General features: G+C 70.4%; 48 protein-coding genes and 1 tRNA gene (2 of these 49 running past the window's edge). 32 read left to right on the top strand and 17 right to left on the bottom strand.

From position 1 onward, the window contains the following. From ACFZDJ_RS01470 to ACFZDJ_RS01445, 6 genes are all read left to right on the top strand, one after another. On the top strand, nt 1-278 hold the final stretch of the coding sequence (locus ACFZDJ_RS01470; protein WP_390928233.1) for a helix-turn-helix domain-containing protein. 607 nt of this gene lie to the left of the window's left edge; 278 of the gene's 885 nt are visible here — the last part of the coding sequence; its start codon lies beyond the left edge, outside the window; its stop codon occupies nt 276-278. 11 nt (nt 279-289) lie between these two features. Beyond that, nucleotides 290-658 carry a chorismate mutase gene (locus tag ACFZDJ_RS01465; protein WP_391055307.1) on the top strand — a complete coding sequence of 123 codons (369 nt, stop codon included), beginning with the start codon at nt 290-292 and terminating at the stop codon, nt 656-658. A 158-nt stretch (nt 659-816) separates the two neighbouring features. After that, a complete protein-coding gene (locus tag ACFZDJ_RS01460; protein ID WP_391055304.1) occupies nt 817-1,407 on the top strand; it encodes a response regulator in 591 nt (196 codons plus the stop codon). Between the two features lie 90 nt (nt 1,408-1,497). Beyond that, complete coding sequence (gene pepN, locus ACFZDJ_RS01455) at nt 1,498-3,987, top strand: aminopeptidase N (protein WP_390928238.1); 2,490 nt, start codon at nt 1,498-1,500, stop codon at nt 3,985-3,987. A gap of 538 nt (nt 3,988-4,525) precedes the next feature. After that, nucleotides 4,526-5,890 carry an aminotransferase class I/II-fold pyridoxal phosphate-dependent enzyme gene (locus ACFZDJ_RS01450; RefSeq protein WP_391055301.1) on the top strand — a complete coding sequence of 455 codons (1,365 nt, stop codon included), beginning with the start codon at nt 4,526-4,528 and terminating at the stop codon, nt 5,888-5,890. Then, entirely contained in the window at nt 5,887-7,308 is a 1,422-nt protein-coding gene (locus ACFZDJ_RS01445; protein ID WP_391055298.1) for a SidA/IucD/PvdA family monooxygenase, read from the top strand. Before ACFZDJ_RS01450 ends, ACFZDJ_RS01445 begins: the two co-directional genes overlap by 4 nt. Nucleotides 7,309-7,401: 93 nt before the next feature. Here the strand turns inward: ACFZDJ_RS01445 and ACFZDJ_RS01440 are convergent, their stop codons facing one another. Next, nucleotides 7,402-9,216, bottom strand: a complete 1,815-nt coding sequence (locus tag ACFZDJ_RS01440; protein WP_391055295.1) for a 5'-nucleotidase C-terminal domain-containing protein — start codon at nt 9,214-9,216, stop codon at nt 7,402-7,404. Between the two features lie 138 nt (nt 9,217-9,354). Here ACFZDJ_RS01440 and ACFZDJ_RS01435 point away from each other — a divergent pair, with 138 nt between their 5' ends. Together ACFZDJ_RS01435 and pyk are read left to right on the top strand one after the other, a co-directional pair. Then, nucleotides 9,355-10,068, top strand: a complete 714-nt coding sequence (locus ACFZDJ_RS01435) for an SIMPL domain-containing protein (RefSeq protein WP_391055292.1) — start codon at nt 9,355-9,357, stop codon at nt 10,066-10,068. Nucleotides 10,069-10,218: 150 nt separating this feature from the next. After that, nucleotides 10,219-11,655, top strand: coding sequence for a pyruvate kinase (pyk, locus tag ACFZDJ_RS01430; protein WP_385387222.1), 1,437 nt, complete (start codon nt 10,219-10,221; stop codon nt 11,653-11,655). Between the two features lie 9 nt (nt 11,656-11,664). Here the strand turns inward: pyk and ACFZDJ_RS01425 are convergent, their stop codons facing one another. Both ACFZDJ_RS01425 and ACFZDJ_RS01420 read right to left on the bottom strand, forming a co-directional pair. Then, nucleotides 11,665-12,441 carry a transcriptional regulator gene (locus ACFZDJ_RS01425; RefSeq protein WP_391055290.1) on the bottom strand — a complete coding sequence of 259 codons (777 nt, stop codon included), beginning with the start codon at nt 12,439-12,441 and terminating at the stop codon, nt 11,665-11,667. Nucleotides 12,442-12,547: 106 nt separating this feature from the next. Beyond that, nucleotides 12,548-12,622 (bottom strand) — tRNA-Leu (locus ACFZDJ_RS01420). Between the two features lie 99 nt (nt 12,623-12,721). Between ACFZDJ_RS01420 and ACFZDJ_RS01415 the strand changes: the two genes are divergently transcribed. Further along, nucleotides 12,722-13,372 carry an ANTAR domain-containing response regulator gene (locus ACFZDJ_RS01415; RefSeq protein ID WP_168508121.1) on the top strand — a complete coding sequence of 217 codons (651 nt, stop codon included), beginning with the start codon at nt 12,722-12,724 and terminating at the stop codon, nt 13,370-13,372. A gap of 122 nt (nt 13,373-13,494) precedes the next feature. After that, nucleotides 13,495-13,878 carry a DUF2267 domain-containing protein gene (locus ACFZDJ_RS01410; RefSeq protein ID WP_067363970.1) on the top strand — a complete coding sequence of 128 codons (384 nt, stop codon included), beginning with the start codon at nt 13,495-13,497 and terminating at the stop codon, nt 13,876-13,878. A 116-nt stretch (nt 13,879-13,994) separates the two neighbouring features. On the opposite strand, the gene ACFZDJ_RS01405 is transcribed toward ACFZDJ_RS01410, so the two are convergent. From ACFZDJ_RS01405 to ACFZDJ_RS01375, 7 genes are all read right to left on the bottom strand, one after another. Continuing rightward, nucleotides 13,995-14,711 carry an ABC transporter ATP-binding protein gene (locus ACFZDJ_RS01405; RefSeq protein WP_101405726.1) on the bottom strand — a complete coding sequence of 239 codons (717 nt, stop codon included), beginning with the start codon at nt 14,709-14,711 and terminating at the stop codon, nt 13,995-13,997. Next, nucleotides 14,708-15,691 (bottom strand): ATP-binding cassette domain-containing protein, encoded by a 984-nt coding sequence (locus tag ACFZDJ_RS01400; protein ID WP_391055287.1) that lies wholly within the window; start codon nt 15,689-15,691, stop codon nt 14,708-14,710. Before ACFZDJ_RS01400 ends, ACFZDJ_RS01405 begins: the two co-directional genes overlap by 4 nt. Before the next feature lie 5 nt (nt 15,692-15,696). Further along, a complete protein-coding gene (locus tag ACFZDJ_RS01395) occupies nt 15,697-17,481 on the bottom strand; it encodes a branched-chain amino acid ABC transporter permease (RefSeq protein WP_390928253.1) in 1,785 nt (594 codons plus the stop codon). A gap of 5 nt (nt 17,482-17,486) precedes the next feature. After that, nucleotides 17,487-18,419 carry a branched-chain amino acid ABC transporter permease gene (locus ACFZDJ_RS01390; protein ID WP_075026312.1) on the bottom strand — a complete coding sequence of 311 codons (933 nt, stop codon included), beginning with the start codon at nt 18,417-18,419 and terminating at the stop codon, nt 17,487-17,489. Between the two features lie 174 nt (nt 18,420-18,593). Further along, nucleotides 18,594-19,814: a branched-chain amino acid ABC transporter substrate-binding protein gene (locus ACFZDJ_RS01385; RefSeq protein ID WP_384905956.1), complete on the bottom strand. Its 1,221-nt coding sequence runs from the start codon at nt 19,812-19,814 to the stop codon at nt 18,594-18,596. A gap of 894 nt (nt 19,815-20,708) precedes the next feature. Further along, on the bottom strand, nt 20,709-21,194 hold the full coding sequence (locus ACFZDJ_RS01380) for a hotdog fold thioesterase (protein WP_391055285.1): 486 nt from the start codon (nt 21,192-21,194) through the stop codon (nt 20,709-20,711). Nucleotides 21,195-21,248: 54 nt separating this feature from the next. After that, the gene (locus ACFZDJ_RS01375; protein ID WP_390928257.1) at nt 21,249-23,528 is read right to left on the bottom strand and encodes an FdhF/YdeP family oxidoreductase; all 2,280 of its coding nucleotides are present in this window, start codon (nt 23,526-23,528) and stop codon (nt 21,249-21,251) included. Nucleotides 23,529-23,650: 122 nt separating this feature from the next. Here ACFZDJ_RS01375 and polA point away from each other — a divergent pair, with 122 nt between their 5' ends. Both polA and ACFZDJ_RS01365 read left to right on the top strand, forming a co-directional pair. Then, nucleotides 23,651-26,380, top strand: coding sequence for a DNA polymerase I (polA, locus tag ACFZDJ_RS01370; RefSeq protein WP_168508117.1), 2,730 nt, complete (start codon nt 23,651-23,653; stop codon nt 26,378-26,380). 915 nt (nt 26,381-27,295) lie between these two features. Then, nucleotides 27,296-28,258 carry a serine hydrolase gene (locus ACFZDJ_RS01365; protein ID WP_391055281.1) on the top strand — a complete coding sequence of 321 codons (963 nt, stop codon included), beginning with the start codon at nt 27,296-27,298 and terminating at the stop codon, nt 28,256-28,258. On the opposite strand, the gene ACFZDJ_RS01360 is transcribed toward ACFZDJ_RS01365, so the two are convergent. Continuing rightward, a complete protein-coding gene (locus ACFZDJ_RS01360; protein ID WP_391056791.1) occupies nt 28,179-29,033 on the bottom strand; it encodes a DUF4184 family protein in 855 nt (284 codons plus the stop codon). The genes ACFZDJ_RS01365 and ACFZDJ_RS01360 overlap by 80 nt on opposite strands. 256 nt (nt 29,034-29,289) lie before the next feature. On the opposite strand from ACFZDJ_RS01360, the gene ACFZDJ_RS01355 reads away from it, so the two are divergent. The 3 genes from ACFZDJ_RS01355 (at nt 29,290) to ACFZDJ_RS01345 (ending at nt 32,329) form a co-directional block, all read left to right on the top strand. Next, nucleotides 29,290-31,008: a lytic murein transglycosylase gene (locus ACFZDJ_RS01355; protein WP_391055278.1), complete on the top strand. Its 1,719-nt coding sequence runs from the start codon at nt 29,290-29,292 to the stop codon at nt 31,006-31,008. A 154-nt stretch (nt 31,009-31,162) separates the two neighbouring features. Beyond that, entirely contained in the window at nt 31,163-31,297 is a 135-nt protein-coding gene (locus ACFZDJ_RS01350; RefSeq protein ID WP_107469484.1) for an SPW_0924 family protein, read from the top strand. Nucleotides 31,298-31,336: 39 nt separating this feature from the next. Beyond that, nucleotides 31,337-32,329, top strand: coding sequence for a porin PorA family protein (locus ACFZDJ_RS01345; RefSeq protein ID WP_390928263.1), 993 nt, complete (start codon nt 31,337-31,339; stop codon nt 32,327-32,329). On the opposite strand, the gene hrpB is transcribed toward ACFZDJ_RS01345, so the two are convergent. Together hrpB and ACFZDJ_RS01335 are read right to left on the bottom strand one after the other, a co-directional pair. Beyond that, the gene (gene hrpB, locus ACFZDJ_RS01340) at nt 32,319-34,889 is read right to left on the bottom strand and encodes an ATP-dependent helicase HrpB (protein ID WP_391055275.1); all 2,571 of its coding nucleotides are present in this window, start codon (nt 34,887-34,889) and stop codon (nt 32,319-32,321) included. The two genes, ACFZDJ_RS01345 and hrpB, sit on opposite strands and share 11 nt — an antisense overlap. Before the next feature lie 4 nt (nt 34,890-34,893). Next, nucleotides 34,894-35,889 (bottom strand): methyltransferase domain-containing protein, encoded by a 996-nt coding sequence (locus tag ACFZDJ_RS01335; RefSeq protein WP_390928267.1) that lies wholly within the window; start codon nt 35,887-35,889, stop codon nt 34,894-34,896. Between the two features lie 226 nt (nt 35,890-36,115). On the opposite strand from ACFZDJ_RS01335, the gene rpsA reads away from it, so the two are divergent. From rpsA to ACFZDJ_RS01310, 5 genes are all read left to right on the top strand, one after another. Next, nucleotides 36,116-37,615 (top strand): 30S ribosomal protein S1, encoded by a 1,500-nt coding sequence (rpsA, locus tag ACFZDJ_RS01330; RefSeq protein ID WP_067364006.1) that lies wholly within the window; start codon nt 36,116-36,118, stop codon nt 37,613-37,615. A 295-nt stretch (nt 37,616-37,910) separates the two neighbouring features. Beyond that, a complete protein-coding gene (locus ACFZDJ_RS01325; protein WP_391056789.1) occupies nt 37,911-39,437 on the top strand; it encodes an FAD-dependent oxidoreductase in 1,527 nt (508 codons plus the stop codon). Nucleotides 39,438-39,584: 147 nt separating this feature from the next. Next, nucleotides 39,585-40,523, top strand: a complete 939-nt coding sequence (locus ACFZDJ_RS01320) for a PAC2 family protein (RefSeq protein WP_168490517.1) — start codon at nt 39,585-39,587, stop codon at nt 40,521-40,523. Nucleotides 40,524-40,661: 138 nt separating this feature from the next. Next, nucleotides 40,662-41,270 (top strand): dephospho-CoA kinase, encoded by a 609-nt coding sequence (gene coaE / locus ACFZDJ_RS01315; RefSeq protein ID WP_390928270.1) that lies wholly within the window; start codon nt 40,662-40,664, stop codon nt 41,268-41,270. A gap of 50 nt (nt 41,271-41,320) precedes the next feature. Further along, nucleotides 41,321-41,701 carry a tetratricopeptide repeat protein gene (locus ACFZDJ_RS01310; RefSeq protein ID WP_054235974.1) on the top strand — a complete coding sequence of 127 codons (381 nt, stop codon included), beginning with the start codon at nt 41,321-41,323 and terminating at the stop codon, nt 41,699-41,701. Between the two features lie 59 nt (nt 41,702-41,760). Here ACFZDJ_RS01310 and ACFZDJ_RS01305 read toward each other — a convergent pair whose 3' ends face one another. Beyond that, the gene (locus tag ACFZDJ_RS01305) at nt 41,761-42,027 is read right to left on the bottom strand and encodes a DUF6343 family protein (RefSeq protein WP_391055272.1); all 267 of its coding nucleotides are present in this window, start codon (nt 42,025-42,027) and stop codon (nt 41,761-41,763) included. Between the two features lie 124 nt (nt 42,028-42,151). Here ACFZDJ_RS01305 and ACFZDJ_RS01300 point away from each other — a divergent pair, with 124 nt between their 5' ends. Both ACFZDJ_RS01300 and ACFZDJ_RS01295 read left to right on the top strand, forming a co-directional pair. Beyond that, entirely contained in the window at nt 42,152-43,138 is a 987-nt protein-coding gene (locus ACFZDJ_RS01300) for an acyltransferase domain-containing protein (protein ID WP_391056787.1), read from the top strand. A gap of 91 nt (nt 43,139-43,229) precedes the next feature. Further along, on the top strand, nt 43,230-43,685 hold the full coding sequence (locus tag ACFZDJ_RS01295; RefSeq protein ID WP_391055269.1) for a DoxX family protein: 456 nt from the start codon (nt 43,230-43,232) through the stop codon (nt 43,683-43,685). Between the two features lie 89 nt (nt 43,686-43,774). Here the strand turns inward: ACFZDJ_RS01295 and ACFZDJ_RS01290 are convergent, their stop codons facing one another. Beyond that, nucleotides 43,775-44,260: an RNA-binding S4 domain-containing protein gene (locus ACFZDJ_RS01290; RefSeq protein WP_384905967.1), complete on the bottom strand. Its 486-nt coding sequence runs from the start codon at nt 44,258-44,260 to the stop codon at nt 43,775-43,777. Between the two features lie 193 nt (nt 44,261-44,453). On the opposite strand from ACFZDJ_RS01290, the gene ACFZDJ_RS01285 reads away from it, so the two are divergent. The 3 genes from ACFZDJ_RS01285 to pip are packed head-to-tail and all read left to right on the top strand — an operon-like array spanning nt 44,454 to nt 47,467. Continuing rightward, complete coding sequence (locus tag ACFZDJ_RS01285; RefSeq protein WP_391055266.1) at nt 44,454-45,611, top strand: HoxN/HupN/NixA family nickel/cobalt transporter; 1,158 nt, start codon at nt 44,454-44,456, stop codon at nt 45,609-45,611. Between the two features lie 53 nt (nt 45,612-45,664). Beyond that, nucleotides 45,665-46,495: a uracil-DNA glycosylase family protein gene (locus tag ACFZDJ_RS01280; protein WP_391055264.1), complete on the top strand. Its 831-nt coding sequence runs from the start codon at nt 45,665-45,667 to the stop codon at nt 46,493-46,495. Nucleotides 46,496-46,504: 9 nt separating this feature from the next. Beyond that, nucleotides 46,505-47,467 (top strand): prolyl aminopeptidase, encoded by a 963-nt coding sequence (gene pip / locus ACFZDJ_RS01275; RefSeq protein WP_391055261.1) that lies wholly within the window; start codon nt 46,505-46,507, stop codon nt 47,465-47,467. 6 nt (nt 47,468-47,473) lie between these two features. On the opposite strand, the gene ACFZDJ_RS01270 is transcribed toward pip, so the two are convergent. Further along, entirely contained in the window at nt 47,474-48,157 is a 684-nt protein-coding gene (locus tag ACFZDJ_RS01270) for an FCD domain-containing protein (protein ID WP_391055259.1), read from the bottom strand. Between the two features lie 194 nt (nt 48,158-48,351). On the opposite strand from ACFZDJ_RS01270, the gene ACFZDJ_RS01265 reads away from it, so the two are divergent. Both ACFZDJ_RS01265 and ACFZDJ_RS01260 read left to right on the top strand, forming a co-directional pair. Then, complete coding sequence (locus tag ACFZDJ_RS01265) at nt 48,352-49,827, top strand: cytosine permease (RefSeq protein ID WP_391055257.1); 1,476 nt, start codon at nt 48,352-48,354, stop codon at nt 49,825-49,827. A 5-nt stretch (nt 49,828-49,832) separates the two neighbouring features. Then, nucleotides 49,833-50,549 carry an aspartate/glutamate racemase family protein gene (locus tag ACFZDJ_RS01260; protein ID WP_391055256.1) on the top strand — a complete coding sequence of 239 codons (717 nt, stop codon included), beginning with the start codon at nt 49,833-49,835 and terminating at the stop codon, nt 50,547-50,549. Between the two features lie 7 nt (nt 50,550-50,556). On the opposite strand, the gene ACFZDJ_RS01255 is transcribed toward ACFZDJ_RS01260, so the two are convergent. Further along, nucleotides 50,557-50,967 (bottom strand): Rid family hydrolase, encoded by a 411-nt coding sequence (locus tag ACFZDJ_RS01255; protein ID WP_390928286.1) that lies wholly within the window; start codon nt 50,965-50,967, stop codon nt 50,557-50,559. A 191-nt stretch (nt 50,968-51,158) separates the two neighbouring features. On the opposite strand from ACFZDJ_RS01255, the gene ACFZDJ_RS01250 reads away from it, so the two are divergent. The 5 genes from ACFZDJ_RS01250 to ACFZDJ_RS01230 form a co-directional block, all read left to right on the top strand. Beyond that, nucleotides 51,159-51,890: a hypothetical protein gene (locus ACFZDJ_RS01250; RefSeq protein WP_054235966.1), complete on the top strand. Its 732-nt coding sequence runs from the start codon at nt 51,159-51,161 to the stop codon at nt 51,888-51,890. 606 nt (nt 51,891-52,496) lie between these two features. Next, nucleotides 52,497-54,374: an FUSC family protein gene (locus ACFZDJ_RS01245; protein WP_391055254.1), complete on the top strand. Its 1,878-nt coding sequence runs from the start codon at nt 52,497-52,499 to the stop codon at nt 54,372-54,374. Nucleotides 54,375-54,409: 35 nt separating this feature from the next. Next, a complete protein-coding gene (locus ACFZDJ_RS01240) occupies nt 54,410-55,783 on the top strand; it encodes an amidohydrolase family protein (protein ID WP_391055252.1) in 1,374 nt (457 codons plus the stop codon). Between the two features lie 24 nt (nt 55,784-55,807). Next, the gene (locus ACFZDJ_RS01235; protein WP_391055250.1) at nt 55,808-56,980 is read left to right on the top strand and encodes a cytochrome P450; all 1,173 of its coding nucleotides are present in this window, start codon (nt 55,808-55,810) and stop codon (nt 56,978-56,980) included. A gap of 89 nt (nt 56,981-57,069) precedes the next feature. Further along, a protein-coding gene (locus tag ACFZDJ_RS01230) for a DUF899 family protein (RefSeq protein ID WP_390928293.1) crosses the window boundary here: on the top strand, nt 57,070-57,671 show its 5' portion. 88 nt of this gene lie beyond the right edge of the window; 602 of the gene's 690 nt are visible here — the first part of the coding sequence; it begins with the start codon at nt 57,070-57,072; its stop codon lies off the right edge, out of view.

Here is a 57,671-nt window from a genome sequence, read left to right as displayed (position 1 = left end):
GCCGCGGCGCCGGCCGCAGCCCCAAGGACTACCTCCTCGGCATCCGCCTGGGCCGCGCCAAGGAACTCCTCGCCGCCACCGAACTCCCCGTCGCCGCGGTCGCCCGACGCGTCGGCTACGACGACCCCGCCTACTTCTCCCGCCTGTTCACCCGCCGTGTCGGCATGGCCCCCGTCCGCTTCCGCGAACAGCAGGGCCGCACCCTCCCCGGCGGCTGGAGCGACCGCATACCCGACCCCGACGATCCGCCCATGATCGAGCCCCGGCACGCCACGTAGGGTTGGTCCCCATGACCACCAGCAACACCGGCAACACGAACGGCGGGGCGGGCGACGAGGTCGACCCCGCCGTGCGTGCGGAACTCGCCCGGCTGCGCGACAGCATCGACAACATCGACGCCGCCGTCGTCCACATGCTTGCCGAACGCTTCAAATGCACCCAACAGGTCGGCCATCTCAAGGCCGCCCACCAACTGCCGCCCGCCGACCCGTCCCGCGAGGCCCACCAGATCGCCCGGCTGCGCCGCCTCGCCGAGAACGCCAAGCTGGATCCGGCCTTCGCGGAAAAGTTGCTGAATTTCATCATCGCCGAGGTCATCCGCCACCACGAGAGCATCGCGGACGGCGCCGGGCGCGGCGCGTCGGCCACGGGGGAGTGACACCGGGTGCCCTCAGCGTGCATCCTGCGTGAGCACTCCCTGTCAGGTGTCAGGCCAATGGCACATGCCGGCCGACCGTCCGTACGGGCCCCAGGGCACCCGCCACCCGCCCGTACCGGGCCGGGCGGGCATGTGGCCGATCGAGGGGACGTCGGGCCATGCAGTCGGATGCCAAGATCCTCATCGTCGACGACCACGAGGACACGCTGTACGCGCTCGAAAGCGCCCTCGCCCCGCTGGGCCACCTCGTGACCCGCGCGACCAGCGGCGACGACGCCCTCAAGGAAGTGCTGCGCGGCCAGGTCGGACTGCTCCTCCTCGACGTGCGCATGCCGGGCGTCGGCGGCCTCGACGTCGTGCGGTACATGCGCCGCGTGGAACAGACCCAGCACATCCCGGTCATCCTGCTCACCGGCTTCGGACCGGACACCGAACTGTCCGCCGCCGCGTTCGCCCTCGGCGTCGCCGACCTCGTCATGAAACCCGTCGACCCCTGGACCCTGCGCACCAAGGTCCGCTACCTGTACGACACGCACCAGCGCCACCGGGCCCTGCAGGCGGAGGTGCGCGAGTTACGCGCCCGGACCAGGAAACGCGCCTCACCGCCCACCCCGGGCCGCCCCCACTCCGACACCCGCGTCCCCCTGCAACGCGACGGCCACACCGATGCACGGGACGTGCGAGACGTACGGGACGCACGGGAGGCACGGGGCACGCGGGACGCACGGGAGCAGGACCGCACCGCCTGACTGCACCGATCCCGCCGTGCCCATGCCGGACAAACTCCGTATACCGGGCCACCCCTGTGTCCTGTCCGAGCCATCAGGCAGCATGTCCCCATGTCCGTACTGACGCGCGACGAAGCGCAGACCCGTGCCCAGCTCCTCGACGTCCACCACTACGGGATCGCACTCGACGTGACCCGCGGGGACGAGACCTTCGACTCCCTGACCGTCATCCGGTTCACCGCCCGCGCCGACGCGGACACCTTCGTCGAGCTGAAGCCCGCCGAGCTGCGCTCCGTCACCCTCGACGGACAGCCCCTCGACCCCGAGACCCTCGACGAGAACCGGCTGCCCCTCAAGGGCCTCACCGCGGGCGAGCACGAACTGCGCGTCGACGCGAGCATGCGCTACTCCCGCACCGGCGAGGGCATGCACCGCTTCACCGACCCCACCGACGGCGAGACCTACCTCTACACCCAGCTGTTCATGGAAGACGTCCAGCGCGTCTTCGCCGCCTTCGACCAGCCCGACCTGAAGGCCGTCTTCGAACTCTCCGTGACCGCCCCCGACGGCTGGACCGTCCTCGCCAACGGCGTCACCGAACACCTGGGGGAGGGCCGCTGGCAGGCCGCCCTCACCCCGCTGATCTCCACCTACCTCGTCGCCGTCGCCGCCGGCCCCTGGCACTCCGTCCGCACCGAGCACCGCGGCCTGCCCTTCGGCATCCACTGCCGCCGCTCGCTCGCCCCCTACCTCGACGCCGACGCCGACGAGATCCTCGACGTCACCCGCGCCTGCTTCGACCGCTACCACGAGAAGTTCGACGAGCCCTACCCCTTCGACTCCTACGACCAGGCGTTCGTCCCCGAGTTCAACGCCGGCGCCATGGAGAACCCCGGCCTCGTCACCTTCCGCGACGAGTTCGTCTACCGCTCCGCCGTCACCGACACCGAACGCCAGACCCGTGCCATGGTCATCGCCCACGAAATGGCCCACATGTGGTTCGGCGACCTCGTCACCCTGCGCTGGTGGGACGACATCTGGCTGAACGAGTCCTTCGCCGAGTACATGGGCTACCAGACCCTCACCGAAGCCACCCGCTTCACCGACACCTGGACCGACTTCGGCGTCACCCGCAAACCCTGGGGCTACGACGCCGACCAGCGCCCCTCCACCCACCCCGTCGCCCCCGACCCGGACGCCGTCCCCGACACCGCGTCCGCCATGCTCAACTTCGACGGCATCTCCTACGCCAAGGGCGCCTCCGCCCTGCGCCAACTCGTCACCTGGCTCGGCGAGAAGGACTTCCTGGCCGGCATCAACACCCACTTCGCCCGCCACAAGTTCGCCAACGCCACCCTCGCCGACTTCATCGACAACCTCGCCTCCGCCACCGAACGCGACGTCCACGCCTGGGCCGACTCCTGGCTGCGCACCACCGGCGTCGACACCCTCACCCCCACCCTCACCGCCGGACCCGACGGCACCCACACCCTCACCGTCGAACACCACGGCAGCCGCCCGCACCGCATCGCCGTCGGCCTCTACGACAACGACCTCGGCGGCGAAGGCCGCCTCACCCTGCGCGACCGCCTCGAAGCCGACGTCCCGGGCACCGAGCCGACCGTGATCGGCAAGCGCCCCGCCCTGCTCCTCCTCAACGACGGCGACCTCTCGTACGCCAAGGTCCGCTTCGACCCCGAGTCCTTCCAGACCGTACGCACCGCCCTCGCCGGACTGCCCGAACCCCTCACCCGCGCGGTCGTCTGGAACGCCCTGCGCGACGCCGTCCGCGACGGCGAACTGCCCGCCATGGCCTACATCGACGCCGCCCGCGCCCACCTCCCGCACGAGAGCGACCTCGCCCTCGTCCAGGGCGTCCTGTCGTTCGCCGCCGCCCAGGTCGCCGACCGCTACCTCCCCGCCGAGGACCGGCCCACCGCCCTCGCCACCCTCACCGACCTCTGCCGCGACCTCATCCGCCGCACCGAGGACGGCTCGCACCCCGGCCTGCGCCTCACCGGCGTACGCCACTACATCGACGTCGCCGCCCACCCCGACACCATCAGCGCCTGGTTCTCCGAAGGCACCGTCCCCGGCGGGCCCGAACTCGACCCCGAACTGCGCTGGCGCATCCTCGGCCGGCTCGCCGTCCTCGGCGCCATCGACGACGCCGTCATCGAGGCCGAACTCGTCCAGGACCCCAGCGCCACCGGCCAGGAAGGCGCCGCCCGCTGCCGCGCCGCGCTGCCCGACCCCGAGGCCAAGCGCCGCGCCTGGGAGGAGATGTTCACCTCCGACCACCTCTCCAACTACCTCTTCACCGCCACCGCCCAGGGCTTCTGGCAGCCCGAACAGACCCAGCTCGTCCGGGAGTACGTCGAGCGCTACTGGACCGACGCCGTCGCCGTCTCCGCGCGTCGCGGCCCCGCCATCGCCGACGCCGCCGGGCGCTACGCGTTCCCCGTCCACGCCGTCACCCCCGAAACCCTCGCCCTCGGCGAGGCGTGCCTTCGCGACGCCGACCTCATCCCCGCCCTCCGCCGCAAACTCGTCGACCAACTCGACGATCTGGCAAGGGCGTTGAAGGTACGCACCGCGTAACCACGACCTTGGGCCGCGGACGCGCGGTCGCTGACCGCGAACCTCGGGCGGGTCTTCGCCCCGACACCCCGCCCGCCCCCACTCGCCTGCGGGCGCGTGGGGGCTGGCCACGCAGTTCCCCGCGCCCCTAAAAGCCTCGGGGGCGTCCGGCGTTCCAGGGCGGGGCCGGGGCGCGCACCCCACCCACCCCGACCCACGCCATCCAGCCAGTCCGGCGTTTGAGGCCGGGGTCGGGGGCCGCACCCCACCCACCCCGGCGCGCATCTTCAGCCCGTCCGGCGTTTGAGGACGAGGCCGTTCAGGCCGATAGCGGGGGTCTGGGGGCGCAGCCCCCGGGGATGGGACGGGTAGGGGCGGCGGGGGCGAGGGAAGGCGGGTCCGGTTCCGGCGTGGCGTCCAGCAGCTTCGCCCCCCACCCATATTTTCTCCGCCCACCAGTACCCCCATTCGGGTCGGATCGTTGACCTTTCAGGGCGCGCAGGCCCATCCCCGTACAGGCTGGTACTCCCCCTGCCGCGCGCCCACCGGAGGACACCTCATGAGCACGCCGCCCCTCGCCTCAGGCCCCGACGGTCCCGGCGCGCTGCGGCCGCTGCTCGACACCGTCCTCGACGCACTGCGCGAGGGCGGCGAGGCCCGCGGGGGACCGCTGCCCGCCGGCGGACCGGAAAGCGTGGCCCGGCGCGTACGCGACGCGGTCGGCGACGTACTGCCCGAGCAGGGCACCGAAGACGCCCTACGCGTCCTCGTACGGGCTCTCGCCGAGGGCGCAGCCGACCCCGCCGACCCCCTGTGCGCCGCCCACCTGCACTGCCCACCCCTCGCCGTCGCCACCGCCGCCGACCTCGCCGCCTCCGCCCTCAACCCCTCCATGGACTCCTGGGACCAGGCCCCGGCCGCCTCGGAACTGGAGGCACTCGTCACCCGGGCCCTGGCCCAGGAGATCGGCGCCGGCGACGCCCTGGTCACCACCGGCGGCACCGAGTCCAACCAACTCGCCCTCCTCCTCGCCCGGGAGGCACACGCCGGCGTGCGGCTCATCCACGGCGCCAACGCCCACCACTCCCTGCCCCGCGCCGCCTGGCTCCTCGGCCTGCCCGACCCCGTCGTCGTCCCCGCCCCCGCCGGCACCATGGACCTCGCCGCACTCGACGAAGCCCTCACCGAACTCCAAGGCCTCCGCGGCTCCCTCCTCGTAGCCGCCACCGCAGGCACCACCGACGCCGGGCTCATCGACCCCCTGCCCGACATCGCCGACCTCTGCGAAGCCCACGGCACCCGCCTCCACATCGACGCCGCCTACGGCGGAGGCCTCCTCTTCAGCGACCACCACCGAGGCAAACTCCACGGACTCGACCGCGCCCACACCGTCACCCTCGACCTGCACAAACTCGGCTGGCAGCCCGTCGCCGCAGGCCTCCTCGTCGTCAAGGACCCCCACGACCTCGACGCCCTGAGCCACCGCGCCGACTACCTCAACGCCGACGACGACACCGAAGCGGGCCTCCCCGACCTCCTCGGCCGCTCCCTGCGCACCACCCGACGCCCCGACATCCTCAAAGTCGCCGTCACCCTCAAAACCCTGGGACGAGCGGGACTCGGCGCGCTCGTCGACCAGGTCTGCGCCCGCGCCGTCGAGCTGGCGGACCTCGTCGAAGCACACCCCGGCTTCGAGCTCTACGACCCGCCCACCCTCAGCACCGTCCTGTTCCGCCCCGCCGAGGCCTCCGACGAAGCCGTCGCCGCCGTACGCCGCACCCTGCTCCACGAAGGACGCGCCGTCCTCGGCCGAGCCCTGCTCGACGACCGGCTCTGGCTCAAAGCCACCCTCCTCAATCCCCACACCCGGCCGGGCGACCTGGCCGCGCTCCTGAAACTGGTGGAAGGACACACACCCCGATGAGCCCGACGCCCCTCCCCCCTCGCCACGAGCCCGACGCGCCCCGCGACCTCGTGGGCATCGGCATCGGCCCGTTCAACCTCTCCCTCGCCGCCCTCGCCCACCCCCTCCCCGAACTCGACAGCGTCTTCTACGAACAACGCCCCGGCTTCGACTGGCACCCGGGCCTGCTCATCGACGGCGCCACCCTCCAAGTCCCCTTCCTCGCCGACCTGGTCACCCTCGCCGACCCCGCCAGCCCCTGGTCCTTCCTCAACTACCTCAAGGACCGCGACCGCCTCTTCCCCTTCTACTTCGCCGAGCGCTTCCACATGCAGCGCGCCGAGTACGACGCCTACTGCCGCTGGGTCGCGGGCCGCCTCCCCGGACTCCACTTCGGCCACCAGGTCGACGCCGTCCGCTGGAACCCCGAACGCACCCTGTTCGAAGTCGACTTCACCCAGCTCGACAGCGAGGGAGAAGCCCAGGCCCTCGGCCGGACCTACACCCACAACATCGTCCTCGGCGTCGGCACCGCACCCCACATCCCCGAACCCCTCAAACCCCTCGTCGATGCCCCTGGCGTCCCCGTCATCCACGCCGCGGACTACCTCGCCCACCGCGAACGCTTCCTCACCGCCGAACACATCACCGTCATCGGCGCGGGGCAGTCCGGCGCCGAGGTCTTCCTCGACCTCCTGCGCAACCGGCCCGCCGGCCGAGAGAAGATCCACTGGCTCGCCCGCACCGAGGCCTTCGCGCCGATGGAGTACTCCAAGCTCGGCCTCGAACACTTCACCCCCGACTACACCCGCTACTTCCACGCCCTCACCGAGCCCGTACGCGACCGGCTCGTCGCCGCCCAATGGCAACTCCACAAGGGCATCGACGCCGACACCATCGCCGCCATCCACGACGAGCTCTACCGCCGCACCCTCCACGGCGGCTGGCCCGACGCCGTCCTCACCCCCGCCGTCACCGTCCGCACCGCGGGCCGTGTCGCCACCACCAAGGTCGAACTCCACCTCGAACACGGCCAGCAGGGCGCCCGCACCCGCCTCATCACCGACGCCGTGGTCCTCGCCACCGGCTACCGCGAACGCCCCCTCGGCCAGATCCTCGCCGGACTCGACCCCTACCTGAGCCGCGACAGCGCCGAACGCCCCCGCATCGACGACCAGTTCCGCCTGGCCCTCGACCCCTCCGTCACCGGCCGCGTCCACGTCCAGAACGCCGAACTCCACACCCACGGCGTCGGCGCCCCCGACCTCGGCCTCGCCGCCTGGCGCAGCGCCACCATCCTCAACTCGCTCACGGGCAAGGACCCCTACCCGCTCCCGCGCCGCACGGCCTTCACCACCTTCGGACTCGAACCCCACTGCCAGGTCCCGCCCGCCCGCCACACCGCCCAGACCCTCACCCCGCTCGTCGACGGACGGTAAGAAGAAGACCCCGGACACGCGTCCGGGGTCCAGAAAACAGGCAGGCCAGAAAACAGGCAGGCCAGAAGACAGACAGACTAGAAAACAGGCGGACTAGAAAACAGGCGTGCCGTCCCGCGTGAGCTTCCAGTCCACCGAAGCGAACTCCTTCGGGTCGAGCACACCCTTCGCGGTCACCCACTCGGCGATCCGCGTACGGATCTCCGTCGACTCCGACCAGACCTCCTTCGCGGACGCCACATGGGGGAAGGCGCCGCCACCGTTCGCCCGGTAGTTGTTCACCGCGAACACGAACTGCTGCGCGTCGTCCAGCGCCGCACCGTTGTACGTCAGGTTCTTGATCCGCGAACCCTCCGCCTGCGCGATGTCGATGTCGTACCGGAGCCCCGACACATAGTCGTAGTTGTAGTCCGGACGGTTGTTCGCGTTGGTCAGCTTCTCCGTGTCGATCACCGCACCGGCCGCCGTCCGCACGAAGTAGTTCGCCGAGTACTCCAGGTACGCCCGCACCTGCGCCCCCGTCAGCACCTTCGCGACCAGCGTGTTGTCGTACACGTACAGGCTCGACAGATCCCGGATCGTCACCTTGCCGGCCGGGATCTCGGAGGTGCGCGAGAACGGCGAGGCCTGCGCGATGACGGGCAGCGACGCGTACTCCGTGCCGACCAGCGCCGCCTTGACCACGTCCTCCTGCACCTTGGTGATCAGGTCGATGATCGGGGCGTCCTTGTAACGCGCCTCGACCGTCGTCAGCGTTTCCGTGGCCGTGCCGACGACCTGGTTGACGTACGCCACCACCAGATCGTGCTCGTCCTTCAGCAGCCGGGTGATCTTCGGGTCGTCGGGGACCGAGTTCGAGTTGCGGACCGCGGCCGCCACCGACTCGACCTGCCACTTCCCCTTCTCGAGGACCAGCTCGAAGTCGAACACCGACAGCCGCTCCGCGTACGCCAGCGGCTCCGACAGCACCACCGTCCTGCCGGTCCTGGCGTTGGTGACCTTCAGCTCCGGGATCTCCACGTGCGCGTGCCCGACGAGAATCGCGTCGATCCCCGGCACCTGCTGGGCGACGAGCGCCGCCGAGTTCTCGACGTACGGCAGCTGGTCACCGTAGGAGGACGTGCCGGACGAACCGGAGTGCGCCGACACGACGACCACGTCCGCACCCATCGACCGCAGCTTCGGCACCCACTTCGCCGCCTGCTCCTCCAGACCAGGGAACGTCAACTTCCCCTGGACGTACGCCTTGTCCCAGATCGCGATACCCGGGTTCGTCAGACCGAGCACCGCCACCTTCACCGACGGCGCACCCGGCACGTGGAACGTCTTCATGAAGTACGGCGGGAAAGCCGGCTTCAGCGTCTTCGCGTCCAGCGCGTTCGCACCCAGCAGCGGGAAGCGGCACTGCGACTCGAACTTCCGCAGCGTCTCGATGCCGTAGTTGAACTCGTGGTTGCCCAGCGCCACCGCGTCGTAGCCGATCGCGTTCATCGCCTGCGCCATCGGGTGCACCGGACCGCCCTTGGCGGTGATCGGGTCCACCTTCGCGTAGTAGTACGTCAGCGGGGTGCCCTGAATCGTGTCGCCCGCGTCCAGAAGGAGGGTGTTGCAACGCCCCTTCTCCTTGCGGATCTCGTTCACCAGCGTCGAGATCCGCGCCAGACCCTGCGCGTTGCCCGCCGTGTCCTTGTACTCCGCGTCCTTGAAGTAGTCCCAGTTGAAGACATGTCCGTGCAGATCCGTCGTGCCCATGACGGTGAGGGAGTACCGCTTCACCGGCTTCTTCCCACCCCCTGCCGCCGCCGAGGTGGCCGCCTGCGCGGACGGAGCCGAGACCGCACCGGTCAACGCCACCCCCGCACCCGTCGCGGCGGACTTCTTCAGGAACTTCCGGCGGTTCAACGGCATGTCTATGGCTCCTCGGGAAATGGTCAACGACGCGCGTAGATTCTGACCCACACATGACACTCCAGAACAGGTCCTGGAGGTTTCCATCTGGTGACCACCGAGCACCACGACCACCCTTCCGGTGACAGAGTGGGGCGTATGGCCCCCACCGCAGAGGAACCCCGACCCGCAGTCCCCTACGGAACCCCCGAATCACCCCGCATCGCCGTCCGCGGCGAAGCCCACCTCGAAGTCGACCCCGAGATCGCCCGCATCGGCATCACCGTCAGCGCCCGCGGCACCGACCGACGCGAGGCCCTCGCCGACCTCACCCGCCGCAACGCCACCGCCATGGACCTCGTGAAGTCCTACGGAGACGCCGTCGAACGCCTCGAAACCGGCGCCTTCTCCATCAGCCCGGAACTCACCAAACACGGCCGCGGCGAACGCATCCGCGCCTACCACGGCCGCGTCCACCTCACCGCCGAACTCACCGACTTCACCGCACTCGGCGAGCTGACGACACGCCTCGCGGACCTCGACCTCACCCGGGTCGACGGCCCCTGGTGGGCCCTGCGCCCCGACTCACCCTCCCACAGCCAAGCCCGCCGGCAAGCGGTCCGCGAAGCCGTCCAACGCGCCCGTGAATATGCCGAAGCCCTCGGCACCACCCTCGCTGCCCTCGTCGAACTCGCCGACATCGGCGCCGAGAACGCCCAGCCCTACCCCGCGGCCCCCGGCCGCGCCATGCGCTCCATGTCCTTCGCCGGCGGCGCCCCCGAAGAAGCCGCCCCCCTCGACCTCGAACCCGAGCGCCAACACGTCTACTCCCAGGTCAACGCCCGATTCACAATGGCACCGCCGGAACTGTAAAGCGCGGACCGGTCGCCATAAAGTACCGACGCGCTCATCAGAGCACCCCCGCGCACAATTCAACTGTTGTCAATAAGGCTTCATGCAAAGGTTGTTGAGTAGTCATGCTGGACCAATTCTCTACCGACCGGTAAGGCCTAGGCTCAAACCATGCGCCGAGCAAAAATCGTCTGTACATTGGGCCCCGCCACCGACTCGTACGACCAGCTCAAAGCCCTGGTCGACGCCGGAATGGACGTAGCCCGCTTCAACCTCAGCCACGGCACCTACGCCGAACACGAGGAGCGCTACCAGCGCGTGCGAAAGGCCTCCGACGAGACCGGCCGCAGCGTCGGACTGCTCGCCGACCTTCAAGGCCCGAAGATCCGACTCGGCCGCTTCACCGAAGGCCCCGTACTCCTTGAACGCGGAGACACCTTCACCATCACCGTCGAAGAAGGCGCCGAGGGCGACCGCCTCACCTGCGGCACGACGTACTCGGGCCTCGCGGCCGACGTCACCCCCGGCGAACGCATCCTCGTCGACGACGGCAAGGTCTGCCTCGAAGTCACCGCGGTCGACGGCCCCCGCGTCCACACCACCGTCGTCGAAGGCGGCATGGTCTCCGACCACAAGGGCCTCAACCTCCCCGGCGTCGCCGTCTCCGTCCCCGCTCTCTCCGACAAGGACGAAGCGGACCTCCGCTGGGCCCTGCGCACCGGCTTCGACGTCATCGCCCTCTCCTTCGTCCGCAGCGGCCGCGACATCGACGACGTCCACCGCATCATGGACGAGGAAGGCCGCCGCCTCCCCGTCATCGCCAAGGTCGAGAAGCCCCAGGCGGTCGACGCGATCGACGACATCGTCGCCGCCTTCGACGGCATCATGGTCGCCCGCGGCGACCTGGGCGTCGAAATGCCCCTCGAACAGGTCCCGATCGTCCAGAAGCGCGCCATCAAGCTGGCCAAGCGCAACGCCAAGCCGGTCATCGTCGCCACCCAGATGCTCGACTCGATGATCGACAACTCCCGCCCCACGCGAGCCGAGGCGTCGGACGTCGCCAACGCCGTCATCGACGGCACGGACGCCGTGATGCTCTCCGGCGAGACGAGCGTCGGCAAGTACCCCGTGGAAACCGTCCGGACGATGTCCCGCATCGTCGAGGCCGCCGAGGAGGACATCCTCGCCAAGGGTCTGCCGCCCCTGACCGACCGGAACAAGCCCCGCACCCATGGCGGTGCGGTCGCCCGCGCGGCGGCGGAGATGGGCGACTTCCTCGGCGCCAAGTTCCTCGTCGCCTTCACCCAGTCCGGCGACACGGTCCGCCGCCTGTCCCGCTACCGGTCCCCGATCCCCCTCCTCGCCTTCACCCCGACCCCGGCGACCCGCTCCCAGCTGAACCTGACCTGGGGCGTGGAAACGTTCCTGGGGCCGCACGTCAACTCCACCGACGCGATGGTCGACCAGGTGGACGAACTCCTCCTGAAGTACGGCCGCTGCAAGAAGGGCGACATCGTCGTCATCACCGCCGGCTCCCCGCCCGGCGTCTCGGGCACCACGAACCTCGTACGCGTCCACCACATCGGAGAGGACGACAGCCCCAAGTAGGACCGGCTGTCAGTACTTGGGCCCGACGTGGGCGTCCATGAGAGCGACGGAGGCTTTGCGGGCGACGGAGATGTTGAACGGGTTTCCGTTGCGGGTGCAGTGCGTCCACTGGATGCCGAGCTTGTCGAGTGTCTCGGTGTAGAGCTGTCGGATGTCGTCGGAGGCGTTGGTGAAGAAATACCGGGGGTATTCGTAGCGCTTGCGCTCGCCGGCGATGACCTTCTCGGTCCAGTTGGTGATCCGGCAGCCGTCGGAGTGGATGAGCCCGCGGATGAATTCCCAGGGATGAGCGTCGACGATTTCCTGTTGCCAGGGTTCGAGGGCGATCGGGCGTTCGTGCTTCTTGCCGGGGCCGTGCTGGGGGAAGAGGCAGGGCCAGTGCCGGCTGTATCCGACGACCGAGACGTACCCGACTGCTTGGACCCGGTTCGACTTCTTGCTGGGGTTGATGGCCTCGACGGCGGCAGCGCAAGCTTCGATGAGTCCTGGCCAAGTGTTGGCGCATGCGATGCGGAGAACGTAGCCCGCTCGCGTGCCGGGGCTGATACAGCCGTCACCGAGGTAGAGCCCCAAGAGGTAGCTGTAGGCCGCCGTGTTGGAAGGTGGCTCAGTCGCTGGGCCGCATCTTGAGCATGGTGTGCGCTGCATGCGCGGTAACGGGTCGACGCGCGATTGCCAGCAACGGATCGCTGACCTGGATACCCCGGTCTCCTTGCTCACGGAGTTCAGGCTGCGCCCCTGAGCGACAAGTGCCAGAGCTCGCTCGCGTGTGCCCGTGTCGTACATGTGGATACTTTGCGCGAGCGATCGCGACCGTGCGCAGCAAAAAGCGGATGTTCACGAGAACGGGAACATCCGCTTTTCTGTGACGACCTTGGAATCCAAGGAAAAGTGCCCCGAGTCGGACTCGAACCGACACTGTATGGGTTTTGAATCCATTGCCTACTGCCAATTGGGCTACCGGGGCCCGCTGAATCGAAGGTTTACCCCGACCCGCTGCCCGTCCACCATACCGCAGCTAGGTAGGCTCTTGGGAGCAGTACCCGCCCCTGAACGAGGAGCCCCCGTGACCGCCCCCGAGTCGCCCCAGCCCGTCGCCGACGACGACAAGTCGCACGTGCCTCCGCTGACGACCCGTGTCGTCATCGCCGAGGACGAGGCGCTGATCCGCCTCGACCTCAAAGAGATGCTCGAGGAAGAGGGCTACGCCGTCGTGGGTGAGGCGGGGGACGGGGAGCAGGCCGTCGAGCTCGCCCGTGAGCACCGGCCCGACCTGGTGATCCTCGACGTCAAGATGCCCAAGCTGGACGGGATCTCGGCGGCCGAGAAGATCGCCGAGGAGAGCATCGCCCCCGTGCTGATGCTCACCGCGTTCTCGCAGCGCGACCTCGTCGAGCGGGCCCGCGACGCCGGCGCGATGGCGTACCTCGTGAAGCCCTTCAGCAAGAGCGACGTCGTACCGGCGATCGAGATGGCCGTCTCGCGGTTCACGGAGCTGAAGCAGCTGGAGAGGGAGGTCGCGGACCTCAGCCAGCGTCTGGAGACGCGGAAGCTGGTGGACCGGGCCAAGTCCGTGCTCCAGACGGAATATGGGCTGACGGAGCCCGCCGCGTTCCGGTGGATCCAGAAGACCTCCATGGACCGCCGTATGTCCATGCAGCAGGTCGCCGAGGCGGTCATCGCGGACGCCGAGGAGAAGAAGTCCTCCAAGGGCTAGGGAGCGGCGGCGCCCCGCTTCGGGGTGCCGTGGCTTGCCCGCGCGAGCCCGGCGACAGCGTGTCAGGCTGGTTTCGGGGCCGCGTGGCCTTCGGATCGGCAAGGCAGCAAAGGAGACAGCGCGTGGAAGAGAAGGCGTTCGTCCAAGCGGTGTCGGAACGTACGGGCCTTACTCGGCAGGAGTCGGCCGATCTCACGCGTGCCACGCTCGAGACGCTCGCCCATCGGCTGAGCTCGGGTGAGGCGCGGAACCTGGCGCTGGAGCTCCCGGAGGGTCTGGCGGAGTCCGTTCGGCGGGGTGCCACCGCGGAGATCGAGCGCTTCGACTACGACGAGCTCGTGCGGCGTGTGGCCCAGCGCAACGTGCTCAAGCCCGACGAGGCCGACAGCGGCGTCCGTGCCGTGCTGGTCACGCTCCGTGAGGCGATCAGCGAGAAGGAGTTCGGCCACGCGATGTCGCAACTCGGTGCCGACTTCTCCAGGCCGATCGAGAATTTCGTCGGCTGATTCCGCGCATTTCGGCGACGGCACCCGGTGAGTGACGAAGAGGCCCGCGCCCCCCGGGTGGGGGCCGCGGGCCTCTTCGTACAGCGGCCGTACGGTCGTACGGCCGGAGCCTGGTGTCAGTCCTCGCCCAGGTAGGCCTTGCGTACCGACTCGTCGTGCAGCAGGTCCTGACCGGTGCCGGAGAGGACGATGTTGCCGACCTCCATGACGTGTCCCTGATCGGCGAGGGAGAGTGCCGCCTGGGCGTTCTGCTCGACGAGGAGGATGGTCGTGCCGTCGGCCTTGAGCTCGGCGATGGTGGCCATGATCTTCTGCATCATGATCGGCGAGAGGCCCATGGAGGGTTCGTCGAGCATGAGCAGCTTGGGCTGGGACATGAGCGCGCGGCCCATGGCCAGCATCTGCTGCTCGCCGCCGGAGAGGGTTCCCGCGGCCTGCTTGCGGCGTTCACCCAGGATGGGGAAGAGGTCGTAGGCGCGCTGGATGTCCTTCTCGATGCCCGCCTTGTCGGAGCGCAGGAACGCGCCGAGCTGGAGGTTCTCGGTGATCGTCAGCCGGGGGAAGATGTGGCGTCCCTCGGGGGAGTGGGCGAGGCCCAGGGAGACGATCTTGTGGGCGGGGATGTTGCTGAGGGGTTTGCCGTCGAAGGTGATGCGGCCCCCGGTGGGCTTGAGGAGCCCGGAGAGGGTGCGCAGGGTGGTCGTCTTGCCGGCGCCGTTGGTGCCGATGAGGGTGACGATCTGGCCGGCTTCGACGGAGAAGGAGATGCCCTTGACGGCTTCGATCTTGCCGTAGGCGACCTTGAGGTCTTCGACCTCGAGCAGTGCGGTCACTGGGCGTTTCCTTCCTTGCTGGTGGTGCCCTCCGCGGCGGCGTCGCTCTCGGCGGCCTCAGGAGTCTCGGTGGCCTCGGGAGCCTCGGGAGCCTCGGGAGTCTCGGTGGCCTCGGGGGCTTCCGCGGCCTCGGGAGTGTCCGTGGCCTCCGCCGCCTCGGCGGCTTCGACCTCGGCGACCTCTTCCGCGCCGGGGGCGCCCTCGAAGGGGGTGCCGAGGTAGGCGGCGATGACGCGTTCGTCGCCCTGGACGACCTCGGAGGTGCCCTCGACGAGCTTCTCGCCCTGGACGAGGCAGGCGACGCGGTCGGACAGGTTGAAGATGAAGCGCATGTCGTGCTCGATGACGAGGACGGCGATGCCCCTGTCGCGGATGGCGAAGACGAGGTCCTCGGTCGCGCGTGTCTCCTGGGGGTTCATGCCCGCCGTGGGCTCGTCCAGGAGCAGCAGTCCCGGTTCGCTCGCCATGGCGCGGGCGATTTCGAGCTTGCGCTGTTCGCCGTAGGGGAGGTTGCGGGAGAGGTGGTCGGCCTTGTGGTCGAGGCCGATGAACTCCAGCAGTTCCATGGCGCGTTCGCGGGAGGTGGCTTCTGCCTTGCGGAAGCCGGGGCCGCGCAGGAGGGCCGACCAGAGGCCTTCCTTGGTCCTGGTGTGGCGGCCGACGAGCACGTTTTCCAGGACGGTCATGTTGGCGAAGAGCCGGATGTTCTGGAAGGTGCGGGCGATGCCGGCGCTGGTGACGAGGTGGGGCTTGGGCGGGAGGACGGTGCCCTTGTAGGAGACCTTGCCCTCGGTCGGCACGTACAGGCCGGTGAGGCAGTTGAAGAAGGTGGTCTTGCCCGCGCCGTTGGGGCCGATGAGGCCGACGATCTCGCCGGAGTTGACGGTGAGGTCGACGCTGCGGACGGCGGTGAGGCCGCCGAAGCGCATGGTGACGCCGCTGGCCTCGAGTACGGGGCTGGTGGCCGTGGTGGTGGTCATGAGGGTCACGCCCCTGCCTTGGTGACGCCGACAGTGGAGTCGGGCAGGCCTTGTTCGGGGATGTCGATGCTGTCGTCGGACTCGTGGAATTCGAGCTGGCGGCGGCGGTTGGCGATGATGCCTTCGGGGCGGAAGCGCATGAGGACCACGAGCGCGATGCCGAAGGCGAAGAGCTGGTACTCCTTCAGGAAGCCGAGCTTCTCGGGGAGGAGGTACAGCAGGGTGGCGCCGAGGATGGGGCCGTTGACCGTGCCCATGCCGCCGAGGACGACCGCGGCCAGCAGGAAGGCCGAGTTGGGCGGTACGGAGCCGGCGAACTGGTACGGGGCCGGGTTGACGCTGTAGCCGACGTGGGCGCTGACCGTGCCGGCGAGGCCGGCGAGGGAGGCGCCGAGGGCGAAGGCGATGAGTTTGACGCGGAAGCCGTTGATGCCCATGGCGGTCGCGGCGGTCTCGTCCTCGCGGATGGCGATCCAGGAGCGGCCGATACGGGAGTCGGCGGCGCGGTTGAAGACGACCACGACGATGCCGGTGATGATCAGCATCAGCAGGAAGTAGTTCGCGAAGCGGCCGAGGGTGATCGAGCCGATGTCGTGCGAGTTCCCGAGGTTGAACCCGAAGATGTCGAGGTCCGGGATCATCGAGATGCCGTTGGGGCCGTTGGTCAGGTTCGGTCCGGAGGAGCCGTCGAGGTTGTTGACGGAGATGCGGAAGATCTCTCCGAAGCCGAGGGTGACGATGGCGAGGTAGTCGCCGCGCAGTCGCAGGGTGGGGGCGCCGATGAGGACGCCGAAGACGAGCGACGCGGCCATGCCAGTGAGCATGGCGGCCCAGAAGGGGAATTGGACGCCGGAGAAGCGGGAGAACTCGGAGCCGGAGACGAGTGCCGCGGCATAGGCGCCGACGCCGAGGAAGGCGACGTATCCGAGGTCGAGGAGTCCGGTGAGGCCGACGACGATGTTGAGGCCGAGGGCGACGGTGGCGACGACGAGGATGTTCACGCCGAGGTTGGCGTTGTGCTCGTTGTTCTCGACGAAGGGGAAGACCGCCGCGGCGAGGAACGCCATGGAGGTGGCGAATCCCTTGTGGCGGGCGTTGAGTGTGGCGAACCGGTCGAAGAGTCCGGCGGCTTGGAGTGCCCAGGTGCCGAAGATGACGAGCAGCAGGTAGCCGATGAAGGTCTCGCTGGCGTCGGGGTCGACGCCGATGCCGTACGTGAAGACGATCAGGGCGACGGCGGTGGCGCCGGTGATGACGAGGCGCTCGGCCCAGCCGGGGAGCTTCTGGGCCGCGGGGATGCGGTCGGGCTTGCTGACCCAGTCCTTGAAGGTGTCGCCGGGGCTCGGGAGAGCGAGGGCGCCGACGAGGGCGATCAGGGAGCCGATGGCGGTGACGTAGGCGCCGGGGTCGAGGGCGACGAGGCCCTTGAGGTCGACCGCGATGGCGATGGCGCTGAACCAGCTGACGGCGAACGCGGAGGCGGCGGCGAGGACGACGGGCGCGGTGGCGCCTGCCGGGTTGAGCCAGCGCAGGCCGCGGACGCCGAAGAGGGTGAGCGCGAAGAGCAGGGTGATCGCGCCGGCGACGAGGTCGAGGATCTGGAGGCCGGCCGGGGAGCCGTAATAGGTGAGGTCCCCGGGGAAGTCGGCCGTGTAGGTCCACGACATGAACGTGCTGGCGATGGTGGCGACGGCGCCGACGGCGACGAGGGCGCGCGCGGCGGTCTGGGGGAGTGCGATCAGGCCGCGCGCGGGGGCGGTGATCTCGGCGGTGTTCTCGGTGGTTGCCATGGTGTTCACGCCCTGTCCGCGACGCGTTCGCCGACCAGGCCTTGTGGCCTGAACAGCAGTACGAGGATGAGGAGGACGAAGGCCCAGACGGAGGACCAGCCGCCGCCGCCGAGCTGCTGCATGCCGGGGATGCCGTCGATGTAGGAGGTGGCCATCGTTTCGGCGAGGCCGAGGACGAGGCCGCCGATCATGGCGCCGTAGATGTTGCCGATGCCGCCGAGGACGGCCGCGGTGAAGGCCTTGAGGCCCATCTGGAAGCCCATGTTGTACTGGATCGAGCCGTAGCGCAGGCCGTAGGAGACGGCGGCGACGGCGGCGAAGAAGCCGCCGATGGCGAAGGCGATCACGATGATCTTGTTGGTGTCGATGCCCATGAGCTGGGCGGTGTCAGGGTCCTGGGCGGTGGCCTGCATGGCGCGGCCGGTGCGGGACATGCTGACGAAGAGGGCGAGGGCCGCCATACAGAGGGGGGCGGCGACGATGACGAAGAGGGAGCCGCTGCTGATGCTGATGGACCCGATGTGCCAGGGTCCGGCATCGATCTGAGGGAAGTTGCGGTCCGTCTTGGCGTTCGGGTACCAGTTGAAGACGGCCTGCTGGAGCGCGAGGGAGAGGCCGATGGCGGTGATGAGGGGTGCCAGGCGTGGCGCGCCGCGCAGTGGTCGGTAGGCGAACCGTTCCGCCCCGACGGCGATGAGGACGGCGACGAGTCCGCCGCCGATGAGCATCGCCGGGAGGGCTATCCACATGGATGTGCCGTCGGGCAGGACGTAGAGGTAGACCGTGAGTGCGCCGAAGCCTCCGGTCATGAAGATCTCGCCGTGGGCGAAGTTGATGAGCTGGACGATGCCGTACACCATCGTGTAGCCGATGGCGATCAGCCCGTACATCGAGCCGAGGAACAGCCCGTTGGCCAGCTGCTGCGGCAGGGTGTTCACCGCATGGCCTCCATGTGGGTGGGGAGAGTGAACGGGGGTATATGGGACGGGCCGCGCGGTGACGTGTGGTCTTGGCCGCGCGGCCCTGGGGTGTAGCTAGCGGCGGATCTCGGATCAGCTGGGATCAGCTGGAGTTAGCTGGAATCAGCCGAGCTCAGCTGGGATCGGATCGGATCAGCCGTTGAACGTACCGCTCTTGACGGCCTTCCACTTGCCGGCGACGACCTGGTAGACGGTGAGCTGCTTGTTGGTGGTGTCGCCGTACTCGTCGAAGGAGACGGGGCCGGCGATGCCCTCGAACTTCGTCTTCTGGACCTCGTCCACGATCTTGGCGCGGGCGCCGTCGGGGATCTTGCCGTCCTTCACGACGTTGGCGATCGCCTTGATGATGGCGGTCGCGGCGTCGTAGGAGTAGCCGCCGTAGGTGCCGTAGTCGCCCTTGAGGCCGGAGGCCTTGTACTTCTTGATGAAGTCCGCGGCGGAGGGCAGGGAGTCGACGGGCTGGCCGACGGAGGTGGCCAGGTCACCCTCGGAGGTCTTGCCGGCGGTCTGGATGTAGGTGTCGCTGAACATGCCGTCACCGCCGAACAGCGGGACCTTGACGCCGCCGTCCTTGAGCTGCTTGGTGAGCTTCTCCGACTCGTCGTACTGGCCGCCGTAGTAGACCAGGTCGGCCTTGGAGTTCTTGATCTTGGTGACGAGGGCGGAGAAGTCGGTGTCGCCGGTGTTGACGTGGTCCTCGCCGGCGACCTTGCCGCCGTTCTTGGTGAAGCCGGCCTTGAACAGCTTGGCCAGGCCCGCGCCGTAGGTCTGCTTGTCGTCGACGACGAAGACGTTCTTCTTCTTGAGCGTGCTGGACGCGTACTCGGCCGCGAAGCCGCCCTGGAGGGCGTCGGTGGTGGCCGTGCGGAAGTACGTCTTGAACGGGCGCGACTTCGAGGTCTGCCAGTTCTTGCCCTGGGTGAGCTCGGGCGCCGTGTTGGAGGGCGAGATCTCGACCAGGTTGGCGGTCGCGAAGACCTGCTGCATCTGCGTGGCCACACCGGAGTTCAGCGGGCCGACGACGCCGAGGACCTTCTCGTTGTTGACGAGAGCGGTGGCGTTCTGCTGGCCGCTGGCCGGGATCGCCTTGTCGTCGAGCGCCTGGACCTTGAAGGTCACGCCGGGGACGGTGTTGTTCTTGTTGGCGTCGTCGACGGCGATCTGTACGCCGCCCTGGATGCCAAGGCCGGTTGCGGAGTTCTGACCGGTCAGCGGAGCGTCAACGCCGATGATGATCTCGGTCTTGCTGCTGCTGCTCTTGTCCCCGCTGTTGTCACGCGAACCGCAGGCGGTCAGCGTGAGTGCTCCGGTGGTGAGCACGGAGGTGAGTATGACCAAAGAACGCTGTCGCACGTTGAATCCTCTCCCTGGCGCAGCAGCTCTGCTGAGCTGCCGTGTGTCTCGCCGGGCCGTACTGGGTGAAACCGAGCCGTGCTGCAGACGCGCCCGGCGGCGCGGTGACTGGCCGTGACTCTAAGCCTGTCTGTGGGCCCGGGCATCGCCGTGGGCTGGCTTGTGACTTTCTTGTTATGACGTGCCGGTTGATGGGCTTCAGGGATGGGTATTCTCAGCCGATTTGGCGGAAATTCTTCTCGTTCCACATGTTGAGAATCCGCACTTCCGGTTGCGCGTGGGGGAAGGTCGCCGTCGGACGCCGTCGCAGGTCGCGCGGAGGAGCCGGGAGAGGTCGCGGGAGTACGGGCCGTCGCAGATGGAACTCGGATGCCGTATTGCGTGCGTGTTACGCAGCGTTACGTCGAGAAAAGGAACTCGGAGTTCGGCCGGCGTGCACGGTATAGGGCGCATGAGGTGCGGTGCGGGCGCGCAGTCTCGTGAAGGCGCGTGAAGTCGCATGAAAAGGGTACTGAGTTGCTGCTGATTTCCGATAACTCCGGCGTATTGGAGTGCGGTTGCGGCGGGCGGGGGCGTGCGGGTGGGTGCGCGTGCGTGCGGAAGGTGTGTGGGGGGTCGGGGCCGGGGCGGAGGTATCCGTCCTCGGTCAGGCGCGGAATCGGTCGGTCCCAGAGGGGGCCGGTGTTGACGCGCCGGCCGCTGCGGGCGGACTCCTCCGCCCCGTCCCCTGCCCGCCGTACCCGACTGCCGCTGAGTAGGGGGCAGTTGTCTCCTGCCCCCTTGCTCGCCGTACGCGACTGGTGGTGAGTGGGGGCAGGCGCCTGGGGCCCTTGCTCGCCGTACGCCGGTGCCGGTGAGTGGTGGGTGGGGCGGGGCTGGTCCTGGAGGCGGGTGTCAGGCCTGGCGTACGTGGTCGGCGTCGGTGGGGTTGACGTCGCGGAGGAGGCAGGTGAGGCGGGCGGTGCAGACGCGCTTGTCGTTCTCGTCGGTGATGACGATCTCGTACGTCGCTGTCGTGCGCCCGCGGTGTACGGGGGTGGCCACGCCGGTGACGAGGCCGGAGCGGGCGCCGCGGTGGTGGGTGCAGTTCAGGTCGACGCCGACGGCGATCTTGGAGCTGCCGCCGTGGAGCATGGCGCCGACCGAGCCGAGGGTCTCCGCGAGGACGGCGGAGGCGCCGCCGTGCAGGAGGCCGTACGGCTGGGTGTTGCCCTCCACCGGCATGGTGCCGACGACCCGGTCCGCGGAGGCCTCGATGATCTGCACGCCCATGCGAGTGCCGAGGTGGCCTGCCGAGAAGAGGGCGGGCAGGTCGACGCCGAGTGCGGCGTACTCGTCGATGACCTCTTGCGGGAACTTCACTTGACTCTGCTCGCCCATGGGGGCCGGCTCCGATCGTCGTCGATCTCTCTTGCTGACTGGCTGAGCAAACGCTCAGTCGGTGGCCGATTGTTCCAGACGGACCACGACGGACTTGCTGGCCGGGGTGTTGCTGGTGTCCGCGGTGGCGTCGAGCGGGACGAGGACGTTGGTCTCCGGGTAGTAGGCGGCGGCGCAGCCGCGGGCGGTCGGGTAGTGCACGACGCGGAAGCCCGCGGCGCGCCGCTCCATGCCGTCCTGCCATTCGCTGACGAGGTCGACGTACGAGCCGTCGGTGACGTTCAGCGCGCGGGCGTCCTCGGGGTTGACGAGGACCACTCGGCGGCCGTTCTTGATGCCCCTGTAGCGGTCGTCGAGGCCGTAGATGGTGGTGTTGTACTGGTCGTGCGAGCGCAGGGTCTGCAGGAGCAGGCGGCCTTCGGGGAGCTTCGGGTACTCGACGGGCGCGGCGGTGAAGTTGGCCTTGCCGGTGGCCGTGGGGAAGCGGCGTTCGTCGCGGGGGGCGTGGGGGAGGGTGAAGCCTGCGGGGTCGGCCACGCGCGCGTTGAAGTCGTCGAAGCCGGGGATCACGCGCGCTATGCGGTCGCGGATCGTGGCGTAGTCCTTCTCGAACTCCTCCCAGGGGGTGCGGGAGGCGTCGCCGAGCACGCGGCGGGCGAGGCGGCAGACGATGGCCGGCTCGGACAGGAGGTGCTCGCTCGCGGGCTTCAGGCGGCCGCGTGAGGCGTGGACCATGCCCATGGAGTCCTCGACGGTCACGAACTGTTCGCCGCTGCCCTGGAGGTCGCGCTCGGTCCGTCCGAGGGTGGGCAGGATCAGGGCGCGGGCTCCGGTGACGACGTGGGAGCGGTTGAGCTTGGTCGAGACGTGCACCGTGAGGCGGGCGCGGCGCATGGCGGCCTCGGTGACTTCGGTGTCGGGGGAGGCGGAGACGAAGTTGCCGCCCATGGCGAAGAAGACCTTCGCGTCGCCGTCCCGCAGGGCGCGGATGGCCCGTACGACGTCATAGCCGTGCTCGCGGGGCGGGGCGAAGCCGAACTCCTTCTCCAGGGCGTCCAGGAAGGCCGGGGCGGGGCGTTCGAAGATGCCCATGGTGCGGTCGCCCTGCACGTTCGAGTGGCCGCGGACCGGGCAGACGCCCGCGCCGGGCCGGCCGATGTTGCCGCGCAGCAGCAGGAAGTTGACGACTTCGCGGATCGTGGGCACGGAGTGCTTGTGCTGGGTGAGGCCCATGGCCCAGCAGACGATGGTGCGCCGGGAGGACAGGACGAGGCGGAGGGTCTCGTCGATCTCCTCGCGGGTGAGGCCCGTGGCGGTGAGGGTCTCGTCCCAGTCGGCGGCGCGGGCGGTGGCCGCGAACTCCTCGAAGCCGTGGGTGTGCTCGGCGATGAAGTCCTCGTCGAGGGCGCCCTCGGTCTCCAGGACGAGCTTGTTCAGGAGGCGGAAGAGGGCCTGGTCGCCGCCCAGGCGGATCTGCAGGAACAGGTCGGTGAGGGCGGCGCCCTTGAGCATGCCCTGGGGGGTCTGCGGGTTCTTGAAGCGGGCCAGGCCCGCTTCGGGCAGCGGGTTGACGCTGATGATCTTCGCGCCGTTGGCCTTGGCCTTCTCCAGGGCGGAGAGCATGCGTGGGTGGTTGGTGCCGGGGTTCTGCCCGGCGACGATGATCAGGTCCGCCTTGTAGAGGTCCTCGAGCAGGACGCTGCCCTTGCCGATGCCGATGGTCTCGGAGAGCGCGGAGCCCGAGGACTCGTGGCACATGTTCGAACAGTCCGGCAGGTTGTTCGTGCCGAGTTCGCGGGCGAAGAGCTGGTAGAGGAACGCGGCCTCGTTGCTCGTGCGTCCCGAGGTGTAGAAGAGGGCCTCGTCGGGGGAGCCGAGGGCGGCGAGCTCCTCGGCGACGATGTCGAAGGCGCGCTCCCAGGAGACCGGCTCGTAGTGGTCGGCGCCCTCGGGCAGGTACATGGGGTGGGTGAGGCGGCCCTGCTGGCCGAGCCAGTAGCCGCTGCGGCCGTGCAGGTCGGTGACCGGGTGCGCGGCGAAGAAGTCCGGGGTGACCCGGCGCAGGGTGGCCTCCTCGGCGACCGCCTTCGCGCCGTTCTCGCAGAACTCCGCCGCGTGCCGGTGCTCCGGCTCGGGCCAGGCACAGCCCGGGCAGTCGAAGCCGTCCTTCTGATTGACGCGCAGGAGGGTCAGCGCGGTGCGCTTCACCCCCATCTGCTGCTGGGCGATGCGCAGGGTGTGCCCGATGGCGGGCAGCCCGGCCGCGGCACGCTTCGGCTCGGCGACCTGCGGCGCGTCCTGGACCGGATCGCTCTTGGGTGGCTTGCTGGCCATCGGGGGACCCCCTCGCATGCACGTATGAAGTACGTGGGCGATCCTCCCACGCGCCAGTGACGACGACGGCGGCCGGTCCCGGGAGGTCCGCACTGTCAGTGGGGCGTGCGAGGATCGGGGGCGTGGCAGAAACAGCATCGAAGAAGACCGAGAAAACCGCAGGTGCGGGCCGTCCGCGGCTGATGCTCATGGATGGGCACTCGCTGGCGTACCGCGCGTTCTTCGCGCTGCCCGCGGAGAATTTCACGACCGCGACGGGTCAGCCGACGAACGCGATCTATGGTTTCGCGTCGATGCTGGCGAACACGCTGCGCGACGAGGCGCCCACGCATTTCGCGGTGGCGTTCGACGTCTCGCGCAAGACGTGGCGCTCCGAGGAGTTCACGGAGTACAAGGCGAACCGTTCGAAGACCCCGGACGAGTTCAAGGGGCAGGTCGAGCTGATCGGCGAGCTGCTGGACGCGATGCACGCGCAGCGGTTCGCGGTCGACGGCTTCGAGGCCGACGACATCATCGCGACGCTCGCCACGCAGGCCGAGGCCGAGGGCTTCGAGGTCCTGATCGTCACCGGAGACCGCGACTCCTTCCAGCTGGTGTCCGAGCACACGACGGTCCTGTACCCGACGAAGGGCGTCTCCGAGCTGACCCGCTTCACTCCGGAGAAGGTCGTCGAGAAGTACGGGTTGACGCCGGCGCAGTACCCCGACTTCGCGGCGCTGCGCGGCGACCCGTCGGACAACCTGCCGGGCATCCCCGGCGTCGGCGAGAAGACGGCCGCGAAGTGGATCAACCAGTTCGGTTCGTTCGCGGACCTCGTCGAGCGCGTCGACGAGGTCAAGGGCAAGGCCGGGCAGAACCTCCGCGACCACCTGGAGGCGGTGAAGCTCAACCGCCGTCTCACGGAGATGGTGAAGGACGTCGAGCTCCCGAAGACGGTCACCGACCTGGAGCGCGCGGCGTACGACCGTACGGCGGTCGTGATGGTCCTGGACACCCTGGAGATCCGTAACCCCTCCCTGCGTGAGCGGCTTTTCGCCGTCGACCCCGGGACGGCGGAGGCCGAGGCGGCCGCTCCGGTCGTCGAGGGTGTCGAGCTGGACGGGGCCGTGCTGGGTGCGGGTGAGCTGAAGCCGTGGCTTGCCGAGCACGACGGCAAGGCGGTCCTGGGTCTGGCCACCGTCGACACCTGGGCGCTGGGTTCGGGCTCGGTGGCCGAGGTCGCGCTCGCCGCGGCGGACGGGGCGGCGGCGTGGTTCGACCCCTCGCGGCTGGACGAGGCCGACGAGAACGCGTTCGCGAAGTGGCTCGCCGACCCGAAGAAGCCCAAGGTGCTGCACAACGCCAAGGGTGCGATGCGGGTCTTCGCCGAGCACGGGTGGACGATCGAGGGCGTGTCCATGGACACCGCGCTCGCCGCGTATCTGGTGAAGCCGGGCCGTCGCTCCTTCGCGCTGGACGCGCTGTCCCTGGAGTATCTGGGCCGGGAGCTGGGGCCCGCCGCCGCGGCCGACGGTCAGCTGGCCTTCGGCGCGGACGACCAGGCCGAGGCCGAGGCGCTGATGGTGCAGGCCCGCACGATCCTCGACCTGGGCGAGGCGTTCGGCGAGAAGCTGGCGGAGGTCGGCGCGGCCGAGCTGCTGCGCGACATGGAGCTGCCCACGTCGGCGCTGCTGGCCCGGCTGGAGCGGCACGGCATCGCGGCGGACCGGGCGCACCTGGAAGCCATGGAGCAGATGTTCGCCGGAGCCGTGCAGCAGGCGGTGAAGGAGGCCCACGCCTCCGTCGGGCACGAGTTCAACCTCGGCTCGCCCAAGCAGCTCCAGGAGGTCTTCTTCGGCGAGCTGGACCTGCCCAAGACGAAGAAGACGAAGACCGGTTACACGACGGACGCGGACGCGCTGGCCTGGCTGGCCACGCAGACCGACCACGAGCTGCCGGTCATCATGCTTCGCCACCGTGAGCAGGCCAGGCTGCGGGTGACGGTCGAGGGCCTGATCAAGACGATCGCCGCGGACGGCCGCATCCACACCACGTTCAACCAGACGGTGGCCGCGACGGGCCGGCTCTCGTCGGTGGACCCGAACCTGCAGAACATCCCGGTCCGTACGGAGGAGGGTCGCGCGATCCGCCGCGGCTTCGTGGTCGGCGAGGGCTTCGAGTCCCTCATGACGGCCGACTACAGCCAGATCGAACTGCGCGTGATGGCCCATCTGTCCGAGGACGAGGGCCTGTTGGAGGCGTTCACGTCGGGCGAGGACCTGCACACGACGGTGGCGTCGCAGGTGTTCTCGGTCGAGCGTTCGGCGGTCGACGCGGAGATGCGCCGCAAGATCAAGGCGATGTCGTACGGCCTCGCCTACGGGCTGTCGGCGTTCGGTCTCTCCCAGCAGCTGAACATCGACGCGGGTGAGGCGCGTGCGTTGATGGACACGTACTTCGAGCGTTTCGGCGGGGTGCGGGACTATCTGCGCCGGGTGGTCGACGAGGCCCGCGCCACGGGCTACACGGCGACGCTCTTCGGGCGCCGCCGCTATCTGCCCGACCTCAACAGCGACAACCGGCAGCGTCGCGAGGCCGCCGAGCGCATGGCGCTCAACGCCCCCATCCAGGGCACGGCCGCGGACATCGTCAAGATCGCGATGCTGAACGTGGACCGGGCGCTGCGCGAGGCCGAGCTCAAGTCCCGCATGCTCCTCCAGGTCCACGACGAAATCGTCCTGGAGATCGCCCCTGGAGAGCGCGCGAAGACCGAGGAACTCGTCCGCCGCGAGATGGCGTCCGCCGTTCATCTCCGGGCGCCCCTCGACGTGTCCGTCGGGGCGGGCCCCGACTGGGAATCCGCAGCGCACTAGCCTCCGGCGAACGAGACCCTGCAACCCCGGCCCGGGTTTCCGGCCCTGGAACCCCGGCCCGGGTTCCCGGCCCAGGACCCCGGGTTCCCGGCCCAGGACCCAGGGTCCGGGTCCTGGCCTCGGGCCCGGTCCCCGGCCTCGCTCCCCGGGCCCCGGCCTCGGGCCTCGCGCTTCGGGCTCCGGTTCCGGCCTCGGGCCCCGGCCTCGGGCCTCGGGCCTCGCGCTCCGGGCTCCGGTTCCGGCCTCGGGCGTCGGCCCCGGGCCGGGCCGGGCCCCGGCCTCGGTCCCGGCGTCGAGCTCGGTCCTGGCCCCGGCCTCGCGCCCCGGGCCCCGACGCCGGGCCGGTTCGGTCCCGGGTGGCGCTGGTCGTGGCCCCGCCCGCTCCCGGCGTCGGGTGCCCTTCGGGCGGCTTGCGCGCCGGTGTGGACAGCTGCCCCACCCCGCTAGGGGAAGCCACCACCCACAGGGCACCCCCCTCGCAGCCGCTTGCGGCGCAAGCCGCCCCGCGCTCCGCCCGCAGGGAGAGTCGTCCCCGCGCTCCGCTGTGCGTGCCGTCCGCTGGGGATGTCTGCCTCAGCCCGGTCGTGCGAGCCGCCCGCAGGGAAAGTCGCCCTGCGCTCCGCTGTGCGTGCCGTCCGCTGGGGATGTCTGCCTCAGCCCGGTCGTGCGAGCCGCCCGCAGGGAAAGTCGTTCCCGCGCTCCGCCTTGCGTGCCGCCCGCGGGGAAAGTCGTCCCCCGCCCCGTCTTGCGAGCCGCCCGCAGGGTGAAGTCCTTGCGTTGGCTGCCCGTAGGGCATGAGCCCGGTGGGCCGGAGGCGCGGGGGAGGTGGGGTCCGCTCAACCCCCGGAGGGAACCGTCACTCGCGTGGCCCTCGCAAAGACGCCCCCCATGCAAGGGGACCGTAAGGATGCGGGCATGGGTACAAGCATGCTCAACCGTCGCACGGCCTTGGCCACAGCCGTCGTCTCGGCGCTGCTCGCGCCGGTACCCGCGGTGGCCGCGAGTGCCAGCACCGCCCAGGTGCCCGCGGCCTGCCGCTCCACCCGCAACCCCGAGCTCGCCGCCCGGATGTCCCGCGACATCAGGACGGCGCTGTCGTCACGCCAGGGCACCGTCGCCGTGGCGGTGCGCGACGACAACAGCGACCTGACCTGCGCCCTCGCGAGCGAGCGTCAGTACGACTCGGCGAGCGTCGCCAAGCTCACGATCATGGAGGCCACCCTGCACCGCGCGGACGAGCTGGGCCGCACCCTCACGAACTGGGAGCTCGCCAACGTACGCCCCATGATCACCATCTCGGACAACACCGCGGCCCAGCATCTGTGGAACGACCTGGGCCGCACCTGCCTCGGCCGTTTCCTGGACCGTGTCGGAACGCGCCGCACCGAGCTCGGCCCGGCCGGCTACTGGGGCCTGACCCGCACCACGGCCGCCGACCAGATGCGGCTGCTGGGCGTGCTCACAGGCGCCAGTTCCTTCCTGAAGAGCCGCGCCTACGGCCTGAAACTGCTCAGCCAGGTCCGCCGCGACCAGCGCTGGGGTGTCCCCGCCGGCATGCCGCGCGGCCTGCAGGCGCACATCAAGAACGGCTGGCTGCCCCGGTCCACCCACGGCTGGCGCGTCCACAGCGTCGGCGTGTTCACCGGCTCCGACCGCACCTACCGCATCGTCGTCCTGTCGCACGACAACCCGACGATGACGTACGGGGTCCGCACCATCGAGCGCATCGCCAGGGCCGTCCACCGCGGCCTCAACCGCGGGCGCGGCGCCGTCGAGGGCTCCACTGCGCAGAACAGCATCAGCGAGGTGTCGGACGGTTCGGCGCCGAGCAAGCCGGTGCCGGGCTGGGACGAGCCGGAGCGGGACGCCACACCCTGACCCCGACGGCGTACAGCGCGAGACCGAGCACGAGACCCGCGCCCGCGCCGAAACAGAGCGCCGGGATCAACTCCCAGGGCTTCACGCGGACGCCCCAGTAGGCCCACCAGCGTGAAGCCCGCTGCACGGCGCCCACCAGCCCGCAGCCGCCGATGACGGCGGCCGCCAGCCACCGGTCGGACCGCGACAGCACCGGCACCCCCACCGGTTCGGCCGAGGGCGCCCGGCGCAGCGCGACGGTCACGAAGGCCACGATCACGACGGCCCCCACCAGCGAACTGCCGTACTGCGCGTAGGTGAACACCGGCGTGCCGTCGGCGTTCCGCGACAGGACGGGGACCAGCCGTACTCCCCACCGGTCGTGGTGCGTGAACGCGTCCCACACGACGTGTGTCAGCGCGCCGAGCACCGCGGAGCCGTACCACCACAGCGCCGCCGAGGAGCGCACCTGCCCGCGCGATGTCCCGCAGCGCAGCAGAGCCGCGGGGCGGCCCTGACGGGCCCGTGGCAGCAGCGCCACCAACGGTTCGCGCACGACCAGCCAGGCACCCACCAACGCCCAGGCGACGAGGACGTCGAAGGTGAGGACACCGGTGAAGGAGTGCGTGAAGTCGCCGAACTCCATTGCTCCGGGGACCACGCTCGCCGCGTAGTAGGTCATGTCGGGGGCGAAGGAACCGGCCACGAGTGCCGCGGGCGCGAGGCGGCCGCGGCCGCTTCCGTCGCCACGCACGGCGGGCAGTACGGCCGCCGCGTGGCTGAGGGTGAAGGGCAAAGCGTCCCCCTGTGGCAGACGGCGGTCTGACATGTCGGCCCCGGTGATCTCCGACGCCCAGTATGAGGGACGTAGGAAAATGACCGCGGGCTCCACCCTTGGGTGCGTGTTCTCTCGGACAACCCCGCATGGCCAACCGGTGAAAATCGGGCACGAACGGGTGCCGGGGCGACGGAAGTTGTCGTAGGGTCGCCTGGGTCACTGAGCCAGCGAACGCGCGGTGCGCGGGCGGTCGTCCACGGGAGGGGTTCACTCAATGGCGGCGCATTTCGGCAGACTGCGCAAGGGAGCGACGACCACCGCCGTGGCCGCGGTCGCGGTCGCGGCCCTGTCCGCTTCCCAGGCACCCGGAGTGACCACCGACGACCTCGGCAGACAGGCCGCCGGCGCCGCCCAGCCATCGGGGGACGCGAACACCGGCGGCGCAGGCGGCGGCGCGACCGGCGACTCGCCGTACTACACCGACCTTCCGCCGCTGAAGAGCCCCAACCCGAGCCCGTCGGCGAGCCCGGCCACCGGCACGCCCGTCTCCGTGGGCGAGGCCGAGGCCGGCATACCCGCGACCGTCCTCGACGCCTACAAGAAGGCCGAGGCCGAGCTGCGCGCCTCCAAGCCGGGCTGCAACCTGCCCTGGCAACTCCTCGCCGCCATCGGCAAGGTCGAGTCCGGCCAGGCCCGCGGCGGCCGGGTCGACGCGAGCGGCACGACGTACTCGCCGATCCTCGGCCCCAAGCTCGACGGCAACGGCTTCGCTCTGATCGCCGACACCGACAACGGCGCCTACGACGGCGACCCGGCCTACGACCGGGCCGTGGGCCCCATGCAGTTCATCCCCTCCACCTGGGCGTGGGCGGGCCGCGACGGCAACGGCGACGGCAAGAAGGACCCCAACAACGTCTACGACGCGGCGCTCGCGGCCGGCCACTACCTGTGCCGGTTCGACCGGGACCTGTCCGTGCAGTCGCAGATGAACGCCGCGATCCTGAACTACAACAACTCGACGGCGTACCTCAACACGGTTCTGTCGTGGCTGGAGTACTACCGCAAGGGCACCCACGAGGTCCCGGACGGCACCGGCACCCTGCCCTCGAACAGCAGCAACAGCCACCCCGGGGCGAGCCCCAGCCCGTCCACGCCCGCGCCCTCGACGCCGAGCACACCGAGCACACCGGGTACCTCCAAGCCGGGCACGCCCAAGCCGGGCAGCGGCGGCTCGACGAGCCCCACCCCGAAGCCGCCCGCGCCCAGTTCGCCCGCACCGAGCCCGACGCCTCCCACGCCCACCCAGACGGTGGACCATCTGGAGGACGCGAACACCGGGAAGCTCACGGCGACGGCGGGCAGCGCCTTCGGTGCCAAGGTCGCCGTGCGGGCCGAGTCCAAGGCGAGCAAGGGCGTGGCGAAGATCCGGGTGCGGTTCACGATCATCGGCGACACGGACGCCACCTTCACCGGCGGCGAGAGCGTCGCCACCGTCGTCACCGGCAGCACGGGCACGGCCACCGCGCCCGCACTCGTGGCGGGGGAGAAGACCGGCGACTTCACCGTCCGCGCCACCGTCGTGGGCCGCGTCCTGGGCGGCCTCGACTACACGGCCACCGTCACCCCGCGCCAGGCCGACACCCTCACCCGCACCAGCGACACCGCGCTGACCTGCGTGCCGGGCGGCGAGTTCGCCGACCAGGTCGAGCTGAAGGCCACCTACAAGGGTGCCGTCGCGGGCAAGGTCGCGGCGACCGCGACGCTCATCAAGTCGGCGGACGACGCGACGGAGAACGACAAGGGCCCGTACTTCAAGGACGCGGACGGCAAGACGATCCGCACCCTCACGGACCTCACGACGGACGCCGACGGCGTGCTCAAGCTCCCCAAGCTGTACGCGGACGACGCGACCGGCACGTTCCTGCTCCGCGTCAACACCACGGGCGGCGCGGTACTGACGGTCGAGCTGAAGGTCGCCGCGGCCGCCTCGTAGGCCGTACGCGCGTCCAGGGCGCCCCTTCGCCTGTCGGCGGAGGGGCGCCCTCGTTCGTGTGCGCAATGTGTTCTCATCTCGCCCCGCCGTTGCTACGGTGCCGGATCTGACGAGGTATCAGTTCCCGATCCGCCGTCCCCACGGGAGGCCCCGCATGCGCGCCCTCATCGCCGCCGCGACCGGTCTCGCCGTGGCGTTCGCCCTGGTGCTCACGATCACGGCCATGGGCTCACCGGCAGGCAGGACCTCGCCCAAGCCGCTGCTGACGACCGTGCCCGCGCACCCGTAGCGCTCTAGGCATCCGCAACTCTCAGGGAGGGACGCCGAGATGCGTCGCAAGGCCAGCCTGATCCTGCTCGCCTTCGCCGTGTTCTTCGCGGCGCTGTCCCCACTGCTGCGCTGGTACGCCTTCCCGCGGCTGGCGAAGATCCCCGCCAACCAGTACCAGGACATGGTCCTGGAGGCGAAGGACGCGACCCTGCTCGACTACGGCACCATGCAGGCCAAGAAGGTCCCCAAGGTCACCATCGTGCAGACCCTGAAGGGCAACGTCGAGGCCTCCGACCGCATCGAGAAGACGGCGGGCCGCGACGTCGTCGTCTGGGACAGCCTCTCCTATGTGCAGGGCCCCGACGGGAAAATGGTCTCCAAGCTCCCCGAGCGCTACATCTTCGACGCGCACAGCCAGGACCCCGTCCACGCCACCGGGGAGTCCGTCGACGGAGACCCCGTCACACGCGAGGGCATCGAGTTCAAGTGGCCCTTCCACACGGAGAAACGGGACTACGAGTACTTCGACGCGCAGACCCGCACCTCGGCCCCCATTCACTACAAGGGCACCCAGAGCTTCCGCGGGGTCAAGGTCTACTACTTCGAGCAGACCATTCCCTGGACGAAGGTCAAGTTCCCCAAGGTCATGCCGGTCCAGGGCATCACTGCGGAGTCGGTCGCCAAGACGGGCACGACACGCTGGTACACGACCGTCCGCAGGTTCTGGGTGGAACCGGTCACCGGGGCGCCGGTCTACGGCGAGGAGATCCACAAGGAGGAGCTGCGGGGCGGAACCCTCCTCGGGGACCGCGACAAGGTGACCGCCTTCGCCGGACACGTGAAGATGCGCGAGGACTACATCAAGCACACCGTCGCCCTGGTCAAGTCCAACCGCACCCTGATCCTGCTGCTGACGTCGTACCTGCCGTGGGGCTTCCTGGTCCTGGGCGCGGCGCTGCTGTCCCTCTCCCTCTACCTGGAGGCGCGCAGCCGCCGCCCGGGCGACCCGGCCCCCACGCAGGCGGCGGAACCGGAGCCGGTCAACGCCTGAGCCGCGCGTTCGTGTGCCGGGTCGGCTCGGCGGTGGCCGGGTCCTCGGGCCACGGATGCTTGGGGTAGCGGCCCCGCAGCTCCGCCCGCACCGCCTTGTACCCGTCCTTCCAGAACGAGGCGAGGTCGGCGGTGACGGCGGCGGGGCGCCCGGCGGGCGAGAGCAGATGGACGACCACGGGCACCCCGGCGACGGCCGGTGACTCGTGCAGCCCGAACATCTCCTGCAGCTTGACGGCGAGCACCGGCTGCTCGGGGTCGGCGTAGTCGATCCGGATCCTGGACCCACTGGGCACCTCGATCCGTTCGGGCGCGAGCTCGTCCAGCCGGGCCGCGTCTCCCGTGGCCCAGGGCAGCAGCCGGTTCAGCGCCTGCCCGGCGTCGATCCGCGCCAGATCGGCCCGCCGCCGGGCACGGCCGAGCTCCGGCTCCAGCCACTCGTCCACGCGCGCGTGGAGCGCGTCGTCGGACACGTCGGGCCAGGGGTCGCCCAGGTGCTGCCGCAGAAACCCGAGCCGCCGCCGCAGCCCCTCGGCATCCGGGGACCACCGCAACAACCCGAACCCGTCCTCCCGCAGCCCTTCGAGCAACGCCTCCCGTACGAGCCCGGGGTCGGCGTTCTTCAGCGGACGCACCGCCAGCTCCACGGCCCCGAGCCGTTCGACCCGCCGCGCGACGACGTCGCCGTCGGCCCAGTGGACCTCGTCCCCCTCGCTGAGCAGGGGCGCCGCGGCCCGCCGTGCCGTCTCCTCGTCGACCACCGCGGCAAGCCGCACACGCGCGTGTCCGGCCCCGACCGGCCGATCGGCCACGGCGACCGCCAGCCAGGGCGAGCCGCGCAGGGCCGAGCCGTCACCGATGTCGGCACGGGTGCCGTTCAGCATGAGGTACGAGCCGCCCTGGGCCTGCGCGAGCCGCTCGGGGAACGCCAGGGCAGCCACCAGCCCGACGAGACGATCGTCGCCGCCACCGGCCGGCCACGGACCGCCTTCAAGCGCTCCACCGCGGGCGCTGTCCCGGGCGGGTGGGTGGGAAAGGCCCGTCGACGCGGAGCGCAGGCGTCGGGATTCGGTGCGCCAGCGGGACGCGTAGGGGTCGCCGCCCCGTCGGGCCAGCCGCCAGGCCCCGGCCAGGTCGTCGCCGTACTCGCGGGGCGGTTCCTCGCTCAGGAGGGCGACCACTTCGGCGGCGCGGTCGGCGCCCACCACGGGGGCCGCGTCCAGCAGCGCGCGGGCGAGCCGGGGGTGCAGGCCCAGCCGGGACATGCGCACACCCCGTTCCGTGGCCCGACCGGACGCGTCCACCGCACCCACCGCCGACAGGACGGACCGCGCCGCCGCCATCGCCCCGCCCGGCGGCGGGTCCAGGAGCGCCAGCCCCGTCGCCCCAGGGTCGCCCCAGCAGGCCGCCTGCAGGGCGAACGCCGTCAGGTCGGCCACCTTGATCTCAGGGGCGGGAAAACGCGGCAGACGGGCATCCTCGGCCTCCGTCCAGCACCGGTACACCCGCCCCGGCGCCTCACGCCCGGCCCGCCCCGCCCGCTGCCGCCCGGCCGCCTGCGAGGCCCGTACCGTCGTCAGCGCGCTCAGCCCGCGCGCGTGGTCCACCCGCGGCTCCCGCGCCAGCCCGGAGTCGACGACCACCCGTACCCCCGGAACCGTCAGCGACGACTCCGCCACGGAGGTCGCCAGGACCACCCGGCGCCGGTCCCCGCTCCCCGGTGACAGCACCGCGTCCTGCACGGCGGCGGGCGCCCGCCCGTGCACCTGGAGCAGGTCGACCCGGCCGCCCAGATCCTTCAGCCCGCCCGCCACCCGCGCGATCTCCCCGACCCCGGGGAGGAAGCAGAGGACGTCCCCCTCGCACTCCGCCAGTGCCCGCCGCACCACCGACGCGACATGTGTCAGCAGTGCCGGGTCGACACGCATGCCGTGCGGCGGCCGTACCGGACGTACCGGAGGCGCCCACTCCACGTCCACCGGATACGAGACGCCCTCCGCCGCGACGACGGGGGCGTCGCCGAGCAGCCGCGCCCACCCCGCCGCGTCCGTGGTCGCCGACGCGGCCACGAGCCGCAGCTCGGGACGGAGCGCGGCCCTTACGTCCAGGAGGAACGCGGCGACCGTGTCGGCGTCCAGATGACGTTCGTGGCACTCGTCGAGCACCACCACGTCGACGCCCGCGAGCTCCTGGTCCCGTTGGAGCCGTTGGAGGAGTACACCCGTCGTGACGACCTCCACACGCGCGCGTGGCCCCACGACCCGCTCCCCGCGCACGGTGAACCCGACGCTTTCGCCGACCTTCTCGCCGAGCAGCCACGCCATCCGCCGTGCGGCGGCCCGGGCGGCGATCCGCCGCGGCTCGGCGACCACGACCCGGCGCGCCGGCCGCCCGTCACCCGGGTGGCCCAGGAGTCCGGCGAGCGCCAGCGGCACAAGGGTCGTCTTGCCGGTCCCGGGCGGTGCCACGAGCACGGCGCTGCCGCCACCCTCCAGGGCGTCGTCCAGGGCGGGCAGGGCGCCGCGTACGGGCAGCGCGTCCAGGGCGTCGTAACGGATCACCCGTTCAGTCTCGTACGCACACGAAGATCGCCGTACCGGGGATCAGGTTCCCGCGCAGCGGGGACCAGCCGCCCCACTCCTGGGTGTTCCAGGCGGGCCACTGCGGCTCGACCAGGTCGATCAGCCGGAAGCCCCCGGCCACCACGTCCCGCACCCGGTCGCCGACCGTCCTGTGGTGCTCGACGTACACCGCGCGGCCCTCCTCGTCCTGCTCTACGTAGGGAGTGCGGTCGAAGTAGGAGGACGAGACGGACAGACCCTCGGGACCGGGCTCGTCCGGGAAGGCCCAGCGGATCGGGTGTGTCACGGAGAAGACGAAGCGGCCGCCGGGGCGCAGCACCCGGTGGACCTCCTTCAGGACACGCACCGGGTCGGCGACGAACGGCAACGCGCCGTACGCCGAGCACGCGAGGTCGAAGGAGCCGTCCGCGAAGGGCAGCGCGCCCGCGTCGGCCTCCACGAGGGGCACCCGGCCGCCTATGCGCAGCGCGTGCTGAAGCTGGCGGTGGGAGAGGTCCAGGGCGACCGGACGGGCCCCCTGGGCGGCCAGCCAGCGCGAGCACTGGGCCGCGCCGGCGCCGATCTCCAGGATGTCCTTGCCCTTGAGGTCCTCCGGCGGGCCGAGCAGCTCGGCCTCCACCTCGTCGAGGCCCTCGGGGCCCCATACGAAACGGTCGTCCCCGAGGAACGTGCCGTGTTCTGTCTGGTAGTCGTCCGCGTTCCGGTCCCACCAGCCGCGATTGGCGCGGGAGCTCTCCGTGACGCCCGCGTCGCGCCGGGTCGCCTCCGGCTCGGCGGGTTCGGGCTCCCGGACCTCGGAGTGTTCCGGTTCTTGGATGTGGGGCTCTTGGATGATCGGCTCCCTCGTATTAGTCTGCGGGCTCGTCCAACCGGTCTCGGGCGTGTCACGGCAGGGGCTGTCCACGGCCTGCGTGGCCTCGTGAGACGGGTTTTGTGCCGGGTATGCGGCGATCCGCCCCGGGTGTGCGCCTTCGCGCATTGACCCTGCCCGGCTGCCCCCGTATGCTACAAGTTGCGCTGCGGGCCTGCGCTCCTCAGACGTAGCAGGCTGCGCTCGCATCTGTATGTATGTCCCCTCGGTTTTCGAGGCGCCACCGGGCAACCGGTTTGGCGCTTCCTTGGCTGTCCGGCTTCTACAGGGCGAAACGGGCTCCCGGCGTAAGCAGTACCTACGACTCACTGTCCGTACCGGAGCCCTTTCCCACATGACGAGCAGCACCGAGACCACCGCCACCACTCCGCAGGTTGCGGTCAACGACATCGGTAACGAGGAAGCCTTCCTCGCCGCGATCGACGAGACGATCAAGTACTTCAACGACGGCGACATCGTCGACGGCGTCATCGTGAAGGTCGACCGGGACGAGGTCCTGCTCGACATCGGTTACAAGACCGAAGGTGTCATCCCGAGCCGCGAGCTCTCGATCAAGCACGACGTCGACCCGAACGAGGTCGTCGCCGTCGGTGACGAGATCGAAGCCCTTGTTCTCCAGAAGGAGGACAAGGAAGGCCGCCTGATCCTCTCGAAGAAGCGCGCCCAGTACGAGCGCGCCTGGGGCACCATCGAGAAGATCAAGGAAGAGGACGGCATCGTCACCGGTACCGTCATCGAGGTCGTCAAGGGTGGTCTCATCCTCGACATCGGCCTCCGTGGCTTCCTGCCGGCTTCTCTCGTCGAGATGCGCCGTGTCCGCGACCTCCAGCCCTACGTGGGCAAGGAGCTCGAGGCCAAGATCATCGAGCTGGACAAGAACCGCAACAACGTGGTCCTGTCCCGCCGTGCCTGGCTGGAGCAGACCCAGTCCGAGGTTCGCCAGACGTTCCTCACCACCCTGCAGAAGGGTCAGGTCCGCTCCGGCGTCGTCTCCTCGATCGTCAACTTCGGTGCCTTCGTGGACCTGGGTGGCGTCGACGGTCTCGTGCACGTCTCCGAGCTCTCCTGGAAGCACATCGACCACCCCTCCGAGGTTGTCGAGGTCGGTCAGGAAGTCACCGTCGAGGTCCTCGACGTCGACATGGACCGCGAGCGCGTCTCCCTGTCGCTCAAGGCGACGCAGGAAGACCCGTGGCAGCAGTTCGCCCGTACGCACCAGATCGGTCAGGTCGTCCCGGGTAAGGTCACGAAGCTCGTTCCGTTCGGTGCGTTCGTCCGCGTGGACGAGGGCATCGAGGGTCTGGTCCACATCTCCGAGCTGGCCGAGCGCCACGTGGAGATCCCGGAGCAGGTCGTCCAGGTCAACGACGAGATCTTCGTCAAGGTCATCGACATCGACCTCGAGCGCCGCCGCATCAGCCTCTCGCTGAAGCAGGCCAACGAGTCCTTCGGTGCCGACCCGGCCTCGGTCGAGTTCGACCCGACCCTGTACGGCATGGCCGCGTCCTACGACGACCAGGGCAACTACATCTACCCCGAGGGCTTCGACCCCGAGACCAACGACTGGCTCGAGGGCTACGAGACCCAGCGCGAGGCGTGGGAGCACCAGTACGCCGAGGCGCAGTCGCGCTTCGAGCAGCACCAGGCTCAGGTCATCAAGTCCCGCGAGGCCGACGCTCAGGCCGAGGCCGAGGGTGCCACCTCCACGAGTGCGGCTCCGGCCGCCTCCGGTGGCGGTTCGTACTCCTCGGAGTCGGACGACACCTCCGGCGCCCTGGCGTCGGACGAGGCCCTGGCTGCCCTCCGCGAGAAGCTCGCCGGCGGCCAGAGCTGAAAGCTCACCGCTAGCAAGTAGCACGTGACTGCGGGCCCGCACCCTTCGGGGTGTGGGCCCGCAGTGCGTTTGCTCCCCACTCGTCCCCCGGCCGTCCAGCGGGCCGCACGTGTGCGGTTACAGAAACGTGCGGGATACACGAGTAACTGACGGGCCGTAACTCTTCGTTGGGAGGCTTCCCCGGTCGTTCAAGATCGAAAGGGGAGCCCCCGTCATGGCACAACCTCAGAGCGGTCCTGGCACGAGCCGGCGTTCCTTCCTGCGCAACGTGGGTCTCACGGGTGGCGCGGGCACCATGCTCGCCACCATGGGTGCCCTCGGCCTCGCGCCCACGGCCGAAGCCGCCCAGCGCGAACAGCCCTTCCGCGCCCCGCAGCCGGGCGACTTCACCCTCACCGGCCGCGGCGCCGCCAAGGTGGTCGTCGTCGGCGGCGGCATCGCCGGCCTGGCCTCCGCGTACGAACTCGGCAAAGCGGGCTACGACTGTACGGTCCTGGAGGCCAGGGGCCGCACCGGCGGCCGCAACTTCACGGTCCGCGGCGGCGACACCACCACCGACCTCCTCGGCCACACGCAGACGGCCCGCTTCAGCGACGGCCAGTACATGAACTGCGGCCCCGCCCGCATCCCCCAGTGGATGGTCACCCTCGACTACTGCCGCGAACTCGGTGTCCCCATCGAAGTGTTCACCAACGTCAACGCGGACGCGTACCTCTTCAACGAGTCCACCGGGATGAAGAAGCCCGTGCGGTACCGCACCGCGAAGGCCGATGTGTACGGCTATGTCTCCGAGTTGCTCGCCAAGGCCACCGACAAGGGGGCCCTGGACAAGGAGATGACCTCCACCGACCAGGAGAAGCTCGTCGAGTTCCTCAAGGACTGGGGGGAGCTGGGTGACAAGCTGACGTACGAGGGCGGCGAGCGCCGCGGATACACGACCGTCCCGGCCGCAGCGGGCACCCCCGGAGCGCTCCTCGGCGACGTTCCGTCTGCCTCCGACGTCCTCGCGTCCGGTGTCGGCCGCTACTTCTCCTTCGAGTTCGGCTTCGACCAGGCGATGCTGATGTTCCAGCCGGTGGGCGGCATGGACCAGATACCGCGCGCGCTCACCAAGGCGATAGGCGCCCACCGCATCCGCACAGGGGCCGTCGTCTCCAAAATCACCGACAAGGGGAACGGCGTTTCGGTCACCTACACCCAGTCAGGCCGTACCAAGGTGATCGAAGCCGACTACTGCGTCGGCGCCCTCCCGCCCAACATCCTCGCCAAGATCCCGCACAACCTCGGCTCCGGAGTGCAGAGCGCCCTGGAGGCGATCACTCCCTCGTCGGCGGCCAAGATCGGTCTCGAATACCGTTCCCGCTGGTGGGAGCTCGATCACCACATCTACGGCGGTATCACCGAGACCGACCAGGACGTCACGCACATCTGGCACCCCTCGTACGGCTTCCACGGCGCGCGCGGCGTGATGATCGGCTACTACAACTACGGCGGCGACGCCGACTCGTACGCCGCACTCACCCCCAAGGAGCGCGAGAAGCGCGCCGTGGCGGCCGGGGTGAAGATCTACGGCGAGAAGTACCGCACCGAACTCGCGTCCTCCTTCTCGCACCACTGGCGCCAGACACCGCATCTGGAGGCCGCCTGGCACAACACCCCCGGCGGCCCCGACGACGTCCGCTACAAACCGCTGAACGAGCCCACGGGGCGCGTCTACTTCGCGGGCGACTGGCTCAGCTACACGGACGCCTGGCAGCACGGCGCGTTCACCTCCGCCCGCAAGGCGGTCACCGCGCTGCACACACGCGTGCTGTCGGCGTAGGTATTTGGGGCGACGAACCCGGTGAGTGAGCCGAAGGGGCGCGCTTGTGCGCCCCGGAGGCGAACCGAGTCCTGAAAAGAGCGGTCCGGGGAATGCTCGCGATCCTCACCACGTTGTGAAGTACGAACACGAGGAGGAGCGGTCACAGTGCTTGATCCGCAGGGTTTGTACGCATGGGAGCCGAAGGGCCTGGCCGTGGTGGACATGGCACTCGCCCAGGAGTCGGCCGGTCTGGTCATGCTCTACCACTTCGACGGATACATCGACGCGGGCGAAACGGGCGACCAGATCGTCGACCGTGTCCTCGACTCACTGCCCCACCAGGTCGTGGCCCGTTTCGACCACGACCGGCTCGTGGACTACCGGGCGCGCCGCCCGCTGCTGACGTTCAAGCGCGACCGCTGGACCGACTACGAGGAGCCCACGCTCGAGGTGCGGCTCGTCCAGGACGCCACGGGCGCGCCCTTCCTGCTGCTGTCGGGGCCCGAGCCGGACGTCGAGTGGGAGCGCTTCGCCGCCGCCGTCCAGCAGATCGTGGAGCGGCTCGGCGTCCGGCTGTCCGTGAACTTCCACGGCATCCCCATGGGCGTCCCGCACACCCGCCCCGTGGGCCTCACCCCGCACGGCAACCGCACCGACCTGGTGCCGGGCCACCGCAGCCCCTTCGACGAGGCGCAGGTCCCCGGCAGCGCCGAGTCCCTCGTCGAGTACCGCCTCATGGAGGCCGGACACGACGTCCTGGGCGTCGCCGCGCACGTCCCGCACTACATCGCCCGCTCCCCGTACCCGGACGCGGCGCTGACCGTCCTGGAGGGCATCACGGGCGCCACGGGCCTGGTGCTCCCCGCCATCGCGCACTCCCTGCGCACCGAGGCGCACCGCACCCAGACGGAGATCGACCGGCAGATCCAGGAGGGCGACGAGGAGCTCGTGGCCCTGGTCCAGGGTCTCGAGCACCAGTACGACGCCGCCGCGGGCGCCGAGACGCGGGGCAACATGCTCGCGGAGCCCGTGGACATCCCGTCGGCGGACGAGATCGGCTTGGAGTTCGAGCGCTTCCTGGCGGAGCGCGAGGGTGACGCGTAGGGGCGGGGGCGACGCGTAGGGCGGGGGCCGACGCGTAGGTCGTAGGTCGGGGGCGTGCGTAGGCCTCTTCGCGCTTGCGCACAGGCCCTTTTGGGGGTCGCGGGGGGCCTGTCACTGGCAGGCCCTAAGCTCTCGGTCATGCTGAAGGTTGGCCTGACCGGCGGTATCGGCGCCGGCAAGAGCGAGGTGTCGAGACTGCTCGTGCGGCTCGGCGCGGTGCTGATCGACGCGGACCTGATCGCGCGGGAGGTCGTCGCGCCCGGAACTCCCGGGCTCGCGGCCGTCGTCGACGCGTTCGGGCCGGACGTGCTCGCACCCGACGGCGGTCTGGACCGCCCCAAGCTGGGCTCGATCGTCTTCTCCGACCCCGAGAAACTCGCCGTCCTGAACTCGATCGTGCACCCCCTGGTGGGCGCCCGCTCCCGCGAGCTGGAGAGCGCCGCGGCCGAGGACGCCGTCGTGATCCACGACGTCCCGCTGCTCGCCGAGAACGCCCTCGGACCGCTGTACGACCTCGTGGTCGTCGTCGACGCCAGCCCCGAGACGCAGCTCGACCGTCTCGTGCGGCTGCGCGGCATGGCCGAGGAGGACGCCCGCGCCCGCATGGCGGCCCAGGCCACCCGTGAGAAGCGGCTGGGGATCGCGGACGTCGTCATCGACAACGACGTCCCCCTGGAAGAGCTAGAGGGGCGCGTACGGGAGGTTTGGGCCGATCTCGTCCGCCGGGCATACGCCCGCAAGGAATAGCCGCCCTCGGCGGGGGCGTTGAACCCGTTCAGCGAGGGAAGGACTCTGCCGTGCCCGAGACCAGCGGATCGACCGGACGTACTCCGGAGACGCATGTCATCGACTTCCGTGCCGCCGAGCAACTGCTCGCCGCGCGGGACCCGCGGGGCGCGGTGAAGCTGCTCGACCCAGTGATCGCCGCGCACCCGGAGAACACCGCCGCCCGACTTCTGCGCGCGCGTGCCTTCTTCGCCGCCGCGCAACTGCGGCCCGCCGAGTTGGAATTCACGATCGTCCTGGAGCGCGAGCCGGACAACGCGTTCGCGCATTTCGCGCTCGCCCGCACCTATGAGCGCCAGCTCCGCCCCGACCAGGCGAAGCGGCACTTCCGGCTGGCGGCGGCGCTCGACCCGAAGCCCCAGTACCTGGAAGCGGCGCGCTTCGACTCGTAAGTCGTGAGTCGTGAGTCGTGAGTCGCGAGTCGTGACTCGTCGTGGCCGTCGCCGATCCGCTACGGGTGACGGTGTTCCGGAGGCCGGTACGGCGGGATGTCGCGGCCCGGCTGGTAGTGCGGCCCCTGATGGATGTGGCGCAGGATCACGGTCATGTCGACGGTGACGATCAGCCACAGCACCCCGCACGCGGCCGCCCAGCCGGGGCGTCCGACCAGCGCGAACGCGACCGTACCGAAGATCGCCCAGACCAGTCCCCAGACACTCAGCCACAAGCGCATGCGCAGGGCGCTGCGCGCCGTCGTCGGTTCACTGCCTGTACGCATACGGATCACTACTCCGTGACGCTGATCCGTGACCATCGCTCCTACTGGAAACGTACTCTTCGTCGTGCACGTTGACCAAGGGGCCGCCGAGAGCGGGCGGCGGCCGGACCGACGGGAGGCGCGGGTGCTGCTGGAGGCGCTGCGGGCGGACGCGAGGCTCGCCGAGTGGCTGAGGGACCTGGAGAGCGAGGGCGCTCCCCGGCTGGAGGCGGTGCTCCCGGACGCGGACGAGCTGCCGGACCTCCTGCTCGACCTGACCGTGGCCCACGAGCACATCAACGAACTCGTCGCGCTGCGCGGCCGGCTGGTGGCCGACCCGGAGGCGATGACGCTCCTCGCCCGGTGCGTCGGCCGCTTCGTCCGGGACATGGGGGAGATCGGCAAGGGGTGGGAGCCGCCCGCGTTCCCCGAGTCGGCGGGGCCGCTGGGGCGCTGCTTCCACCTGTACGTCTTCGTCGCGGCGCTCCCGTACGTCCGGGCCTACCACCGCGAGCGCGGCATCCCCGACGACGTGTCCCGGCGCACCCTGGCCGACCTCGGCCGGCATGTGTCCGTGCACCACAGACGGCTCGGGACGCCGGGGCTGCTGTTCCCCTGGTGGATCGCCCTGCACTTCCACGGTGAGCTGTTCCAGCTGGGCCGGCTGCAGTTCCAGCGGTCGCGGCTCGGCCGGCGCACGGGGCGGGCCGTCGCGGCGGCGGGCCTCGACGCCGGCCCCGGCGACGCGTGTCTGAGTCTGCACATACCCGACTTCCACGGTCCGCTGTCCCCCGCCGCCTGCGAGCGGTCGCTCGCGCTGGCACGGGAGTTCTTCGCCCGGCACTATCCCGACGAGCGCCTCGAAGTCGCCGTGTGCCACTCCTGGCTGCTCGATCCACAGCTCGGGCGATATCTCCCGGCGGACTCGAACATCATCCGCTTCCAGGAACGCTTCCGGATCGCGTACCAGGAGACGACCCCGGACGACGGGGTGCCGGTCGGCTTCGTCTTCGGCGATCCGGAGCTGCCCACGCGCGCGCTGCCCCGCCGGAGCACGGTGGAGCGCGCGGTGGGGGACCATCTGCGCGGGGGCGGACACTGGTACGTCGGGCACGGCTGGTTCGCGCTGTAGCCCGTTGTCCGGTCCACGGCGATGAGTTCCGCAGGCGCCCCCGGTCTACCCCTGCGACAGCAACGCGTACCGCTTCGCACAGGAGACCCTCATGTCCGAGACCACCGTCCCCGTCACCACGCTCGCCCCCACCTCCACCACCAGCTCCTCTTCGCTGAAGACCCGCCGCGGTGCCCGGATCTCCCTGGGCGCGCTGCAGATCGTGCTCGGTCTCTTCTACGCGCTCGCGAGCGCGCTGCCCAAGCTGATCGCGCACCCGTCGGTCGCCGAGGCGTTCGACAAGCTCGGCTGGGGCAGCACGGGGATGTACCTCATCGGCGCGCTCGAACTCGCCGGAGGTCTCGCCCTGCTGGTCCCGCCGCTGTCCTCGGTGGCGGCGGTGGCGCTCAGCGCGCTGATGGTGGGCGCCTTCGTCGTGAACGTCACCGTCATCCACGGGCCGTACGTGGCGACCCCGCTCATCCTGATCCTGCCGCTCGCGCTGATCGCGTGGGCCAGGAGGGGCCACACCACCGAGCTGGTCCGGTGGGTGCGGCGACGGGTGTGACCTGGTGACGGCGCACGACGGCCGTACGACGTCGGGGGCTCCCCCATGACCACGGGGAGCCCCCGACGTCGTACGGCGACACCTTCGGGTCAGGGCGAGTCGGGGCCGCCGAGGCCCCGGAGGCGCTCCATCTCGCGGCGGTCGCGCTTGGTCGGGCGGCCCGCTCCGCGGTCGCGGACACCGGCCGGGGCGACCGCCTCGCGCGGCGGGGGCGGCGGGCTGTTGTCGACGTAGCACTCGACGGCGACGGGCGCGCCGACCCGCTTGCGGATCACCCGCTTCACGACGACGACCCGTTCCCGGATCCCCTGCCGCAGGCGCACCTCGTCGCCGACCCGCAGGGCGTACGCGGGCTTGACGCGCTCCCCGTTCACCCGGACATGTCCGCCCCGGCACGCGGTCGCACCCGCCGAGCGGGTCTTGACCAGACGTACGGACCAGATCCAGCTGTCGACCCGCACGCTCTCGCCGCCCGCGGGACGGGCGGCCTCGGCGGCGGCCACCGCCTTCTCCTTGTCGACGTTCTCGTCGATCTTCTCGTCGTTCCGCTCGACGTCCGCACCCTCAGAAGCCATGCCTCGACTCTAGAAGAGTCCAGGCCCGGCATGTCCCGATGGCTTTACTGCGAGTTTGTTGCAGCTGCGACTGCTGTGCCAGAGAGTGGCTTCGGCGCTTGCGCCGACAGCGGGAAGCCCGCAGTAGGAAGCGCACCAGGAAGCGCAGCAGGAAGCGCACCAGGAAGCGCACCAGGCAGTAAGGACAGCACGTATGGCCACCGCCCCCGCCCCCGCTCCCGCCTCCCCGCAGCCCGCCGCCTCGGCGGGCTCGCGCCTGCAGCGGATCCGTACCTCGATGACCCGCAGGGAGTGGGCCCGGCTCGGCGGCATGGCGGCCTTCGTCCTCGCGCTGCACGTCATCGGCTGGTTCATCCTGGTGGTGATCGTGGCGCCGGAGCACTACAGCATCGGCACCAAGAGCTTCGGCATCGGGATCGGCGTCACCGCCTACACCCTCGGTATGCGGCACGCCTTCGACGCCGACCACATCGCCGCCATCGACAACACCACCCGCAAGCTGATGGGCGAGGGCAAGCGCCCGCTCTCCGTCGGCTTCTGGTTCTCGCTCGGGCACTCCAGCATCGTCTTCGCGCTGGCCCTCCTGCTGTCCCTGGGCGTCAAGGCGCTGGACGGACCCGTCCGGGACGACAACTCCCAGCTGCACAGCGTCACCGGCATGATCGGTACGACCGTCTCCGGTGTCTTCCTCTATCTCATCGCCGGGATCAACCTCCTCATCCTCGTCGGGATCTGGAAGGTGTTCCGCCAGATGCGCACCGGGCACTTCGACGAGGCGGCGCTGGAGGAGCAGCTCGACAACCGCGGGCTGATGAACCGCCTCCTGGGCCGGCTGATGAAGTCGATCAGCAAGCCGTGGCAGATGTACCCGCTCGGCATGCTCTTCGGCCTCGGTTTCGACACCGCCACGGAGATCGCCCTGCTGGTCCTCGCCGGTTCCGGCGCCGCCTCCGGCCTGCCCTGGTACGCGATCCTGTGCCTGCCGGTGCTGTTCGCCGCGGGTATGTCGCTGCTGGACACCATCGACGGGTCCTTCATGAACTTCGCCTACGGCTGGGCGTTCTCCAAGCCGGTCCGCAAGGTCTTCTACAACCTCACCATCACGGGTCTGTCCGTCGCCGTCGCCCTGATCATCGGCACCGTGGAGCTGCTGGGGCTGCTCGCGGAGAAGCTCGCTCTGCACGGAGTGTTCTGGGACTGGGTCGCGGGTCTGGACCTGAACGTCCTCGGCTTCGTCATCGTCGGACTGTTCTTCGTGACCTGGATCGTCGCCATGGCGGTGTGGAAGTTCGGCCGGATCGAGGAGAAGTGGACCGCCGGGCTGCGCCCCGCCGAACAGCCCACCGACTGACCCACCGGGGGCAGGGCGGGGGAGGGCCGGGCGCCCGGTCGTACGGTGGGGGCATGGACAGCAGCCCGGCAGGCAGCAGCGATCCCGGCATCGTCGGCGGCCCGGGCGCTCTGGACGGCCTGGACAGCCTGGGCGCACTGGGCGATCTGGGTGATCTGGACGCACTGACCGACCTGGACGCTCGGATCGCCGGGTGCCGGGCGTGTCCGCGGCTGGTCGCGTGGCGCGAGGAGGTCGCCCGCACCAGGCGCGCCGCCTTCGCCGACCAGACGTACTGGGGCCGCCCGGTCCCCGGCTACGGGCCGGCCGACGCCTCGCTGCTCATCGTCGGGCTCGCACCCGCCGCCCACGGCGGGAACCGGACCGGACGGATGTTCACGGGGGACCGCTCCGGGGACGTGCTCTACGCGGCGCTGCACGACGTGGGGCTCGCCTCGCGCGGGACCTCGGTGAGCGCTGACGACGGACTGGAGTTGTACGGCGTACGCGTCACCTCACCCGTGCACTGCGCGCCGCCCGCCAACAAGCCGACCCCCGGCGAACGGGACACCTGCCGCCCCTGGCTCGTACGGGAGTTGGAGCTGCTGCGGCCCACGCTCCGGGCGGTGGTCGTGCTGGGAGCCTTCGGCTGGCAGGCCGCGCTGCCCGCCTTCGCCGCGGCGGGGTGGACGGTGCCCCGGCCCAGGCCGGTGTTCGCGCACGGGGCGAGGGTTTCCCTGGGGGCGCAGGACGGTCCGGCGGCGGGATCCGTCGAGCTCTTCGGGTGCTTCCACGTCAGCCAGCGCAACACGTTCACCGGACGGCTGACGCCCGCCATGCTGCGGGACGTGCTGCGTACGGCGGCCGGGGCGGCGGGGCTGATGACGCGACCGTACGACGGGTAGCCTCGCCCGATGGGCCTGTATCCGGAGATCGAACCGTACGACCACGGCATGCTCGACGTCGGCGACGGCAACCGCGTGTACTGGGAGGTCTGCGGGAACCCCGACGGCAAGCCCGCCGTCATGCTGCACGGCGGTCCGGGGTCCGGCTGCGGTCCTTGGTTCCGGCGCTACTTCGACCCCGCCGAGTACCGGATCGTGCTGCTCGACCAGCGCGGCTGCGGACGCTCCACACCGCACGCCGCCGCGTACGGGACGGACATGGCCGTCAACACGACTGCGCATGTGATCGGCGACCTGGAGCTGCTGCGACGGCACTTGGGCATCCGGCGGTGGCTGGTGTGGGGCGTGTCGTGGGGGTCGGTGCTGGGGCTGCGGTACGCGCAGACGCATCCGGACGTCGTCTCCGAACTGGTGCTGACCGCGGTGGCCACCGGCGCGACTGCCGAAGTGGCCCTGCTGACCAGGGGGCTCGGGCGGTTCTTCCCCGAGGCATTCGATCGGTTCCGCGCCGAACTGCCCGAGGGGGAGCGGGGCGGGAACCTCGCCGCCGCGTACAGTCGGCTGCTCGAATCGCCCGACCCCGAGGTGCGGGCGCGGGCGGCGCGGGCCTGGACGGACTGGGAGACGGCGATCGTTCCCGCGCCGCCGCGGTCGGAGGAGCGCTATGAGGACCCGGAGTTCCGCATGGCGTTCGCGCGGACCGTCACGCACTACTTCGGCAACGACTTCTTCCTGGGGGAAGGCAACGACGAAGGCGTCGTGATCCGCGACGCGCCCCTGCTGAAGGGCATCCCCGGCACAATCGTCCAGGGCAGTCTCGACTTCGGGAACCTGCTGGGCACGGTCTGGCGGCTCCACCACGGCTGGCCCGACAGCGAGTTGATCGTCGTCGACGACGTGGGGCACACCATGGGGGCGAGGGGTGTGGTGGACGCGTTGGTGGCGGCGACGGACAAGTACGCCCTGAGTTAGGCGACCTCAGGCTCGGGGGGCCTCTGTTGCGCCGAAGAGGTGCCGCACCGTCGACCGGTAGTTGGCCTGGACGTGGGTGAGGGCGTGCGCGCGGGCGCGCTCCGGGTCGCCGGAGGCGATGGACTCGTACAACTCGTGGTGTTCGGTGAGAAGTTGGGGCCACTCCTCGTTCTGGCGGGTGAGCCAGCGCAGTCGGCCGTCGACCGGCTCCATGACGGAGATCAGCAGGCTGTTGCCCGCCATGGCGAGGATGCGGTCGTGGAAGCGGGTGTTGATGTCGGTGATCGCCTCCGCGTCGCCGGCACGGGTCGCCGTCGCCGCACGGTCCAGCAGGTCCGCCAGCTCGGCGAGGTCCCGCGGTGTCGCCCGTGCCGCCGCGAGCCCGGCCGCGTAGACCTCCAATGCCTCGCGCAGCTCGAAGAGTTCGGCCACGTCCGTCGGGGTGAGCCGGCGTACGACCGTGCGGCGCGGTGTCTCGAAGTGCACGAACCCCTCCGCCACGAGCGCGCGGATCGCCTCGCGCACGGGAACCCGTGAGACCCCGAACCGCTCCGCCAGCTCGCGCTCGACGAGACGGTCCCCGGGGCGCAGCCGCCCCGCGATGATCTCCTGCCGCAGCGCGGCCAGGACGCGCTCGCGGACCGCGCCCAGGGGTTCCCGTTCCACGCCCAGGGGTTCGATCTTCGTCATGGGGCCATCTTCGCCGACTCCGGGGGTGTTTTACGGAGCCGTAACCGCTCGGACATCGGTCAGAACGCTTGACGGCGAGACCATGACAGCAGTTTGGTATACCAAACACGCTCCGCAAGGTCGCCCCGCACGCGCCACCGCCGCCGCCCCCCACGCGAACCGCTGTCCTCCGTCCCCTCGCCCATGGAGGCCCCGTGTCCCTCGCCGACCGTGCCGAAGCCACCGGCACCCCAGCGTTCGTCCCCGACCCCCGGCTCACCAACGAAGACCTCGCACCCGCGCAGAAGCGCAACTGGAAGGTCTTCGACCTCTTCGCCATGTGGATGTCCGACGTCCACAACCTCGGCAACTACACCTTCGCCGCGGGCCTGCTGGTCCTCGGCATGAACGTCTGGCAGATCTTCACCTCGCTGCTCGTCGGCTTCGTGATCATCTACGCCGGCATGAACCTGATGGGCCGCATCGGCCAGCGCACCGGCGTGCCGTTCCCCGTCGTCAGCCGCATCAGCTTCGGTGTCTGGGGCGCCAACATCCCGGCGCTGATCAGGGCCGTCATCGCCATCATGTGGTACGGGATCCAGACCTACCTGGCCTCCGTCGCCGTCAACGTCATGCTGCTCGCCGCCTGGCCCGGCCTGGAGTCGTGGACCCACCACTCCTTCCTCGGCCTGGACGCGCTCGGCTGGACGTCCTTCGTCTCCCTCTGGCTGATCCAGGCGTTGATCATCAGCCAGGGCATGGAGTCGGTCCGCAAGTTCCAGGACTTCTGCGGCCCGGCCATCTGGCTCGTCATGATCGCGCTGGCCGTCTGGGTCCTCGCCAAGGCCGGCTGGAGCATCCCGCTCACCGCGACCCCGCACCCGGTCTCGGTGGGTGAGCAGTGGCGGCAGTGGTTCGGCGCGGTCGGGCTGATCCTCGCGACCTACGGCACGCTGATGCTCAACTTCTGCGATTTCTCACGCTTCGCCCCCAGCTACAGGACGGTCAGGCGCGGCAACTTCTGGGGCCTGCCGATCAACTCCACGGCCTTCGTCATCGTGTCCGTCATCGTCACGGCCGGTTCCATCGAGGCGTTCGGCGAGGCCATCACCGACCCCGCGCTGCTGGTCGCCAAGGTCGGCAACACCTGGGTCCTGGTCCTCGGCGCCCTGACCTTCGCCATCGCCACCATGGGTGTCAACATCGTCGCCAACTTCGTCTCCCCGGCGTACGACCTGGCGAACGTCTGGCCGCAGAAGATCACCTTCAGGATCGGCGGCATGATCAGCACGGTCGCCGCACTGGTCGTGACCCCCTGGAACCTCTTCTCCAACCCCACGGTCGTCAACTACTTCCTCGGCGGCCTCGGCGCCTTCCTGGGCCCGCTGTTCGGCGTCATCATGATCGACTACTACTGGGTGAAGCGCGGCAGGATCGACGTCGACCGGCTCTTCGACGCCCGGCCCGGATCGCCGTACTACTACCGCAAGGGCGTCAACCCCAAGGCCCTGTGGGCGTTCCTGCCCTCGGCGGCGGTCGCCGCGGTACTGGCCCTGGTGAAGGCGTTCAGCGACGTGGCCCCGTACTCCTGGTTCATCGGAACCGCGCTGGCCGCGGGCCTCTACATGACCCTCTGCCGCAGCGAGCGCGCCGCCGACGAGACAGCCGTCCCCGAGCCCGTGGAGGTCTGAGCGGCGTGCACATCGTCGTCACCAACTGCAACACCACGCAGGAGATGACCGAGGAGATCGTGCGAGGTGCCCGGGCCGCCGCAGGCCCGGGCACCACCGTGACCGGCCTCACCCCCGCCTGGGGACCCGAGTCCGCCGAGGGCTGGCTCGACAGCCACCTCTCCGCCGCGGCCGTCCTCGACACCCTGCGCACGTACGAGGGCCCCTGCGATGCCGTGGTCATGGCGGGCTTCGGCGAACACGGACGCGAGGGCGCGCGCGAACTCCTCGACGTGCCCGTCGTCGACATCACCGAGGCCGCCGCCCACCTCGCCTGCCTGCTCGGCCGCCGCTACGGAGTCGTCACCACCCTGGAGCGCTCACGCGGCCAGATCGAGGACAGCCTGTACGCCGCCGGAGTCGCCCAGAACTGCGCCGCGGTCGTCGGCACCGGCCTCGGCGTCCTCGACCTCGGCGACGTGCAGCGCACGGAGGAGGCGTTCGTGACCGCCGCGGAGCGGGCCCGGGAGGCAGGCGCCGAGGTCCTCGTCCTCGGCTGCGCCGGCATGACCGGCCTGCGACGGGCGGTCGGGGAGAAGGTGGACCTCCCGGTCGTCGACGGCGTCGCCGCCGCGGTCAAACTCGCGGAGTCCCTGGTCTTTCTGGGCCTCACGACGAGCCGGGTGGGCAGCTATGCGCGACCGCTGCCGAAGCGGCGGGTGTGGGGTGCCGGCCGAGGGTGAATATGGCCTAGGACTCGGACTCGGGCACGACCGCCGTCGCCGTGATCTCCACCAACTGCCCCGTGTACCCGAGGCAGGCCACCCCGAGCAACGTCGACGAGTGGGGTCCCGTACTGAGCCCGGACGCCTCGACGACAGCCCACACCTCGGACAGCACCCTCGGCTCATCGCTGACGACATACACATCGGTCGCCACCACGTGCGCGAAGTCACTGCCCACCGCGCGGAGTTGCTCGCCGAGATTGACGATCACCTGCTCGGCCTGCCGTACGGGATCCCCCACGCCGACGATCTTCCCCGCCGCATCCAGCGGCACGGCCCCGGCGAGGAAGGCGAGCCGCGTACTCGCCTCGACGACCGACGCGTGAGCGTAGCCGGGAGGCGGGAAGAGACTGGGGACGGTGACGCGAGCGGGCACGGGAACTCCAGGAATCCTCGGCTGGGCGGGCAACCTTCCCATGATGTGGGCGGACGGACGGCGGTCGCATGCGATTTTCCCCCGACCCGTCCCGTGCCAGAAGATCTGGACGCCGCGGTCACCCGGGCCCGGGAACACGGCGCCGAATAACCCTTCGAAAAGCCCTCGCTGCCACTGCTACCGTCACCGACGTGGCGAAACTCAATCAGATCATCGCAGTGGAGAAGGGCATCAAGTCCAAGTCCCATCAGGACCTGACGGCCGCTCATCACGGGCTGCAGAAGCCCGCATTGCTGGCCGGTATCTCGCGGACCTATCAGCCGAAGGACGAGGAGGGTGAGCAGCTGCCGCCCGAGTCGACGCGGGTGCAGGTGCAGGCCGAGGACGTGTTGCGGGAGACCGCGGGGACACTCACCCGGCTGTTCGACGTGACCGCCACCAAGGACTGGGCGAACTGCACGGCCCGGGCGGATGTGAAGGTGGACGGGCGGGTGCTCGTCGCCGATGTGCCCGTGTCGTATCTGCTCTTTCTCGAGAAGCAGCTCACCGATCTCAACACCTTCGTGAGGAAGCTGCCCGTTCTCGACGCTTCCGAGTCGTGGGTGCAGGACCCGTCGACGGACGCGTGGAAGACCGAGCCCGTCAGGACGCTGCGGACCAAGAAGGTGCCGCGCAACCACGTCAAGGCCGAGGCCACCGAGAAGCATCCCGCCCAGGTCGAGGTGTACTACGAGGACATTCCCGTCGGGTACTGGACGACCGTGAAGTTCTCCGGCGCCCTGCCCGCGCGGCGCGTGAACGAACTGCTCGACCGGGTCGAGAAGTTGCAGCAGGCCGTCAAGTTCGCCCGGGAAGAGGCGAACGGCGTGGACGTCGTCGACCAGCGTGTCGGGGACTCCGTGTTCGGCTACCTGTTCGGGTAGCCTCCAGAACTCCCCGGCCACAACGCACCACGGCCGGGGTGCGCGAGGAGCGCAAGCTGAACCTGAAGCTTGTCGTGAATGCACGGTTCCAGTGGAGGTTCGAATCCTCCCCGCGGCACCACACGGCACTCCACGGAGTGCCCACGCGCCGCGGTGGCCCAACTCGGCAGAGGCAGACCGTGATCAATCTCAGACTCTTGCTCCAGACTCAGCATTCGCCGCCGATCGCCGGATCAACCGGGCCCAGGCCCCGGGACGCCGAAATGCCGGTTCAAGTCCGGTCCGCGCAGCTCGATGCGTGGTGGTCCAAAGGCAGGACGCGGCGACATAACGACTGACCTGGGTTCTCAAGCGTGCCGGCGTGTGACATGGGTGGCATCACAAGGGTCCGGGGGCCGGCTACGCCCTCGGACCCGCTCCATTTCATCCCCTTCATCCCCGGCCGACCGGCAGTTGCGTTCATAAAGAACGCGGCATCCCGGTGATGCGTCACCTTCCGGAAATACATCCGTTCCATTTCCTCCGGCAACGCGATCTACCGTAGGCAGTACACCGCCCGGCCGACGTCGCCCGAAGGCGCCCCCGCCCTCGCCCGACAGGAGTCCCGTGTCCCGCCTCGGTCCCGCCGTACCGCCCTGGCTCGCCCATGCCCTGCGCGCACAGCGCGGCCCCGTGCCCTGGAGCGCGGTCGTGCGGGGCGCCCTGGCCGCCGGGCCGCTGCTGCTCGTGGCGGTGCTGAGCGGGCGCACGTCCGCCGGTGTCGTCGCCGCTCTGGGCGCCATGCTCGCCGGGATCAACGACCGGCCGGGCAGTCGTAGGGCCGCGGTCAGGCGGCTGGGCGTGCCGGCGCTCGCGGGAGCCGGTGGGCTGCTCGTGGGGTCGTACGCGGGACAGCACGTCGGCGCGGTGACGCTCACCCTTCTTCTCACCGTCCTCGGGCTGCTCGCCGGAGCCGTCAGCGCCGTCGGGCCCGTCGCGAGCGGCGCGGGTACCCAGCTGCTCGTCGCCGCCGCCATCGGGGCCGGGATGCCGCTGCCCGAGCCCGGCTGGCAGCGTGCGCTCATCTTCGTCGCCGGGGCCGGGTGGCTGCTCGCGCTGCGGCTCGCGCTGCCCACACCCGGGGCCACCGCCGGCGACTACCGCTTCGACGGGGAGCGGGACGCCGTCGGGGGTGTGTACGACGCCGTCGCCGCACTGCTCGCAGCGGTCGGGGGGCCGCACGCGCCCGCTCGCCGGGTCGCTCTCACCGCCGCGCTCGACCACGCCCAGGACGCGCTCGGCGGGCCCCGGCTGCGGCCGTACGCCAGTTCCGCGGCCGAGCGGCGGCTGCACGCGCAGTACGCCGCAGCGCTCCCGCTAGCCGAGGCCGCCACCGCGCTCGCCTGGGCGGGCGAGGCGGTGCCCGCACGGGCCGTCGAAGGGCCGCGGCGACTCGCCGCCGCCGTACGGACCAGTACGCACACCGGGCCGCTGCCCGCACCCAGCCGCTCCGCGCCCGCCCTGCGCGCCCTCGACGACGCACTCCTGCACGCGGCCGACGCCTTCGACCGGGGTGGCGACGACAACGCGCTGCACACGCGGCGCCGTACCGCCACGTCCCTCGCCCGCACGGCCCTGGGCTCCGCAGGACGCGAGTACGGGCTCCGGGTCGCCCTCTGCTTCGGCGCCGGCGTGGCCGTGGCGCAGGCCCTGCACCACGCCCGCTGGTACGGCAGCCACGCGCACTGGTACTGGCTCCCCGCGACCGCCGTCTTCCTGGTCAAGCCCGACCTCGGACCGCTCGCCTCACGCGTGATCTGCCGAGCGGCGGGGACCGTGCTCGGCGCCGTTCTCTTCGCCGGGTTCGCGGCGCTGCTCCCGCGCCCCGCCGGGCTGGTCGCCCTGGTGGCGCTGTGCGGCGCCCTGATCCCCGTCGCCACCCGGCACTTCGCGGCGCAGACCGCCGTCGTCACCGTGCTCGTGCTCTCCCTCGTCATGGTGGGCGGGGAGCCGGGCGCCTCCTGGAGCCGGATCGGCGAGACGCTGCTGGCCTGCGCGATCGTGCTGCTCGTCGGACATCTGCCCGCGCTCGGACAGCGCGGGGGAGGGGTACGGGCACGGCTCACCCACGCCGCCGAGGCCGCGCACATGTACCTCGCGCACGTACTGGACGACGGCACGACCGACGACCGGGCCGGCCGCTGGGCCCTGCGCCGCGAGGCCTACCGCGCGCTCGCCGAGGCCCGCGCCTCGATCGACCTCGCCGCCGCCGAACTCCCCGCCCTGGCCCGGCACGCCGAGGGAACGGACGAGGTCGCGGCCACCCTCGAACGCCTCGTCGACACCACGACCGCGTGTGCCGTGCAGCTCGACGACACCGGACGGCTCACCCCTCAGCACTCCGAACGCATCGCCGAACTCCTCGACGAACTGGCCGAAGGACGGGAACGCGCGGGGCTGGCGGTGAAGGAGGGGCAGGCGCCCCCTGTTCCGCTCGCGGGCTGAGCGCCCGGGAGCCCGACCCGTCGTACGGTGACGCCATGACGCCGTCCGTCCCGACCCCGTCCGCGGCGGGCCCCGCCGACCTCCTCATCACCGGATGCACCGCGCTCGTGCACGACGAGCACGAGGAGATCGCGTTCGTCGAGGACGCCTCGATCGTCGTACGGGGTGGGGTCATCGAGGCGGTCACGCGCGTAACGCGCCTTCCGGACGCCGCCCTGCGCATCGACGCGCGCGGCCAGGTGGCGATGCCCGGCCTGATCAACTGCCACACGCACACCCCGATGGCCGCCCTGCGCGGGATCGCCGAGGACCTGCCCGCGGAGGAGTGGTTCAACGACTTCATCTGGCCCATCGAGTCCAACCTCACCGAGAAGGACGTGGAGTTGGGGGCGAGGCTCGCCTGCGCCGAGATGATCCGCGGGGGCGTCACCTGCTTCGCCGACCACTACTTCTCGATGGACGCGGTCGCCGCCGTCGTGACCGAGAGCGGGCTGCGCGCGCACCTCGGCGAGGCCTTCTTCTCCTCGCAGGGCGCCGAAGGCCGCGAGAAGTCGCTGGAGTTCGCGCTGCGACAGCGCGGTGCCGCAGGCGGCCGCATCACCACCGCCCTCGCCCCGCACGCCCCGTACACCGTGGACGACGCCGATCTCGCCGTGACCGCGGCCCTCGCCCGCGAGCACGGCCTTCCCGTGCACCTGCACGCGGCCGAGAGCCGCGGCCAGACCGACACCAGCCTGGCCCGGTTCGGCCGGACGCCCATCGAGATCCTCCAGCGCGCCGGGCTCCTCGACAACGAACCCGGTCTGCTCATCGCGCACGGCACCGGCATCGTCGAACGCGATCTGCCGGTGCTGGCGGGCGCGAGCGGACCCGTCGCCGTCGCGACCGCACCCCGCGGCTATCTCAAGTTCGCCTGGGGCCCGACCCCGGTACGGGCCCTGCGCGAGATCGGCGTCCCCGTCGGACTCGCCACGGACGGAGCCGCGTCGAACAACTCCCTGGACGTGTGGGAGTCGATGGCGCTCACCTCACTCGTGCAGAAGTCCGCCGAGGGCGACCCGCGATGGCTGACGTCCCGCCAAGCCCTGCACCACGCGACGCTCCAGAGCGCGCGGGCCGTCGGCCTGGGCGAGCGGATCGGCAGCCTCGCACCCGGGCGGCGGGCCGACATCGTCCTCGTCGACCTCAGCGGCCCGCACACCCAGCCCGTGCACGATCTCGCCGCCACCCTCGTCCACAGCACCCGCTCCGGGGACGTGACGACGACCATCGTCGACGGACGTGTCCTGATGCGCGACCGTGTGCTGCTGACCATCGATCTGCCCGCCACGGTCAGGGAGTTGGGGGAGCGGTTGCCCGCGCTCGTCGACCGGGGCCACGGGAGGCGGATTCAGGAGTACGACACCTGATCCACTCTGCCTAGGCTGGAGGGCATGGACCCCGCAGAAGGCCTTATCGACCACCCGTACGCCGTCTACGACCGCCTGCGCGACACCGCGCCCGTGCATCGCGTCGCCGGTACCGACGGCAACCCCGCCTGGCTCGTCACCCGGTACGAGGACGTCCGCGAGGCACTCGCGAACCCGCTGCTCTCGGTGGACAAGAGGCACGCGCTGCCCGGGAGTTACCAGGGGCTGTCGCTGCCGCCCGCCCTCGATGCCAACCTCCTGAACATGGAGGCGCCCGACCACACCCGCATCCGGCGCCTGGTGGTCCGCGCCTTCACATCGCGCCGCGTCGAGCAACTGCGCACACCCGTACGGGAAACCGCCGACCGGCTCCTCGACGCGCTCGGACCGCACGGCAGCGCCGACCTGATCGCCGCGTACGCCGCGCCCCTGCCGATCACCGTCATCTGCGACCTGCTGGGCATTCCGGGGGAGCACCGCCGGGACTTCCGGGCCTGGACCGACGTGCTCGTCGCGCCGGACCCGGCGCGTCCCCGGGCCGCCAAGGAGGCGGTCGTGGCCATGCTCGGGTTCCTCACCCAACTCCTGGCGGACAAACGGAAGAAGCCGGCGGACGACCTGCTCTGCGACCTGATCGCGGTGCGCGACGAGGGCGACCGGCTCACCGAGGACGAGCTGACGTCGCTCGCCTTCCTCATCCTCTTCGCGGGCTACGAGAACACCGTACAACTCATCGGCAACGCCATCCTGGGACTGCTCACCCATCCCGACCAGCTGGCCGCCCTGCGCGCGAACCCGGAGCGATTCCCCGACGCGGTCGAGGAGTTCGCGCGCCACGAAGGGCCCGCGCTGCTCGCCATCCGGCGCTTCCCCGTAGAGGACGTGAGGATCGGCGAGGTCACCGTGCCCGCGGGCGAGACCGTCCTGCTGTCCCTGGCCGCGGCCAACCGGGACCCGGCCCGCTTCCCGGACCCCGAACGCCTCGACCTCGACCGGGACGCCTCCGGCCATCTCGCCCTCGGCCGGGGCATCCACTACTGCGTGGGCGCGCCGCTGGCCCGCCTGGAGACGGAGATCGCCGTGTCCGCGCTCCTGGAACGCCTTCCCGACCTCGCGCTCGACGCCGCCCCGGCCGAGCTGCGGTGGCGACCCTCCCTGCGCGCCCGCGGCCTGCTCGCGCTCCCGGTGACGTACTGAATCCAGAAGTTCTCCGCCGGCGCCGATGAGTTCCGCTCCCGCGCCCGGTCACCACTGCGAAGGCACCGTTCCGTCCGGAGGAGGGGCACATGACGCTTCCGCAGATCGTCTCGAGCGAGGAGTGGCGCGCCGCGCGCGAGAAACTGCTGGTCAAGGAGAAGGCGGCGACCCGCGCACGGGACGCGCTCAACGCGGAGCGGCGCGGGCTGCCGATGGTCGAGATCGACAAGGAGTACGTGTTCGAGGGCGGAGACGGCAAAGCGGCCTTGCTCGACCTCTTCGAAGGGCGCCACCAACTCGTCGTCTACCACTTCATGTTCGCGCCGGAGTGGGACGCGGGCTGCCGCAGCTGCTCGGCCTTCCTCGACCAGATCGGCCACCTCGCCCATCTGCGGGCCCGGGGCACGGAGTTCGCCGCCGTGTCCCGGGCGCCGTACACGAAGATCCTGCCCTTCAAGGCCCGTATGGGCTGGACGGTGCCCTGGTACTCGTCGTACGACAGCGACTTCAACTACGACTTCAGGGTGTCCGTCGAGGTCGACGACGAGCCCTACGAGCGGCCGGGCGTGAGCTGCTTCCTGCGGGACCGTGACCGGGTCTTCCACACCTACTCGACGTACGAGCGCGGCCTCGACGGGCTCGGCTCCACGACCACCCTGCTGGATCTCACGGCACTCGGCAGGCAGGAGGA

The organism is Streptomyces sp. NPDC007896 (assembly GCF_042959425.1).
GTDB lineage: Bacteria > Actinomycetota > Actinomycetes > Streptomycetales > Streptomycetaceae > Streptomyces.
Note: the sequence above shows the minus strand (reverse complement) of the source record. Positions and strands in the feature narration are given on the sequence as shown.

Bases quoted from the DNA above. Each gene is read 5' to 3' on its own strand.
- ACFZDJ_RS01240 (WP_391055252.1), top strand. From the start codon at position 54,410: ATGACGCCGTCCGTCCCGACCCCGTCCGCGGCGGGCCCCGCCGACCTC.
- ACFZDJ_RS01365 (WP_391055281.1), top strand. From the start codon at position 27,296: ATGGGTACAAGCATGCTCAACCGTCGCACGGCCTTGGCCACAGCCGTC.
- ACFZDJ_RS01435 (WP_391055292.1), top strand. From the start codon at position 9,355: ATGGCCCCCACCGCAGAGGAACCCCGACCCGCAGTCCCCTACGGAACC.
- pyk (WP_385387222.1), top strand. From the start codon at position 10,219: ATGCGCCGAGCAAAAATCGTCTGTACATTGGGCCCCGCCACCGACTCG.
- ACFZDJ_RS01450 (WP_391055301.1), top strand. From the start codon at position 4,526: ATGAGCACGCCGCCCCTCGCCTCAGGCCCCGACGGTCCCGGCGCGCTG.
- coaE (WP_390928270.1), top strand. From the start codon at position 40,662: ATGCTGAAGGTTGGCCTGACCGGCGGTATCGGCGCCGGCAAGAGCGAG.
- pip (WP_391055261.1), top strand. From the start codon at position 46,505: ATGGGCCTGTATCCGGAGATCGAACCGTACGACCACGGCATGCTCGAC.
- ACFZDJ_RS01375 (WP_390928257.1), bottom strand. From the start codon at position 23,528: ATGGCCAGCAAGCCACCCAAGAGCGATCCGGTCCAGGACGCGCCGCAG.
- ACFZDJ_RS01285 (WP_391055266.1), top strand. From the start codon at position 44,454: ATGGCCACCGCCCCCGCCCCCGCTCCCGCCTCCCCGCAGCCCGCCGCC.
- ACFZDJ_RS01440 (WP_391055295.1), bottom strand. From the start codon at position 9,216: ATGCCGTTGAACCGCCGGAAGTTCCTGAAGAAGTCCGCCGCGACGGGT.
- ACFZDJ_RS01280 (WP_391055264.1), top strand. From the start codon at position 45,665: ATGGACAGCAGCCCGGCAGGCAGCAGCGATCCCGGCATCGTCGGCGGC.
- pepN (WP_390928238.1), top strand. From the start codon at position 1,498: ATGTCCGTACTGACGCGCGACGAAGCGCAGACCCGTGCCCAGCTCCTC.
- ACFZDJ_RS01235 (WP_391055250.1), top strand. From the start codon at position 55,808: ATGGACCCCGCAGAAGGCCTTATCGACCACCCGTACGCCGTCTACGAC.
- ACFZDJ_RS01400 (WP_391055287.1), bottom strand. From the start codon at position 15,691: ATGACCACCACCACGGCCACCAGCCCCGTACTCGAGGCCAGCGGCGTC.
- ACFZDJ_RS01395 (WP_390928253.1), bottom strand. From the start codon at position 17,481: ATGGCAACCACCGAGAACACCGCCGAGATCACCGCCCCCGCGCGCGGC.
- ACFZDJ_RS01325 (WP_391056789.1), top strand. From the start codon at position 37,911: ATGCTCGCCACCATGGGTGCCCTCGGCCTCGCGCCCACGGCCGAAGCC.
- ACFZDJ_RS01445 (WP_391055298.1), top strand. From the start codon at position 5,887: ATGAGCCCGACGCCCCTCCCCCCTCGCCACGAGCCCGACGCGCCCCGC.
- ACFZDJ_RS01290 (WP_384905967.1), bottom strand. From the start codon at position 44,260: ATGGCTTCTGAGGGTGCGGACGTCGAGCGGAACGACGAGAAGATCGAC.
- ACFZDJ_RS01425 (WP_391055290.1), bottom strand. From the start codon at position 12,441: ATGTACGACACGGGCACACGCGAGCGAGCTCTGGCACTTGTCGCTCAG.
- ACFZDJ_RS01345 (WP_390928263.1), top strand. From the start codon at position 31,337: ATGCGTCGCAAGGCCAGCCTGATCCTGCTCGCCTTCGCCGTGTTCTTC.
- ACFZDJ_RS01305 (WP_391055272.1), bottom strand. From the start codon at position 42,027: ATGCGTACAGGCAGTGAACCGACGACGGCGCGCAGCGCCCTGCGCATG.
- ACFZDJ_RS01465 (WP_391055307.1), top strand. From the start codon at position 290: ATGACCACCAGCAACACCGGCAACACGAACGGCGGGGCGGGCGACGAG.
- ACFZDJ_RS01270 (WP_391055259.1), bottom strand. From the start codon at position 48,157: ATGACGAAGATCGAACCCCTGGGCGTGGAACGGGAACCCCTGGGCGCG.
- ACFZDJ_RS01460 (WP_391055304.1), top strand. From the start codon at position 817: ATGCAGTCGGATGCCAAGATCCTCATCGTCGACGACCACGAGGACACG.
- ACFZDJ_RS01380 (WP_391055285.1), bottom strand. From the start codon at position 21,194: ATGGGCGAGCAGAGTCAAGTGAAGTTCCCGCAAGAGGTCATCGACGAG.
- ACFZDJ_RS01335 (WP_390928267.1), bottom strand. From the start codon at position 35,889: ATGCGCGAAGGCGCACACCCGGGGCGGATCGCCGCATACCCGGCACAA.
- ACFZDJ_RS01295 (WP_391055269.1), top strand. From the start codon at position 43,230: ATGTCCGAGACCACCGTCCCCGTCACCACGCTCGCCCCCACCTCCACC.
- ACFZDJ_RS01355 (WP_391055278.1), top strand. From the start codon at position 29,290: ATGGCGGCGCATTTCGGCAGACTGCGCAAGGGAGCGACGACCACCGCC.
- ACFZDJ_RS01350 (WP_107469484.1), top strand. From the start codon at position 31,163: ATGCGCGCCCTCATCGCCGCCGCGACCGGTCTCGCCGTGGCGTTCGCC.
- rpsA (WP_067364006.1), top strand. From the start codon at position 36,116: ATGACGAGCAGCACCGAGACCACCGCCACCACTCCGCAGGTTGCGGTC.